Source organism: Marinobacter halodurans, from assembly GCF_004327985.1.
Taxonomy (GTDB): Bacteria; Pseudomonadota; Gammaproteobacteria; order Pseudomonadales; family Oleiphilaceae; genus Marinobacter_A; species Marinobacter_A halodurans.
Genome location: NZ_SJDL01000012.1, coordinates 57,672 through 113,773 on the forward strand (window position 1 = coordinate 57,672; position 56,102 = coordinate 113,773).

The 56,102-nt window shown below is 63.0% G+C and carries 55 protein-coding genes (2 of these 55 cut by a window edge); 16 read left to right on the forward strand and 39 right to left on the reverse strand.

Annotated elements, in window-relative coordinates; genetic code table 11:
* Window positions 1–904, reverse strand: partial view of a methyl-accepting chemotaxis protein gene (locus EZI54_RS09660; RefSeq protein WP_131481407.1) — the start only. The gene continues 1,229 nt to the left of window position 1, outside the view; 904 of the gene's 2,133 nt are visible here — the first part of the coding sequence; its start codon is at window positions 902–904; its stop codon lies off the left edge, out of view.
* Between the two features lie 213 nt (window positions 905–1,117).
* On the opposite strand from EZI54_RS09660, the gene EZI54_RS09665 reads away from it, so the two are divergent.
* Window positions 1,118–1,540: a YqaA family protein gene (locus EZI54_RS09665; protein WP_131481409.1), complete on the forward strand. Its 423-nt coding sequence runs from the start codon at window positions 1,118–1,120 to the stop codon at window positions 1,538–1,540.
* Window positions 1,541–1,553: 13 nt separating this feature from the next.
* On the opposite strand, the gene EZI54_RS09670 is transcribed toward EZI54_RS09665, so the two are convergent.
* Window positions 1,554–2,975 carry an ABC1 kinase family protein gene (locus tag EZI54_RS09670; RefSeq protein WP_131481411.1) on the reverse strand — a complete coding sequence of 474 codons (1,422 nt, stop codon included), beginning with the start codon at window positions 2,973–2,975 and terminating at the stop codon, window positions 1,554–1,556.
* Window positions 2,976–3,321: 346 nt separating this feature from the next.
* Here EZI54_RS09670 and EZI54_RS09675 point away from each other — a divergent pair, with 346 nt between their 5' ends.
* Complete coding sequence (locus tag EZI54_RS09675; RefSeq protein WP_242674404.1) at window positions 3,322–4,380, forward strand: GGDEF domain-containing protein; 1,059 nt, start codon at window positions 3,322–3,324, stop codon at window positions 4,378–4,380.
* Here EZI54_RS09675 and lipB read toward each other — a convergent pair.
* From lipB to EZI54_RS09730, 11 genes are all read right to left on the reverse strand, one after another.
* Window positions 4,365–4,964 carry a lipoyl(octanoyl) transferase LipB gene (gene lipB, locus EZI54_RS09680; protein ID WP_242674409.1) on the reverse strand — a complete coding sequence of 200 codons (600 nt, stop codon included), beginning with the start codon at window positions 4,962–4,964 and terminating at the stop codon, window positions 4,365–4,367. The two genes, EZI54_RS09675 and lipB, sit on opposite strands and share 16 nt — an antisense overlap.
* 91 nt (window positions 4,965–5,055) lie before the next feature.
* Complete coding sequence (locus EZI54_RS09685; protein ID WP_131481417.1) at window positions 5,056–5,325, reverse strand: HP0495 family protein; 270 nt, start codon at window positions 5,323–5,325, stop codon at window positions 5,056–5,058.
* A 23-nt stretch (window positions 5,326–5,348) separates the two neighbouring features.
* On the reverse strand, window positions 5,349–6,521 hold the full coding sequence (locus EZI54_RS09690) for a D-alanyl-D-alanine carboxypeptidase family protein (RefSeq protein ID WP_131481419.1): 1,173 nt from the start codon (window positions 6,519–6,521) through the stop codon (window positions 5,349–5,351).
* 153 nt (window positions 6,522–6,674) lie between these two features.
* Window positions 6,675–7,541, reverse strand: coding sequence for a septal ring lytic transglycosylase RlpA family protein (locus EZI54_RS09695; RefSeq protein ID WP_131481421.1), 867 nt, complete (start codon window positions 7,539–7,541; stop codon window positions 6,675–6,677).
* A gap of 32 nt (window positions 7,542–7,573) precedes the next feature.
* On the reverse strand, window positions 7,574–8,566 hold the full coding sequence (gene mltB / locus EZI54_RS09700) for a lytic murein transglycosylase B (RefSeq protein ID WP_242674405.1): 993 nt from the start codon (window positions 8,564–8,566) through the stop codon (window positions 7,574–7,576).
* A 128-nt stretch (window positions 8,567–8,694) separates the two neighbouring features.
* The gene (gene rodA, locus EZI54_RS09705; protein WP_131481425.1) at window positions 8,695–9,837 is read right to left on the reverse strand and encodes a rod shape-determining protein RodA; all 1,143 of its coding nucleotides are present in this window, start codon (window positions 9,835–9,837) and stop codon (window positions 8,695–8,697) included.
* A complete protein-coding gene (gene mrdA / locus EZI54_RS09710) occupies window positions 9,830–11,737 on the reverse strand; it encodes a penicillin-binding protein 2 (RefSeq protein ID WP_131481427.1) in 1,908 nt (635 codons plus the stop codon). The genes rodA and mrdA overlap by 8 nt, the downstream gene beginning before the upstream one ends.
* 9 nt (window positions 11,738–11,746) lie before the next feature.
* Entirely contained in the window at window positions 11,747–12,217 is a 471-nt protein-coding gene (gene rlmH / locus EZI54_RS09715) for a 23S rRNA (pseudouridine(1915)-N(3))-methyltransferase RlmH (RefSeq protein ID WP_131481429.1), read from the reverse strand.
* 2 nt (window positions 12,218–12,219) lie between these two features.
* Window positions 12,220–12,570, reverse strand: coding sequence for a ribosome silencing factor (gene rsfS / locus EZI54_RS09720; protein ID WP_131481431.1), 351 nt, complete (start codon window positions 12,568–12,570; stop codon window positions 12,220–12,222).
* A 168-nt stretch (window positions 12,571–12,738) separates the two neighbouring features.
* Window positions 12,739–13,371 (reverse strand): nicotinate-nucleotide adenylyltransferase, encoded by a 633-nt coding sequence (gene nadD, locus EZI54_RS09725; RefSeq protein ID WP_131481433.1) that lies wholly within the window; start codon window positions 13,369–13,371, stop codon window positions 12,739–12,741.
* 22 nt (window positions 13,372–13,393) lie between these two features.
* Window positions 13,394–14,650, reverse strand: coding sequence for a glutamate-5-semialdehyde dehydrogenase (locus EZI54_RS09730; protein WP_131481435.1), 1,257 nt, complete (start codon window positions 14,648–14,650; stop codon window positions 13,394–13,396).
* 266 nt (window positions 14,651–14,916) lie between these two features.
* Between EZI54_RS09730 and EZI54_RS09735 the strand changes: the two genes are divergently transcribed.
* The 3 genes from EZI54_RS09735 to EZI54_RS09745 are packed head-to-tail and all read left to right on the forward strand — an operon-like array spanning window position 14,917 to window position 18,369.
* Window positions 14,917–15,936, forward strand: a complete 1,020-nt coding sequence (locus EZI54_RS09735) for a GGDEF domain-containing protein (RefSeq protein WP_131481437.1) — start codon at window positions 14,917–14,919, stop codon at window positions 15,934–15,936.
* Entirely contained in the window at window positions 15,929–16,927 is a 999-nt protein-coding gene (locus tag EZI54_RS09740) for a GGDEF domain-containing protein (protein WP_131481439.1), read from the forward strand. The genes EZI54_RS09735 and EZI54_RS09740 overlap by 8 nt, the downstream gene beginning before the upstream one ends.
* Window positions 16,924–18,369, forward strand: coding sequence for a bifunctional DedA family/phosphatase PAP2 family protein (locus tag EZI54_RS09745; protein WP_131481441.1), 1,446 nt, complete (start codon window positions 16,924–16,926; stop codon window positions 18,367–18,369). Before EZI54_RS09740 ends, EZI54_RS09745 begins: the two co-directional genes overlap by 4 nt.
* Before the next feature lie 11 nt (window positions 18,370–18,380).
* Here the strand turns inward: EZI54_RS09745 and EZI54_RS09750 are convergent, their stop codons facing one another.
* Both EZI54_RS09750 and EZI54_RS09755 read right to left on the reverse strand, forming a co-directional pair.
* On the reverse strand, window positions 18,381–18,953 hold the full coding sequence (locus tag EZI54_RS09750; protein WP_131481443.1) for an LON peptidase substrate-binding domain-containing protein: 573 nt from the start codon (window positions 18,951–18,953) through the stop codon (window positions 18,381–18,383).
* Window positions 18,954–18,985: 32 nt separating this feature from the next.
* Window positions 18,986–20,239, reverse strand: a complete 1,254-nt coding sequence (locus EZI54_RS09755; protein ID WP_131481445.1) for an HDOD domain-containing protein — start codon at window positions 20,237–20,239, stop codon at window positions 18,986–18,988.
* 201 nt (window positions 20,240–20,440) lie between these two features.
* Between EZI54_RS09755 and ilvD the strand changes: the two genes are divergently transcribed.
* On the forward strand, window positions 20,441–22,276 hold the full coding sequence (gene ilvD / locus EZI54_RS09760) for a dihydroxy-acid dehydratase (protein WP_131481447.1): 1,836 nt from the start codon (window positions 20,441–20,443) through the stop codon (window positions 22,274–22,276).
* 26 nt (window positions 22,277–22,302) lie between these two features.
* Here the strand turns inward: ilvD and EZI54_RS09765 are convergent, their stop codons facing one another.
* From EZI54_RS09765 to EZI54_RS09775, 3 genes are all read right to left on the reverse strand, one after another.
* Entirely contained in the window at window positions 22,303–22,839 is a 537-nt protein-coding gene (locus tag EZI54_RS09765) for a 2-thiouracil desulfurase family protein (RefSeq protein ID WP_341352850.1), read from the reverse strand.
* Window positions 22,811–23,230 carry a peptidoglycan-binding domain-containing protein gene (locus EZI54_RS09770; RefSeq protein ID WP_131481449.1) on the reverse strand — a complete coding sequence of 140 codons (420 nt, stop codon included), beginning with the start codon at window positions 23,228–23,230 and terminating at the stop codon, window positions 22,811–22,813. The genes EZI54_RS09765 and EZI54_RS09770 overlap by 29 nt, the downstream gene beginning before the upstream one ends.
* A gap of 87 nt (window positions 23,231–23,317) precedes the next feature.
* Window positions 23,318–24,415 (reverse strand): AI-2E family transporter, encoded by a 1,098-nt coding sequence (locus EZI54_RS09775; protein WP_131481451.1) that lies wholly within the window; start codon window positions 24,413–24,415, stop codon window positions 23,318–23,320.
* Window positions 24,416–24,608: 193 nt separating this feature from the next.
* Here EZI54_RS09775 and EZI54_RS09780 point away from each other — a divergent pair, with 193 nt between their 5' ends.
* The 4 genes from EZI54_RS09780 (at window position 24,609) to EZI54_RS09795 (ending at window position 26,841) form a co-directional block, all read left to right on the forward strand.
* Entirely contained in the window at window positions 24,609–24,950 is a 342-nt protein-coding gene (locus EZI54_RS09780; RefSeq protein ID WP_131481453.1) for a hypothetical protein, read from the forward strand.
* Window positions 24,951–24,964: 14 nt separating this feature from the next.
* Window positions 24,965–26,107: an amidohydrolase gene (locus tag EZI54_RS09785; RefSeq protein WP_131481454.1), complete on the forward strand. Its 1,143-nt coding sequence runs from the start codon at window positions 24,965–24,967 to the stop codon at window positions 26,105–26,107.
* A gap of 140 nt (window positions 26,108–26,247) precedes the next feature.
* On the forward strand, window positions 26,248–26,496 hold the full coding sequence (locus tag EZI54_RS09790; RefSeq protein WP_131481456.1) for a hypothetical protein: 249 nt from the start codon (window positions 26,248–26,250) through the stop codon (window positions 26,494–26,496).
* A gap of 114 nt (window positions 26,497–26,610) precedes the next feature.
* The gene (locus tag EZI54_RS09795; protein WP_242674407.1) at window positions 26,611–26,841 is read left to right on the forward strand and encodes an alpha/beta hydrolase family protein; all 231 of its coding nucleotides are present in this window, start codon (window positions 26,611–26,613) and stop codon (window positions 26,839–26,841) included.
* A gap of 28 nt (window positions 26,842–26,869) precedes the next feature.
* Here EZI54_RS09795 and EZI54_RS09800 read toward each other — a convergent pair whose 3' ends face one another.
* Window positions 26,870–27,655, reverse strand: a complete 786-nt coding sequence (locus EZI54_RS09800; RefSeq protein ID WP_131481458.1) for an acyl-CoA thioesterase — start codon at window positions 27,653–27,655, stop codon at window positions 26,870–26,872.
* Between the two features lie 224 nt (window positions 27,656–27,879).
* Between EZI54_RS09800 and EZI54_RS09805 the strand changes: the two genes are divergently transcribed.
* Window positions 27,880–29,373 carry a DEAD/DEAH box helicase gene (locus EZI54_RS09805; protein ID WP_131481460.1) on the forward strand — a complete coding sequence of 498 codons (1,494 nt, stop codon included), beginning with the start codon at window positions 27,880–27,882 and terminating at the stop codon, window positions 29,371–29,373.
* Here the strand turns inward: EZI54_RS09805 and EZI54_RS09810 are convergent.
* The 4 genes from EZI54_RS09810 to EZI54_RS09825 are packed head-to-tail and all read right to left on the reverse strand — an operon-like array spanning window position 29,352 to window position 32,314.
* Entirely contained in the window at window positions 29,352–29,867 is a 516-nt protein-coding gene (locus EZI54_RS09810; protein ID WP_131481462.1) for a dihydrofolate reductase, read from the reverse strand. The two genes, EZI54_RS09805 and EZI54_RS09810, sit on opposite strands and share 22 nt — an antisense overlap.
* Before the next feature lie 12 nt (window positions 29,868–29,879).
* Window positions 29,880–30,719 carry a thymidylate synthase gene (locus EZI54_RS09815; protein WP_131481464.1) on the reverse strand — a complete coding sequence of 280 codons (840 nt, stop codon included), beginning with the start codon at window positions 30,717–30,719 and terminating at the stop codon, window positions 29,880–29,882.
* Window positions 30,716–31,504 carry a prolipoprotein diacylglyceryl transferase gene (lgt, locus tag EZI54_RS09820; protein ID WP_131481466.1) on the reverse strand — a complete coding sequence of 263 codons (789 nt, stop codon included), beginning with the start codon at window positions 31,502–31,504 and terminating at the stop codon, window positions 30,716–30,718. Before lgt ends, EZI54_RS09815 begins: the two co-directional genes overlap by 4 nt.
* Before the next feature lie 27 nt (window positions 31,505–31,531).
* Entirely contained in the window at window positions 31,532–32,314 is a 783-nt protein-coding gene (locus EZI54_RS09825) for a sulfite exporter TauE/SafE family protein (RefSeq protein ID WP_242674410.1), read from the reverse strand.
* A 110-nt stretch (window positions 32,315–32,424) separates the two neighbouring features.
* Between EZI54_RS09825 and EZI54_RS09830 the strand changes: the two genes are divergently transcribed.
* Window positions 32,425–33,210 (forward strand): NRDE family protein, encoded by a 786-nt coding sequence (locus tag EZI54_RS09830; RefSeq protein WP_131481470.1) that lies wholly within the window; start codon window positions 32,425–32,427, stop codon window positions 33,208–33,210.
* Here EZI54_RS09830 and EZI54_RS09835 read toward each other — a convergent pair.
* On the reverse strand, window positions 33,189–33,761 hold the full coding sequence (locus EZI54_RS09835) for a PilZ domain-containing protein (RefSeq protein ID WP_131481472.1): 573 nt from the start codon (window positions 33,759–33,761) through the stop codon (window positions 33,189–33,191). The two genes, EZI54_RS09830 and EZI54_RS09835, sit on opposite strands and share 22 nt — an antisense overlap.
* A gap of 120 nt (window positions 33,762–33,881) precedes the next feature.
* Here EZI54_RS09835 and EZI54_RS09840 point away from each other — a divergent pair, with 120 nt between their 5' ends.
* The 3 genes from EZI54_RS09840 to dxs all read left to right on the forward strand — a co-directional run bounded on the left by EZI54_RS09840 (window position 33,882) and on the right by dxs (window position 37,043).
* Window positions 33,882–34,136, forward strand: a complete 255-nt coding sequence (locus tag EZI54_RS09840; RefSeq protein ID WP_131481474.1) for an exodeoxyribonuclease VII small subunit — start codon at window positions 33,882–33,884, stop codon at window positions 34,134–34,136.
* The gene (locus EZI54_RS09845) at window positions 34,133–35,026 is read left to right on the forward strand and encodes a polyprenyl synthetase family protein (protein WP_131481476.1); all 894 of its coding nucleotides are present in this window, start codon (window positions 34,133–34,135) and stop codon (window positions 35,024–35,026) included. The genes EZI54_RS09840 and EZI54_RS09845 overlap by 4 nt, the downstream gene beginning before the upstream one ends.
* A gap of 82 nt (window positions 35,027–35,108) precedes the next feature.
* Window positions 35,109–37,043 (forward strand): 1-deoxy-D-xylulose-5-phosphate synthase, encoded by a 1,935-nt coding sequence (gene dxs, locus EZI54_RS09850; protein WP_131481478.1) that lies wholly within the window; start codon window positions 35,109–35,111, stop codon window positions 37,041–37,043.
* Between the two features lie 620 nt (window positions 37,044–37,663).
* On the opposite strand, the gene ribA is transcribed toward dxs, so the two are convergent.
* From ribA to EZI54_RS09885, 7 genes are all read right to left on the reverse strand, one after another.
* Complete coding sequence (ribA, locus tag EZI54_RS09855) at window positions 37,664–38,272, reverse strand: GTP cyclohydrolase II (protein ID WP_131481480.1); 609 nt, start codon at window positions 38,270–38,272, stop codon at window positions 37,664–37,666.
* Window positions 38,273–38,410: 138 nt separating this feature from the next.
* Window positions 38,411–39,403: a GTP 3',8-cyclase MoaA gene (gene moaA / locus EZI54_RS09860; RefSeq protein ID WP_131481482.1), complete on the reverse strand. Its 993-nt coding sequence runs from the start codon at window positions 39,401–39,403 to the stop codon at window positions 38,411–38,413.
* A gap of 4 nt (window positions 39,404–39,407) precedes the next feature.
* Window positions 39,408–39,887, reverse strand: a complete 480-nt coding sequence (moaC, locus tag EZI54_RS09865) for a cyclic pyranopterin monophosphate synthase MoaC (RefSeq protein ID WP_131481484.1) — start codon at window positions 39,885–39,887, stop codon at window positions 39,408–39,410.
* A 17-nt stretch (window positions 39,888–39,904) separates the two neighbouring features.
* The gene (locus tag EZI54_RS09870) at window positions 39,905–40,855 is read right to left on the reverse strand and encodes a Nudix family hydrolase (protein ID WP_131481486.1); all 951 of its coding nucleotides are present in this window, start codon (window positions 40,853–40,855) and stop codon (window positions 39,905–39,907) included.
* Window position 40,856: 1 nt separating this feature from the next.
* On the reverse strand, window positions 40,857–42,074 hold the full coding sequence (gene argJ / locus EZI54_RS09875) for a bifunctional glutamate N-acetyltransferase/amino-acid acetyltransferase ArgJ (RefSeq protein WP_131481488.1): 1,218 nt from the start codon (window positions 42,072–42,074) through the stop codon (window positions 40,857–40,859).
* A 190-nt stretch (window positions 42,075–42,264) separates the two neighbouring features.
* Window positions 42,265–45,018 (reverse strand): preprotein translocase subunit SecA, encoded by a 2,754-nt coding sequence (secA, locus tag EZI54_RS09880; protein ID WP_131481490.1) that lies wholly within the window; start codon window positions 45,016–45,018, stop codon window positions 42,265–42,267.
* 382 nt (window positions 45,019–45,400) lie between these two features.
* Window positions 45,401–46,339 (reverse strand): M23 family metallopeptidase, encoded by a 939-nt coding sequence (locus EZI54_RS09885; protein ID WP_131481492.1) that lies wholly within the window; start codon window positions 46,337–46,339, stop codon window positions 45,401–45,403.
* A gap of 295 nt (window positions 46,340–46,634) precedes the next feature.
* On the opposite strand from EZI54_RS09885, the gene EZI54_RS09890 reads away from it, so the two are divergent.
* Window positions 46,635–47,090: a DciA family protein gene (locus EZI54_RS09890; RefSeq protein WP_131481494.1), complete on the forward strand. Its 456-nt coding sequence runs from the start codon at window positions 46,635–46,637 to the stop codon at window positions 47,088–47,090.
* 10 nt (window positions 47,091–47,100) lie between these two features.
* Here the strand turns inward: EZI54_RS09890 and lpxC are convergent, their stop codons facing one another.
* From lpxC to ftsW, 8 genes are all read right to left on the reverse strand, one after another.
* The gene (gene lpxC, locus EZI54_RS09895) at window positions 47,101–48,018 is read right to left on the reverse strand and encodes a UDP-3-O-acyl-N-acetylglucosamine deacetylase (RefSeq protein ID WP_131481496.1); all 918 of its coding nucleotides are present in this window, start codon (window positions 48,016–48,018) and stop codon (window positions 47,101–47,103) included.
* 170 nt (window positions 48,019–48,188) lie between these two features.
* Window positions 48,189–49,346, reverse strand: a complete 1,158-nt coding sequence (ftsZ, locus tag EZI54_RS09900; RefSeq protein WP_131481498.1) for a cell division protein FtsZ — start codon at window positions 49,344–49,346, stop codon at window positions 48,189–48,191.
* Between the two features lie 110 nt (window positions 49,347–49,456).
* Window positions 49,457–50,692, reverse strand: coding sequence for a cell division protein FtsA (ftsA, locus tag EZI54_RS09905; RefSeq protein ID WP_131481500.1), 1,236 nt, complete (start codon window positions 50,690–50,692; stop codon window positions 49,457–49,459).
* Between the two features lie 20 nt (window positions 50,693–50,712).
* The gene (locus tag EZI54_RS09910) at window positions 50,713–51,558 is read right to left on the reverse strand and encodes a cell division protein FtsQ/DivIB (protein ID WP_131481503.1); all 846 of its coding nucleotides are present in this window, start codon (window positions 51,556–51,558) and stop codon (window positions 50,713–50,715) included.
* Window positions 51,551–52,507, reverse strand: coding sequence for a D-alanine--D-alanine ligase (locus EZI54_RS09915; RefSeq protein ID WP_131481505.1), 957 nt, complete (start codon window positions 52,505–52,507; stop codon window positions 51,551–51,553). Before EZI54_RS09915 ends, EZI54_RS09910 begins: the two co-directional genes overlap by 8 nt.
* Entirely contained in the window at window positions 52,504–53,955 is a 1,452-nt protein-coding gene (gene murC / locus EZI54_RS09920) for a UDP-N-acetylmuramate--L-alanine ligase (protein ID WP_131481507.1), read from the reverse strand. The genes EZI54_RS09915 and murC overlap by 4 nt, the downstream gene beginning before the upstream one ends.
* On the reverse strand, window positions 53,948–55,030 hold the full coding sequence (gene murG, locus EZI54_RS09925) for an undecaprenyldiphospho-muramoylpentapeptide beta-N-acetylglucosaminyltransferase (RefSeq protein WP_131481509.1): 1,083 nt from the start codon (window positions 55,028–55,030) through the stop codon (window positions 53,948–53,950). The genes murC and murG overlap by 8 nt, the downstream gene beginning before the upstream one ends.
* On the reverse strand, window positions 55,020–56,102 hold the 3' portion of the coding sequence (gene ftsW, locus EZI54_RS09930; RefSeq protein WP_131481511.1) for a putative lipid II flippase FtsW. The gene runs 120 nt beyond the window's last position; only the last 1,083 of its 1,203 coding nucleotides appear in the window; the start codon falls outside the window, past its right edge; the stop codon is at window positions 55,020–55,022. Before ftsW ends, murG begins: the two co-directional genes overlap by 11 nt.

Consider the following 56,102-nt stretch of genomic DNA (forward strand, 5'->3'; position numbering starts at 1 on the left):
TGTCACCGGCCTGATCCAGCTTGCGGTAGGCTGCGGCACGATCCGGCAGGGCCTCCTTGAGCGGCCGACCGAGAAATTTATCGTAATGGCTGGTACCGGCGATCAATCCCATTTCGCTGACCAGGGTCACGCGACCGGCGCCATCGTACAGGTTCTGGCTGACCTGCTTGAGGGTTTTCTGGATGGTCGACAGGTTGATATCGGCGCCGACGACACCGGCGAACTTGCCATCGTGGAGAATCGGCATGACCAGGCTGGTCATCAACTCGGAATAGCCTTCGCTGATCTCGTAGTTATAGGGCTCCATGGTGCAGGGCTTGAGGGTTTCCTTGGAGCACAGGTACCACTCGGACTGGCGGATGCCGAATTCATTTTTCGTAGTGTCGTACTTGGTGGACGGATCCGCCGCTCGGCTGAACTGGATCTTGCCGTCCTTGTCCCGATAGTAGTAGATCTCCAGCGTGCCCTCGTCACTGCTGTGCTCTTCGACACCGCCGGTGAAGTAGCGGTCCTGGCCGTCATAGGCATCAGGTTCGAACTGGGCGTAGATGGAACTGAGTTCGGGCTGGCCCTTGAGGATGGCGCCGGCGGTTTCCATCAGGTCTCGGCGGCTCATGCGGGCCGAGTCGGAGCCCTCGACGTTGCGGTGAATCACTTCGCGGAACGTCTCCGGAATCTTGTAGGTCCGGTTGAAGATACTGGCCACCAGCTCACCATACTGGCCGGCCGTCGCGCGTAGGCGCTGGACAACGATGTCCTGCACCAGCTCACCGGTATCGTCGGAGATTCGGGACTCCATGCTGGACAGGGATACCTGCGCGGTGATGATCATGCTCAGGCCCATAATGAGCAGCAGCACGATGACCAGTGCGTAGAGTTTGACTTTCAGGGACAGCTTTTTCATGAAACTCCCGGGGCAAAGAATGACGCCGCGACACCCGATCCGGTGGTGACACAGCAGGTCTTTGTATGTGTCATTGCCGTCACGCCCGGCTCCTTGTCTCAGACTTCCTGCGGCTGACAAGATAAGCTATCGGCATGGCCGACGAATTCTTGATAACCATAGTGACCGGCCAACAAACCCACCACTACACTGTGTAATCAGACGGGAGACGATTTGGCGTACCTGTCCCTGTTTTTCACGGCCTTCGCTGCGGCGACCCTGCTACCGGCCTACTCCGAGCTCCTCCTCGGCGGGATGGTGGCGCAGGGCTATTCGTTGTGGTGGCTGTGGTTGTTCGCAACGCTGGGTAACACGCTGGGATCGATGGTCAACGGCTGGATCGGCCGGCAGGTGGAGCGTTTTCGTCACAAGCGCTGGTTCCCGGTCAGTGAAAGGCAGTTAAGGATGGCCCAGGATCGCTTCAACCGGTTTGGTCAGTGGTCACTGCTGATGGCATGGCTGCCTATTGGCGGCGATGCATTGACGGTGATCGGCGGCATCATGCGGGTCCCCTGGCTCAACTTCATCGTGCTGGTCGCCATCGGCAAGGGAATCCGCTACGCGTTGGTGTTGTGGCTGGTGCTGGAGGCAACCTGAACGAACGGCGGGGTCAGTCACCCGTCGCTGTGCCGGCCGTCCCGTCGTTTTTGTAGAGATACCCCCGCAGCAGGTCCTCGCCGTTGAATTCCGCGCGCAACACGGCGATGAAGGTATAGACGCCGATCAGTTTGCGATTCAGGAAGACGAACTCCTTGGGCGGTATCCGGAAATAGCGGCTGATGGCCGAGCGTGCCGCCTGGCGGGCCACCCGCGAGGGCAAGTCACTCTGCTTCCAGCGGTACTGTCCCTGCTCGTTGACGGCGTAGTCGGGCCAGTCGCTGTTGGCGGGAGCCAGCGGCTCCAATACCGACATACAGACCTCGCCAAACCGGCGCAACACATCCTCCGGCCAGGTTTCGTTCATGAAATGCAGCTTGGTACCGCCCTCGATCACCTGTTCCAGGTCCTGCTCATAGGACGCCCGGATCATCTCCTGCACCGGTTCCAGGAAACTCTCCGGATACTGCTGCACGGCCCCGAAGTCCAGCAACACGATCTGGTCGTTGTCGGTGCCGGCTTCCTCGGCAATGCGGATACGATAGTTGCCGAAGTTGGGGTCGGTCTGGATCTCGCCCCACTCGAACAACTCGCGGAAGAACAGTTCCAGGGCCGCCCGCCCCAGCGCACTGCGCCGCTCCAGGGACAGGGACGCCACCTTCTCGGAGCTGACCGGCCAGCCCGATTCGTAGGTTGATGCCATCACGTGGCGGGTCGAGTACTCTGGCAGAATCCGGGGAACGACGAAGCGGTCGTCGCCCTCCAGCATCTTGCGGAAATGCTCGGTGGTCCGCGCTTCCAGGGCGTAGTCCACCTCCCGGTGCATCATGGTGCGGACTTCTTCGAGCCACTCGTTGAATTCCGGCCCCATGGAGACGAAGCGCCCGACCTTGAGGATCTGGGCCACCGCATTCAGGTCGCTGTCCACCGCGGTATCAACGCCCGGATACTGCACCTTGAGCACGATCTCCAGGCCGTCGCTGCGGCGCACGGCCCGGTGCACCTGCCCCAGCGACGCCGACCCGATGGGTTCAGGGTCGACGTCCAGTTGCGCCAGGCGATCGCTGCCCAACTCCTTGGCCAGCACTTTCTCGATGGACGGCCAGGCCAGCGAGGTGGTCTGGTCCTCGAGGGTATGCAAGGCCTCGGTCACCTCTTCCGGCAGGAAGTGCTCGCCATAGAGCGCCATAACCTGACCGATCTTCACCACGCTACCCTTGAGCTTGCCCAACTCGTCCACCAGGTAGCGGGCCTGGCTGGAGAGCATCTTGCGGTGCCGCTCCTCACGCTTTTCCCGACTGCTGAACAGGTTCGTGGCCATGTGCGTGGCCATGCGGGTACCGGCAAACAGCCCGGCGCGGGTCAGGCTGAGCCGGCGTTCGAAGCTGCCGGTCTTGATGCGGGAGACTGACGTGCGGGATTTTTTGGAAGTCATCAAGGGATCCAGAAGCTGGTGAATGCTGCAACCCGATATCCGCTTACCCGGATTCCGGCTGCCCTTCAAAAGGTGGTTCTAGCGATTATACGTGAGCCCAACCCGTCCCTGGTCACCGACCTGCCGCGCCAGCCCGGTTTCCGGAGCCAATGGATTCCCTGCAGCTTTGCCGTGTAGTGATCACTGATTAACCAGAATGAACGACGATACGCTGTCGCAGACGTCATGTTTACGTTTTAAAACAGAGCGCTACTGACCTTGGCGCTATGCTCGAAAAGTACCAACAATAAATACAACGCTATCAATGATGCCCAACTCATCCAAGTCCTATTGGCCGTCAGCCCCCGTGGCCAATCATACCCGGGGTGAAATACCGGTTCCCCGGCTGATCAACTGGCTGAGCGTGGGCGCCTTGCCGGTCCTGGTTTTCTTTGCCTTCCGGGCCGCGGATCGGGGTGACAGCCTGGTCATGGCCACCCTCACCATCGTCGGCGTCCTGCTGCTGCTCAACGGCCTGGTGTACCTGATCCTCCGGCAGGAAACCCTGCACCGGCGCACCTTTATCATCATCATCGCGGCACTGTTCATCTATGTGGCAACGGCGGCCCTGGAGGACGGGTCCGCCATCATCTGGCTGTTTGCCTATCCCCCGATCATTTTCTATATCAGTACGCTCCGGGTCGGCGTCCTGACCTGCGCATTTGGCCTGACGGCCCTGATCGGCCTGTTTTCTCCCCTGGGCGATCGCCTGTTCGGGACGCCCTACAGCGACAGCTTCCGTTTGATGATGATCAATGTGCTGGCGTTTGAAATGATCTCCTGCTACATCCTCGACCTGAGCCGGCGCCGCAGCAAGGCCAGCCTGCTGACCCTGGCCGGCGAGTATGAGTACGCGGCCAAGCACGACACCATGACCGGCCTGACCAACCGCCGCGAGGGCCTGATCCGCCTGGAAGGCGAATACCAGCGCTATCTGCGTAACGGCAAGCCCTTCTCGGTCATCCTGCTGGATATCGACCTGTTCAAGGGCGTGAACGACAACTACGGCCACCAGACCGGCGACAAGCTGATTATCAAGGTTGCAGATAAGCTGAAAGATGGGTGTCGCCGGATCGACATCGTCTCGCGTTGGGGCGGGGAGGAATTCCTGGCGATCCTGCCGGAAACCGGGATCAACGAGGCCATGCGGATCGCAGAGCGGATACGCCAGACCATTGCGGCGTCTCCGGTCACCTTCGATGGCCAGGTTATTCGCGCCACCATCAGTGCAGGCGTTGCCGGCATCCACGGGGTGGAACCCCCAAGCCGGCTGCTACAACGGGCGGACGAGGCACTCTATACCGCCAAGGCATCGGGGCGGAATCGGGTTTGTAGCGGGGAGATCCCGAGTCAGGACACGGCCTGAACGGACGGCAGTTCACGCTCCAGACGAACCGCCCCGAGGTCGAGACGCTCAACCAGGCGCTCGACCAACGCCGCCTGGACCTCGTCGAACGTTGCCGCTGGCGCATGGTCAACCACCTGGGTCATGGCCATGCCGGCCAGTCCACAGGGATTGATGCGATGGAACGGCTCCAGGTCCATATCGACGTTCAGGGCCAGACCGTGGAAGGAGCAGCCACGCCGGATGCGCAGCCCCAGCGACGCGATCTTGGTGCCCTGGGTATAGACGCCCGGCGCATCCGCACGCGGGGCGGCCTCGACACCCAGGTCGGCCAGCACCGCGACGATGCTTTCCTCGATACCGGTCACCAACTCACGCACACCGAAACGGGCCCGGTGCAGGTCAATCATCAGGTACACCACCAACTGGCCAGGCCCGTGATAGGTTACCTGGCCACCGCGATCCACCTGGACCACCGGAATATCCCCCGGTGCCAACAGGTGTTCGGCCTTACCGGCCTGCCCCTGGGTGAACACCTTGGGGTGCTGCAGGCACCAGAGCTCGTCCGCCGTCTCCGCCCCGCGGGAGGCGGTAAAGTTCTTCATCGCCTCCCAGGTCTCCAGATAGGGCTGGAGACCGAGATGACGGACGATAACGGTGCGGTCGGAAGAGGTCTTGGACACGTCGGAATTCCGCTTAAAGAACCATGTGAACGCGACCGCTGGCCTTCAGCTCCTCGAACAGGGCCTTGAGCTGCGGCTCGCCGGTGGCCACGATCCTGATCTGCACGGAACTGAAGCGTCCCTGCCGACTGTCGCTGATCGTGATATCGGTTTCATCGATGCCTGGCGCATGGCGCTCCACCACCTCCACGACAAAATCGCGGAAATCGGGGGCGGCGTTGCCGATCACCTTGATGACGTAATCGCACGGAAATTCGATTCTGGGCGGCTGCGGCTCGCTCATGATGTCTCCCTCGCGGTCATCGATCAGTTGAACAACTGCACGAAGAACAGTTTGATCGCATCCCAGATCCGTTTAAAGAAGCCGCCTTCGTCCACCGCTTCCAGGGCAACGACCGGACGCTTGAGCACTTCCTGGCCGTTCAGGGTGACCCGGACCTGACCCAGTTCCTGCCCCGCCTTGACCGGCGCCTTGATCACGCTGTCGATGTCCATGACGGATTCCAGTGAGTCCTTGGTGCCACGGGGAATGGTGACGATCGCATCGTTGGCCAGCCCCACCTGGATCGATTCCTTCTTGCCGCCCCAGACGGTGGCGTCCTTCAGCGGCTGCCCGGCCTTGAACAGGGAATGGGTCTCGTAATAGCGGAAGCCGTAGTTCAGCAGCTTCTGCACTTCCTGGGCCCGCGCATTCTCGCTCTTGGTGCCCATCACGACACCGATCAGTCGCATGTCGTCACGCTTGGCGGAAGCCACCAGGCAGTATCCGGCCGCCTCGGTGTGACCGGTTTTGAGACCGTCGACAGACGGATCGCGCCACAGCAGCGAGTTGCGGTTCGGCTGGCGGATGTCGTTGTAGGTGAAGTACTTCTGCGAATAGATCGAATAGTTATCCGGGTAATCGTTGATGATGGCCCGTGCCAGCAGCGCCAGGTCGTGCGCCGACGAATAATGATCGTCATGGGGCAAACCGGTCGCATTCATGAAGTGCGTATTCTTCATGCCCAGGATCTGCGCCTGCTGGTTCATGATGTCGGCAAAAGCCCCCTCGCTGCCCGCCACGTACTCGGCGAGCGCCACGCTGGCGTCATTGCCGGACTGGATGATCAGGCCATGCAGCAGGTTTTTGACCGTTACCCTGGACCCTTCCTTGACGAACATCCGGGAGCCGCCGGTGCGCCAGGCATGCACACTGATCGGCACCTCGTCGGACATAGAGATCCGGCCTTCCGACAGTTCGCGCTCGACGATGTAGGCCGTCATCATCTTGGTCAGACTCGCCGGCGGCAGACGCTCGTCGCTGTTGCCCTGCACGATGATGTGGCCACTGGCCGCATCCATCAGGACGTAGGATGTGGCCGCAATCTGCGGTGGCGACGGGATCAGCGAAGGCTGGGACTGGGCAGCGGCCACCGAGACCCAGGTGAACAGGATGATCAGCGCGCGGAAAAATGTTTTGAATACCGTATTATTAGCCATGGATCCATTCAGCAGTTACATCAGTTGACGATACCGGTTCGGGTATCACGCGATTCGGAAGTTCCATCCGTCGGTACAGCAACAGCCGACCTCAAGCCGGCGAACCAGACAGCGGCTTCCGGGCCATACCGGACGGCTCCGGTGCGGGCCCCGCTACAGGGGATCGGTTACCACGATCGGGCGACCCAATCCGCCCTGTTGAATCAGTTTACTTTCCTGTTCGGCCTGCCCGCGCTGCGCGAACGGGCCAACCTGCACCCGGTGATAGTTGCCGGCGGCGTAGACCCGCACCGGGGCACTGGTCACGTCACGCAGGCGCTGGGACAGCTGTTCGGCCGACTCCACCTGCGTGAAGGAAGCCACCTGGACGAAAATACCCTCCTTGGCGTCGGACGTTGCCGGCGCCGATTGCCGCGAGGGCGCCGCTTCCCCGGCGACGGACATACTACCATCCGGCGTCACGGTAATCGCGGCCACTTCCACATGGGCGGTGCCCCGCTTCTGGTAACCCAGCTTCTTCGCCGCCGCATAGGACAGGTCGATAATCCGGGAGCTGTGGAACGGCCCCCGATCGTTCACCCGCACGATCACGCTGCGCCCGTTATCCAGGTTGGTCACGCGGGCGTAGCTGGGCAACGGCAGGCTCCTGTGGGCCGCCGTCATCTTGTACATGTCGAACGTCTCGCCATTGGACGTCTTGTGGCCGTGAAACTTCTCGCCGTACCAGCTTGCGGTGCCCCGCTCCACGTAGTCGCTGGCATCCGCCAGTACCGTATAGCGCTTACCCCAGACGGTATAGGGCGACTTGTTGCCGTAGCGGCTGGGCGGCTCATAGCGCGGCTTGGCATTCTCCAGGTCGCTGACATCGTAATCTTCCGCCGGCGCGCGGTCCTGGCTGATGCTGTAGCGCGATGAGGAGCCGGAAGGCGAAACCTCAGGGCTCGACGCGCACCCGGCCAGCAGGCCGGTGGCCAACGCCACCAGCAACGCCAGTCCGGATTTTCCAGTTGTCCATGGCATGCGCCTTTTCGCCATCGTCCAGAAAGACACCGCTAACCTCTCGCCTTGTCCGGGTGCTGTGCCAAAGCCTGCGACAGGGCCAGAACGGCCATCGCATACAGCTGACTGTGATTGTAGCGGGTGATGACGTAAAAGTTGGGATAGGTCAGCCAATCTTCTTGACCTTCCTCAGCCTGCACCCGCATCAGGCGTGCCCGGGTCTCCGGGGAGGCCGCCGCTTTCGGCACCAGGCCGGCCGCCTTGTAATCCGCAACCGTCAGCTTCGGTGCCAATCCCTCGGTAAACAGGGACGGCGGGTAATCCGTAGCAGTCACCTGCTCCGCCACCGGTCCTCCGGCCTGCCAGCCGTGACGGGCAAAATAGTTGGCCACGCTGCCGATGGCATCGACCGGATTATTGACGATATCGGCCCGTCCGTCATGATCGAAATCGATGGCAAACTCCCGGTAGCTGCTGGGGATGAACTGGCCAAACCCCATGGCGCCGGCATACGAGCCCTTTAGGACTGTCGGATCCAGCTCCTGTTCCCGGGCCATCAGAAAAAATTCGCCCAACTGTTTGCGGAAGAAGGTCGAGCGCGGCGGATAATCGAACGCCAGCGTCGTCAGTGCATCCAGCACCCGATAATTGCCGGCGTATTCGCCGTACTGGGTCTCCACACCGATAATGGCCGCCACGATATAGCGTGACACGCCCAATTCCTGCTCGGCACGGGCAAAGGTATCCGCGTGCGCCTGCAGGAACGCATGCCCCTTCTCGATACGAGCCGGCTTGATAAAGATACGCCGGTATTCACGCCATTCCAGGGTATGTTCAGCGGGGTGACTGATGGCCTCGATAATCGATGACTGGCGCTGGGCGCCGGACAGCCAGATCTCCAGCTTACTCCGGTCAAATCCATGCTGACGGACCATCTCGTCGACAAAGGCCTGCCCTGCGGGCGTTTCCACATAACCGGCAACGGCCAGCGGCGGCGCCAGTGCGGCCCACAACCCCAGTGCAACACCCATGATACGCGAAGGCATGATCATCCCCGACTTTCTTTTTATGCTGGCCGGCCCGGACGCGACTCCTCCCGGGCGGCCAAAGATTAGCATGACGCCCAAAACCGCAGCCACCGCGCGGCCCGGTTATGACCAAAAGGTAACGTCATTTACGCTGAAATCATCCGCCGATGGGTGTGGATGGACATCATCACCCCGAACGCTGCCATCAGTGTCACAATCGACGTCCCCCCGTAACTCACCATGGGCAGCGGTACGCCCACAATCGGCAGGATACCGCTGACCATGCCGATATTGACGAAGACGTAGATGAAAAACGTCATGGTGAGGGCCCCGGCCACCAGGCGGCCGAAGGAGTCCTGGGCGTTGACGGCGATGTAGAGGCAGCGTGCAATGATCAGGAAATACAGCGTAATCAGCAACGTGACACCAATAAAGCCGAACTCCTCAGCCAGTACGGCAACGATGAAATCCGTATGGCTCTCCGGCAGGAAATCCAGGTGTGACTGGGTACCCTGCAGCCAACCCTTCCCCATCAGCCCGCCAGACCCAATGGCCGTCTTCGACTGGATAATGTTCCAGCCGGCACCGAGCGGGTCGCTTTCCGGATCCAGCAGGGTCAGCACCCGCTGCTTCTGGTAGTCCCGCATCACGAAGAACCACATCACCGGCGCAGCCACACCGGCCATACCGAAGAAGGCGCCCAGCAGCTTCCAGCTCATACCGGCAAAAAACACGACGAACAGTCCAGCCAGGCCCACCAGGAGCGCCGTGCCCAGATCCGGCTGCTTGACGATCAGGATCATGGGCAGGAACACAATCACCAGCGCGATCATCACCCGCGACATGCGCGGTGGCAGGAAATGACGGGAAAAGTACCAGGCCGTCATGATGGGCACCGCCAGCTTCATGAACTCCGACGGCTGGAATCGCGGCAGGCCCGGTAACGCCAGCCAGCGCTGCGCGCCCTTGGCACCGATCCCAACCAGCAGGACCGCAATCAAGGCGATCAGGCCCAGCCCGTACAACCAGGGCGCCCAGCGCCGGTAGACCGAGGGATCCAACTGGGCAAACACGAACATCACCACCAGCGCCACACCGATACGGGCAATCTGGGACTCGACAATGGCGATACTGCTATCTCCGCCGCTGTACAGGACAAACAGGCCTCCAACCAGCAGGATCAGCAGCAGGACCAGCAATATCGGATCCAGATGGATCCGGTTCAGGAAGCCCCGCGGGGCATGGAGGCTCGGCCCGGACATATGCCGGACAAAATCACGGTCAGCCATCACTGGTCTCCCCTGCCGGCTTCTTGTCGGCGACGACGGGTTTCTCGGGTTCACCGGCGTTCATGTCCAACAGCCAGGCATCGATCAACTGACGGGCCAAAGGTGCCGCCGTACTGCTGCCGCCCCCACCGTTCTCGACAATCACCGCGACGGCAATCTTGGGATCTTCCAGCGGTGCGAATGCAATGAACAGGGCGTGGTCGCGCAGACGTTCGCGAATCTCGTCCGCGTCATACCGCTCGTTTTCCGCCAGGCTGAATACCTGGGCCGTGCCGGTCTTGCCGGCAAAATCGTAGGGCGCCCCCTGGCCGGAGCGTCGGGCCGTGCCGTGAGATCCCTGGACCACCGAGTGCATGGCGTCAGCTACGTAGCCCCAGTTCGCATCGCGCTTGAGCACAAGATCCGGGTGCGTGTCCTCCGGCAGGACATGCTCGGTGGACTCGGCGCCAATGGCCTCCTTGAGCATTCGCGGCGCCTGCCACTTGCCGTGATTGGCAAGGACCGCGGTCGCCGTCGCCAACTGCAGCGGCGTCGCCAGCATGTAACCCTGACCGATACTCATGTTGACCGAGTCGCCGGGGTACCAGGGCTGGTTCTTGACGCCCCGTTTCCATTCCCGGGTCGGCAGCAACCCGGGCTGGGCCCCACTGACATCCAGTGCCGTCACCTTGCCGAAGCCGAACCGATCGAGATACTTGCTCATCGTATCGACGCCCATGCGCTCGCCCAGGTCGTAGAAGTAGGTGTCGCAGGATTCGGCGATGGCCTTGTCAAGATCGACCCAACCGTGACCGCCCCACTTCCAGTCCCGGTACCGCCGGCCCTTGCCGTCGATCTGGTAATAACCGGGATCCCAGACCGTGCGGTCGCGGGTGGTGTTGTCGCTGTCCAGGCCGGCGACGGCCATCATTGGCTTGATGGTGGAGCCGGGCGGATACTGACCACGCAGGGCCCGGTTGAACAGGGGCTTGTCCGGGGATTCACTGAGCGCTTTGTAGGCGTCGACACTGATTCCGGTCACGAACAGGTTGGCATCGAAGCCGGGCACGCTGGCCAGCGCCAGGATGCCGCCCGTCTTGGGTTCGATGGCAACGATGGCACCACGCCGCCCGCTGAGCAGATCGTAGGCTTTCTGTTGCAGGCGGATATCCAGGTGCAGACGCAGGTCGTCGCCGGGCACCGGGTTTTCCTTTTCCAGCACGCGCAGGGTCCGCCCCCGGGCGTTGGTTTCCACATGCTGGTAACCGACCCTGCCGTGGAGCGCCTCTTCATAGAACCGCTCGACGCCGGACTTGCCCACATAGTTGGTGCCGGCGTAGTCGATGGGATCCAGCCGGCGCAACTCTTCCTGGTTGATGCGACCCACGTAACCGAGGGCATGGGAGGTGATTTCGCTGTAGGGGTAGTAGCGAACCAGTTCCGCCTCCACCTCAACACCGGGCAACTCATAGCGATGCACCGCCATGCGGGCGATCTGCTTCTCGTTCAGGTCGTAACTCAGGGGCACGGGCGAGTAGGGCCGACGGTACTCGCCAAGCCGCTTGTGGAAACGTTCCAGATCCTCATCGCTGATGTCCAGGATCTGGCGCAGCTGGGCCAGCGTCCTGTCCATATCCGGCACCCGCTCGGGCACCACGGTGACGCTGAACACCGGCCGGTTTTCCGCCAGCAGCACGTCGTTACGGTCGTAGATCAGCCCCCGCGGCGGTGCGATGGGCTGGACCTGGACACGGTTGTTCTCGGACAGCGTGGTGAAGTTCTCGTGATTCAGGATCTGCAGGTAGTACAGCCGCGCCACCAGGATACCGATCATGCCCAGCATGATGACCAGGGCAACCAGCACGCGGCGCTGGAACAGGCGACGCTCGGCTGCAGTATCCTTGAATTCGCCCCAGGGCATTGAATCGTCCTATGCGCGGTGATACGGGTGGTTTCGGGTGATGGACCAGGCGCGGTAGAGCTGCTCGGCCACCAGTATGCGGACCAGCGGATGGGGCAGCGTCAGCGGCGACAGGGACCAGAGCTGGTCCGCCCGGTCCCGGCAGGCCGCCGACAATCCGTCCGGCCCACCCACCAGGAAGCTGACGTCGCGACCGTCCATCTGCCAGGCTTCCAACTGGGACGCCAGTTTCTCCGTGGACCAGGCCCTGCCGCCCACTTCCAGGGCAATGACCCGGTCACTGCGGCCGACGGCAGCCAACTGGGCCTCGCCCTCTTTCTGGATCAATCGGGGAATGTCGGGATTCTTGCCGCGCTGGGCCAGCGGCGTTTCCGCCAGCTCCAGCAGCAGATCGGGCGGGAAACGCCGCGCGTATTCCTGATAACCGTCCTCAACCCAGCCGGGCATCTTCTGGCCGACGCAGACCAGTTTCAACCGCATGACTACTCGCTACCAGCCGCACCCAGGTTGGGCGCATCGCGCCAGAGGCGTTCCAGGTCATAGAATTCGCGGGTGGCCGGCATCATGACGTGTACCACAACGTCCCCCATGTCCACCAGCAGCCAGTCGCTGTTCTCACCACCTTCAACATTGGCCGAACGGACACCCTTGGACTTGGCTTCGGTGATCACAGACTCGGCCAACGAGCGGACATGCCGGCTGGACGTCCCCGATGCGATGACCATGTAATCCGTGACGCTGGTCCTGTCCCTGACATCTATGACGCTGATGTCCTGCGCCTTCACCTCCTCAAGTGCGTTTACGACCGTATCTCTCAGTTGCTCAGCCTGCATAATTACCCTGTTCGATGGTGTCTCCACCTGGCGTGCCGGATCCGGTCAGGCGCCGGCGGTTGATACGCTGCCCGGGACAGCGACGGTTAGGCGGCCATTGTACCATCAAAATTCCGGGACAGGTCACGATTCGACCAGTTCCGGTCAAGCCCGGAGTCGCCGCCCGGTTCAGTTGCGATAAAGGCCCGACCCGACGATGACGTCACGCACCGGATCCGGCACGAGATAGCGGATCGAGCGCCCCTCCCGCACGGCCCGACGCACGCCGGTGGCGGAAATATCCAGCAGGGGCAGCGAGACGGACCAGACCCGGCCCGACGGTGCCTGCTTCAACGACGCCGCATCGGTATCGGCGTTGTCCGCCAGCAGCCGGCCGGCCGCGCTGTCCGCCGGTACGACGAACCCCGGCCGCTCGACCACGATGATATGAGCCAGTTCCAGCAGGCGCTGCCAGCGGTCCCAGCGATCGATCGACGCGAAGCTGTCGGTGCCCACGACCATGGCCAGCGGCTCCCGGGCCCCGTGCTCCCGGCGCAGCTCCTCCAGCGTATCGACGGTATAGGACGGCGTATTGCGGGCCAGCTCCCGCTCGTCCACGTCCAGAGCGGCCTCACTGCCAATCGCGCTGTAGAGCATTTGCAGGCGCTGTGTCGGCGACGCCCCCGGCTCATCCCGGTGCGGTGGCAAATGGCATGGCACCAGCGTCACGGCGTCGATACCGAGGGCTTCCCTCAGTTCGATAGCCGTGCGCAGGTGGGCATGGTGGATGGGATCGAAGGTTCCGCCAAGAATGACTTTCATACGCTGCCCGGAGCCCACCCGTTCAGGAACGGATGTGCCCGTCGCCGAACACCACGTATTTCTGAGACGTCAGTCCTTCGAGCCCGACGGGGCCGCGGGCGTGCAGTTTGTCGGTGGAGATCCCGATTTCCGCGCCAAGGCCGTATTCGAAGCCGTCGGCAAACCGTGTGGAGGCGTTCACCATGACCGAGCTGGAATCCACCTCCGTCAGGAAGCGGCGGGCCCGGGTGTAGTTCTCCGTGACGATCGCATCGGTGTGCTGGGAGCTGTAGCGGTTGATGTGGGCAATCGCCGCGTCCAGCCCGTCCACCACGCGCACGGCCAGGATCGGGGCCAGGTATTCCGCGTGCCAGTCGTCTTCCGTGGCGCTGGCCACGTTGGCCAGGATATCGCGGGTCCGGTCGCAGCCGCGCAGTTCCACGCCCTTTTCCTCGAAGGCGCGGGCCAGCAGCGGCAGGATGTCGGCGGCGATCTCCGCGTCCACCAGCAGCGTTTCCATGGTGTTGCAGGTGCCGTAGCGCTGGGTCTTGGCATTGACGGCGATGGCCAGTGCCTTTTCCGGATCGGCATGGCTATCCACATAGACGTGGCAGACACCGTCCAGGTGCTTGATCACAGGCACCCTGGCATCCCGGCTGATGCGCTCGATCAACCCCTTGCCGCCCCGGGGCACGATCACGTCCACGTATTCGGGCATGGCGATCAGCTTGCCGACCGCTTCGCGATCCCGGGTCTTGATGACCTGGACCGCCTCTTCCGGCAGCCCGACCTTGCGCAACCCTTCAGCAATGCAGGCGGCAATCGCCTGGTTGGAATGCAGCGACTCGGATCCGCCCCGCAACACGGTGGCGTTGCCGGATTTCAGGCACAGGCTGGCGGCTTCCACCGTCACGTTGGGGCGGGACTCATAGATGATGCCGATAACCCCCAGCGGCACCCGCATCTTGCCCACCTGGATGCCGGACGGCCGGTAACTCATGCCGGTAATCTCACCAATCGGGTCCGGCAGCGAAGCCACCTGGCGCAGTCCCTCGATCATGGCGTCGATGCGTGCCGGCGTCAGCTCCAGACGATCCAGCATGGCTGGCTCAAGCCCATTCTCACGCCCGGCCTCGAGATCCTGGCGGTTTGCCTGCGTGAGGGCGTCGCGGGAGGCATCGAGAGCGTCCGCCATCGCCAGCAATGCGTCATTACGCTCTGCCGTGCTGGAGCGCGCCACGGCCGTTGCCGCTGCGCGTGCCTTCTGGCCGACGTCTGCCATGTAAGCCGAAATATCCATCAAGGGTCCTACCATCTGCTGAATTGCTTTGGAGTTAAGCAGAGGTTCCTCTGCTAACTTTGACGTATCGACACGACGATTTACTGTCCGGATGTCAGGATACACGCATAGACGTTATTATACGCGGGCGAATGACTCGGTTTAAGTCACCGGCGACCTTCCGGTCCCATGATGACAGGCCGGGTCCCAGGATTTACGGTACATTTCTACCTGTCTGCCGCAGTCAGGCCCGCACCCTGCTGGAAATGTCGTCATGGAGACAATGAATGCCTAATGTGGCAGAGACCTTTCTGTTGAGTCGCTTTGCCCGGTTCGCCGCCGCTGCCCTGCTGGTGTTTGCGGCACTCGCCCTGTGGCAGGAAACCTATGCTGCCGCCATCACCAGCCTGATCTGTGCCGCCATGATCTGGACCCGCTACCGCGCCGGGTTTGCCCGGCATGGCACCCTGCTGCTGGCCTCCGCCCGCGTATTCAGCCTGTTGTTCCTGGCCGCCCTCACGCCGGCCATCCTGGTCAATGCACCCGGTCTTTCCCAATGGAGCTATGTCTACCCACTGGCCCTATTCGCGCTCTGGCCCCTGGGCTGGGCGGCCCTGCTGGTGCTGCCCTATCTGGCGCTGGTGATCACGGCCGGCCTGGATCCAGCCCTTGGCCCGGACCGCCACCAGTTTGTGGCCTGTGCCCTGCTCGCCATCCTGCTGTCGGCCCTGTTCGTGTTCCTGCGTGAATACAAGAGCCGGCAACTGGCGCCGCTGCGGCGCACCGATGAACTGACCCAGGCCGCCAGCCGCGACTACCTCTCGGCCGACCTGCACAAGGAGATCCAGCGCAGCGAGCGGGAAGGCATCGAGATGGCGGTCCTGCTGATCGGGCTCGACATCCACAAGGGGGATCCGCTACCGGATGACGACGTTCGCGCCATCCTGCCTCGTATCGGTCGCTACCTGCACTCTCAACTGAGGGATTTCGACAGCTATTACCGGGTGGCGGACCTCCAGTTCCTGGCGATCCTCCCGGGCATCAACACGTCCGAGGCGACCCGCCGTGCCGAGGTGCTCCGCCAGGGGCTGGGCAGCCTGCTGACGTCCCATGACCTGAACCTGACGGTCAGCGCCGGCGTGGCGGGGCTCAATATCGGGGACGACGCCGAGAGCCTGCAGCAAAGCGCCGGCAGGGCGCTGCAGCGGGCCCAGCAGCAGGGCGGCAACCGGACCCAGTCCTTCAGTGCCTGGTCCGGCGCCGAGGGTGGCAGTCCCTCCGGCATGGAGGCGAGCTCCCATGACTGAAACACGGCTGCGCACCCTCACCCATACCCTGGCCTACAGCCTGACCCTGCTGTTCATGATCGCGCTGGCCATCCAGAACCTGCGCTACGGTTTCTACGACCTGTTCTATCTGGCCATGGCGCTGGGCCTGGGCGCTGCCGGAGGCATTGCCTACACCCTGGTGAAACGCCGCCGGCAGTTGATGGCGCCGGGCCATACGGTGCTGCTCTCGATGATGAACCTGCTTGCGGTGCTGGCAGTCTTTGCGTCCCCCCAGCCCGATGTGTCCCACTGGACGCTGGCCCTGATCCTGCTCAACCTGCTGATCCTGCCGCTACGCACCGCGCTGGCCCTGACCCTGGCGCTGATTGCCTGCGTGGCCATCTGGCTGTTCATGACCACCACGGCCACCCAGGCACTGGTAACGCTGGGCGGTCTTCTGCTGCTGTTCGGCGCGGGCGTCTTCTACAGCTGGCACTATTCCAACATGGCCCAATCCGCCGAGGACCTTGCCATCACGGACAGCCAGACCGGCGCCCACAACGCGCGCTTTCTCGACGAAACCCTGCAGAAGGAAATCAGCCGGGCCCGGGCCACCGGTAACCCGCTGTCCGTGATCCAGCTGCACGTGGATCACCTCGATGAGATGACGGACCTGCACGGTCCGGACCGCGTGGCCCTGCTGATGCGGGAAGTGACGCAGACCCTGTTTGGCGTCATCCGGGCCGGCGATACGCTGTATGCCCTGGGTACCGGCGACTTCTTCCTGGTGCTGCCGTTCACGCCGGAAGAAGGCGTCAGGGTCATGGCGGAGCGGGTCCGCCGCACGCTGGGTGAAGCCGAATGGCCCGTGGCGGGTCGCCTAACCGTCAGTCTGGGCTGCACTGCCTGGGCCACCAGCGACACCACCAGCGACCACCTGAGGGATCGCGCCGGCGCGGCCCTGCAAGAGGCCCAGCAACGGGGAACGGACCGGGCCTGGTTCCTGCCAGGGCATCCCAACGCCGCATGATGGACACCCTGCATCAGATGGTTGCCTGGCTCGGCAACCACCCGGCCTGGCTGTCCGGAGCCATCTTTGCCACCGCCTTCGTCGAGTCCCTGGCCATCGCCGGAGTCGTGGTGCCCGGTGTTGCCATCCTGTTTGCCGTGGCCACGCTGGCCGGCCAGGTCCACATGCCACTGATCGAAGCCCTGGCCTGGGCCGCCGCCGGGGCCGTGGCCGGTGACGGTGTCAGCTTCTGGCTGGGTCGGCAGTTCCAGGGCCGCCTGCACAGACTGTGGCCATTTTCCCGCCACCCGACGATGATCGACCGGGGCGCCCGATTCTTCCACCAGCACGGCGGCAAGAGTGTGGTCCTGGGACGCTTCGTCGGCCCGTTGCGTCCGATCCTGCCGCTGATCGCCGGCGCTTTCCATATGCCGGCCCAGCGCTTTATCGCTTTCAATGTGGTGTCGGCGCTGGGCTGGGCTCCGGTGTATGTGATCCCGGGCTACCTGGTGGGCAGCGCCATGGCCCTGGACCTGAAGCTCCCACCCCATTTCTATCCAGTGCTGGGACTGAGCCTGGGATTGCTGGCGCTGATCTACCTGTTCATCTTCCGCCTGCAGATGGGCCTGGGCAGCGACGGCTACCTGTACCGGCGACTACAGACCCTGGCCCGCAGCCATCCGCTGGCCGAGCGTATCTGGCAAACGCTTTCCAGCGATCGGCCGCAGGGACCGGAATTCCCACTGGCTTCGATCATGCTGACCCTCGGCAGCCTCGCCCTGTTCACGCTCTGGTCGCTGCTGTGTCTTGAGACACACATGCTGTCGCCACTGGATCAGGCGACCGCCGCCTTCTTTGCGCCGTTGCGCAATCCCCTGTTCGACCCGGTCGCCGTATCCCTGACCTTGCTGGGGGACCCGGCCTTGCTGACCCTGCTCGGCCTGATTGCCGTGACGTTCTTCCTGCTGCGGGACATGCCCGCTGCGGCCCTGCACCTGCTCGCAGCGGGCGTTATGGTGACCGTTGTAACGACGCTGCTGAAAGCCGGCCTTGCCGTACCCAGGCCGGATGAAGTCAGTGTGCCGCCGGCCTCTTTCGCCTACCCCAGCGGTCACGCCAGTGGCGTCGCCGCCATGATCGGCCTTGCTGCCAGTTTCGTGGCCCACGAATGGCCGCGCCGCCGGCGCTGGATGATCTACGGCGCCTTCGGGGTGCCCATGCTGGTCATCGCCCTCAGCCGGCTGTACCTGGGCGTGCACTGGTTTACCGACGTGGTGGGCGGTTTGCTGCTGGGACTGAGCATTTGCGGGCTGATACGGGTAAGCTACAGCCGCTATGATCGCCATCGCCTGCGGCATGATGCGCTCAGCCTGGGCGCCCTGGCAGCCATGGCCATCACCGCAGCCTGCTACGTCTGGCTGGCATTACCGGCGGGCCTGTGGCGCTATGCGCCGGTCAGTTGAGGCGGCCGGGACTATTCCATGGCCTGGAGAAGGGCGTAGAGGTGATCGAGCCTTTCCAGCGGGTCCTGCAGTTCCAGCAAACGCTGCTTGTCGGTCTTGTCGATCGGCAACAACTCGGCCAGGCGCCAACCGACCTCCCGGGCACTCCCGAAATCGACCGTCATGCCCAGGTCCCGCACCACCGGGTGGCGTAACAGCGCCTTGAGAACGACCGCCAGTTCAGCCTGGTCATCCGGCACCGGCAGATCGCTTTCTTCCTCGAGCAACTCGACCTGCCCCATATGCAGCCCATCAGGTGCCTGCCAGTGGTCCAGCACCGCCACCTTGGCGTCCCCCTCCGCGGTAATCCCCAGCAGACCGTTCTCCAGTTGCTGGAAATCCACGATCCTCACCCGGGTCCCGAGATCGTAGAAGCGGGCCTGCGTATCGGTTTCCTCGCCCTCGCGCAAAAGCACAATCACGAATCCATTATCCTCTTTCAGACAACGGGTCAGCATATCGATATAGCGCGGCTCGAAAAGCTGCAACGGAATGCGTCCGCCGGGCAGGATTATGGAATTGAGCGGAAACAGCGGAATGTTCATGAACCGGCCGGCCTCGGAGTGCTCGTCAATACTCAGTGAATCGATAACAGCTTCTGGACTTCCTCGATGCGCGCCTGCGCCAGGTTGAGGATTTCCAGGCTCCGGGAGGCGCTCAGCTTGAGCTCACCAAGCCTCGTGTAGGCCGGCACGCTCTCGAACCGGGGAAGATCCCCGCCTTGATGCTCCCGGATCATGGCATGGAGTTTAGCCAGTATCACCACATCGACAAGCTGGGGCTCTTCCTGCGGCGCCTCATAGCTCCAGTCCTCGGCATGGCGGGCGGCCGTCACAAAGCTCTCGGGAAACTCCCACCGCTCCAGCACGGCAGCCCCGGTGTCCGCCTTGAGCTCGCTGACGACCTGCTCCAACAGCTTGGGATCGGCAAACACGTTGACGTGGTGCTCGGCATGGACGATGACGGGAATGGCACCGATATCATGCAGCAGCCCCGCCAGCAGGGCTTCTTCCGGGTCCAGGTTGGTGACCGCATCGGCCAGCACCCAGCACAGCGCGGCCACTTCCCGCGAATGCCGCCACAACTGCTCCATCGCGGCCTGCAGTTCCTTGCGCTGGGTCTTGAAGACTTCGCGCATGGAGAAGACCGTCACCAGTTGGCGTGTGGTGTGGGTCCCCAGGCGGACGACGGCTTCACGTACGGTGCGGACATCGTTGAATCCACGATACAGGGGACTGTTGCAGGCCCTCACCAGTTTGGCCGAGATCGACGGATCCACCGTAATGACCCGGGCAATCTCCTCGGCGGTGGACTCTTCGCGCTCGGTGGCACGACGCACCTTCCAGGCCACATCCGGCACGCTCGGCAAGGTCAGCGTGTTGGCGCGGAGATCGGCGTAGAACTCCATCAGCAGATCATGCGCCTCATCATCGCCATGATCATCGGCCATCTCGGTAACGCCGTCGTCGCTGACCGGTGCCGCCCGCAGCAACTGATTGAGCGTATCCTGCCCGACCACCAGGAACTGGCTGGCGACCGATGCCGTCACCGTGTACATCCGTGGCTGGAGTCGGGCAATGGGATTCTTTCCCGTCGGACTGCCGGCGGCGATCGCCGTCGTGCGGCCGTCCACGGCCTCGAGCTCGACTTCCCCCTCGATCAGGAAATACTCCAGACCATCCCGGGAACCCCGTTCGAGCACCTTCTGGCCCGCTCCCAACCGGCGGGTTTCGGCCCGTGAGGCCAGCAGGATCAATTGTTCATCGGCAAGGCGGTCAAGCGGCTGGAACTCCCGCAGCCGGCGAATGGGTATGGGTTCCCGAGTTGACATCGTCTCTCCTCAAGCTGGAGGGCACATCACCTCCAAGGGTGGCGCGCTTTTCACACAACATTGTGACCAATTGTAAGCGGTACGGCCAGAAAAGCCTGAATCAAGTGCCATAACCGCATCCCGCCAACATCTGTTATTCTCTGCGTTTTCCAAGACACGGGCCCCATTGACGGGCCCTTCCTGCAACAACGAGAGATGACCATGCCCCAGTACCGCTCCAGGACCTCCACCGCAGGTCGCAACATGGCCGGTGCCCGCGCCCTCTGGCGTGCCACCGGGATGAAGAACGATGACTTCGGCAAGCCGATCATCGCGGTCGCCAACTCCTTCACCCAGTTCGTGCCCGGCCACGTCCACCTCAAGGACCTGGGGCAACTGGTCTGTCGCGAAATCGAGGCGGCCGGCGGCGTTGCCAAGGAATTCAATACGATTGCGGTGGATGACGGGATCGCTATGGGGCACGACGGCATGCTGTACTCCCTGCCGTCCCGGGAAATCATCGCCGATTCGGTGGAATACATGGTGAACGCCCACTGCGCCGACGCGCTGGTGTGCATCTCCAACTGCGACAAGATCACGCCGGGCATGCTGATGGCCGCCATGCGCCTGAACATCCCGACCATCTTCGTCTCCGGCGGCCCGATGGAGGCCGGCAAGACCAAGCTATCCGAGCACAAGCTGGACCTGGTGGACGCCATGGTCATCGCTGCCGACCCCAACGCCACCGACGAGCAGGTCGAGGAATACGAGCGCAGCGCCTGTCCGACCTGCGGCTCCTGCTCCGGCATGTTCACCGCCAATTCCATGAACTGCCTGACCGAGGCCATCGGCCTGTCGTTACCGGGCAACGGTTCCATGCTGGCCACCCACGCCGACCGGGAACAGCTGTTCCTGAAGGCCGGTCGCCAGATTGTGGAGAATGCCCGCCGTTACTACGAGCAGGAAGACGCCAGCGTACTGCCCCTGAACATCGCCTCCCTGGATGCCTTCTACAACGCGATGACGCTGGACATCGCCATGGGCGGATCCACCAACACCATCCTGCACCTGCTGGCCGCCGCCCAGGAAGGCCAGGTGCCGTTTACCCTGGCGGAAATCGACCAGCTCTCGCGCAAGGTGCCACAGCTGTGCAAAGTGGCCCCCAACTCGCCCAAATACCACATGGAAGACGTTCATCGCGCCGGCGGCATCATGGGCATCCTCGGTGAGCTGGACCGGGCTGGCCTGATCAAGACGGACATCCCGACCGTCCACAGCCCGACCCTGGCCGACGCCCTGAACGACTGGGACATCATGCGCCAGCCCGCACCGGAGGTAGTGGAATTCTACCGGGCGGGCCCGGCCGGCATCCCGACCCAGCAGGCGTTCAGCCAGAGTACCCGCTGGCCGTCACTCGACGGTGACCGGGAGAACGGCTGCATCCGTTCGCTGGACAACGCCTACTCCAGCGAAGGTGGCCTGGCCATCCTCTACGGCAACATTGCCCTGGACGGTTGCGTGGTGAAAACCGCCGGCGTGGACGAAAGCATCTACGTGTTCGAAGGCCGGGCCCGCGTCTTCGAAAGCCAGGACAGCGCCGTCGCCGGCATCCTCAACGACGAGGTCAAAGCGGGCGATGTGGTCATCATTCGCTACGAAGGCCCCAAGGGCGGCCCGGGCATGCAGGAAATGCTTTACCCGACCAGCTACCTGAAATCCAAGGGGCTGGGCAAAGAGTGCGCGCTGCTCACCGATGGCCGCTTCTCCGGCGGCACCTCCGGCCTGTCCATTGGCCACGCCTCGCCGGAAGCGGCCGCGGGTGGTGCCATCGGCCTGATCGAGAATGGCGATACGATCGTGATCAACATCCCCGAGCGCAGCATCAACATGATGGTGGATCAGGCGGAACTGGACAGGCGCCGCGCCGACCGCGACGAGCGAGGCTGGAAACCGGAGGCGCCGCGCACCCGCAAGGTGTCAGCCGCGCTTAAAGCCTACGCCCTGCTGGCCACCAGCGCCGACAAAGGCGGTGTCCGGGATCTGGAAAAACTGGACTGACCCTCGCTGCCCGCCACCTGCACCGCTCACCCGAGTGAGTGCAGGTAGGCCGCAGCCTCCTCCAGCTCGTGCTGGTTGAACACGGGAATACCGGCGGCCGCCAATCGTGCGGCTGCCGTTCCCTGCCCCGCGACCAGCCGGCCCGAAAAACGCCCGTCGTAAATCTCACGGTTCCCGCAACTGGGGCTTCGCGCCGCCATGATCGCCATGACACAACGCCGATCCCGAGCCGTTTCCAGGGCGGTATCGGCGCCCGCCACAAAAGCGGACGTCACGTCGTCACCGTCCCGGGCGATGACCCGCGCCTGACCCGCCAGCACAGCGCGGCCGTCACCGCCGTGGGTTTCGGCAGCGGGTCGGGGGACGGGCAAACCACCCGCCATTTCCGGACAGACGGATACCAGGCGTCCTTCACGACGCCATTGCCGGATCAGCGAGTGATCGGTAAATAGGTTGCCCCCGTCGTACCGCACGTTCTCGCCCATCAGGCAGGCACTGACCAGGATGCGGCGAAGCGGGGGCCGGAAGGTGTGATCAGAAGAAGAGCCAGCCACCATCGTCATCTTCTTCGACGGCGTCCCCGGATTCGTCGTCGGTTGCGGCGGGTTTCGGCTCATCGGCCTTTTTGGCCTGCTTGGCCGGAGCCGGTGTGGGTTTGGCAACGTCCGCCTTGGCCACCTGTACCGACACCATGCCCAGGGCTTCCTTGGTGGCCTGGTCCAGCTTGCCGGTGACTTTCAGCCCGGCGTGGTCTTTCTGGAAGGCCTCCAGTGCGGACTGGGTCGACGGGCCCATCTGGCCATCCGCACTGTCAATCCTGTAACCCGCCCCATAAAGGGCGTTCTGCAGGGCAAAAACATCGTCTGCGGCATGGGCCGGCGCGCCCCCAAACGTCACCAGGGCTGCCAGAGCCCCTGTCGCCAGCCATTTCTTGCTCGGGATTGTTTTATTCATCTTATTCTCCTGAGAGTACGGATCCGGAGGGCCAAGCGCTTGCTTTGCCGCTCCAGACGCCATGCTAACCCATTTTGCCGACCCGGGTCAGCTCTCGCCACACCCATCCGCCCCCTCTACCGCCTCTTCCAGGGCCGCGCGGGCCGGGTCATTGAATTCACGAATAAAAATCCCCCAGAAGGCCACGAACAGAGCCGCGACCAGGGGGCCCATCACGAAGCCGTTTATGCCAAACATGACAATGCCGCCCAGCGTCGACAGCAATACCATGTAGTCGGGCAGCTTGGTATCACGTCCGACCAGAATCGGCCGCAGCAGGTTGTCCGCCAGTCCAATCACCAGTACGCCGAAGGCCGTGAGGATGGCTGCGTGCACGTAATCGCCGATCGCCGCCAGGTACAGCGCCGCCGGCACCCAGACCAGCGCCGCCCCCACCGCAGGGATCAGCGAGGCGATGGCCATCACCACCCCCCAAAGCAACGCGCCGCCGATACCCAGCACCCAGAAGATAAAGCCACCCAGCGCGCCCTGGGCGGCCGCAACCAGAAGATTGCCCTTGACCGTTGCCCGGGTCACTTCCGCGAACTTGGCGAACAGCAGGCGCTCGCGCTCGTCGCCCAGAGGCAGAGCGCGGATCAGCAGATCGATCAGCCGCGACCCATCACGCAACAGGAAGAACGCCAGGTAAACCATCAGTGAGAAGGACAGGAAGAACTGGAAAGTGTTCTGGCCAATACCCAACGCCTGCTTCGCGACCAGTTTACTGCCCCCAACGAAGGTGGACACGGCGCCCTCACGCAGTTTGTTCAGATCCACATCAAACCGGTCCAGAAAAGACTGGATGGCCGGAAATGCCTGGTTGATCTGATCGATGTACTGTCCCGGGTTGAGTTCTCCGGACTGGACCCGCTGATACAGTCCGACGCCCTCCGTAATCAGCGACGAAATCAACGCCAGGCTGGGCAGGATCACAATCACCAGACACAGAATCAGCGAGAGAAACGCCACCAGGTTGTGGCGGCCCGGCAGGCGGCGGAGCAGCCAGAGCTGGACAGGATTGAAGATGACCGCAATGGCCACCGCCCAGAATATCGGCCCGGTGAAGGGTTTGATCAGGAACAGGAACGCCAGCGACACCACCAGCAACATGGCAAGGAACGAGCGTCGCTCGAGAATATCGTACATATCGGTCAAGACTCCCTGGTCAGATCCCTTTGCCGCACCCGAGTGCCCCGTAGGCATTCTTGCCCATGGCAAGCCGGCATCCGGTGAGGCTATAGTACATTATGGCCTGTTGCAGCCCGATTTTATGTCATCTTCAGTTGCAACCGGCAACGAATTCGACCGGAACAGACACCTGTCTGACGGAAACAGCACTTTGGATACGATCGATTTTTCCATAGAAACCGCCATCGAAGCGGCCGAAGCCCTGCAGCGAACCCTGGCCCGTCGCACCCATCGCAAGAAGGTCATGGGCCAGGAGGTCATCCGCCCCGGCCAACTGGGCGAAGCCCTGCGCCTGCCCTCCATTCTTGCCAAGCTGCGCAGCAAGCAGGCGCGGCGCCGCGAAGAGGGCCTGGAGGATTTCCAGACCCTGTGGCCGACGCTTTCGTCCGCGACACACGAAAAGGTCCTCGACGAGATGGAGTGGTACGACCCACGCTCCCTCGACTGGGACGATCCACGCTCCAACCGGCGCCCCGCACCACCGGAAAACTGACTGCCGACACCGATATGACCGACCTTCATGACCTGACCCGGATCCGCCGGGAACTGCACCGCCATCCCGAGCTCTCCGGTCACGAACAGGCCACGGCCGAGCGCATCCGGACGCTGTTGGAACCGTGCGGGCCGGATGCCATCGTCACCGGCCTGGGCGGCACCGGCCTGCTGGCCGTCTTCAACGGCGCCGATGAAGGGCCGACGACGCTGGTTCGCTGCGAACTGGATGCCCTGCCCATTCACGAGCATGGCAATCACGAACACCGCTCCGGGATCAGCGGCTGCGCCCACGCCTGCGGCCATGACGGCCATATGAGCATCGTCCTGGGTCTTGCCCGGGAGTTGCAGCACCAGCGTCCGCGGCAGGGCCGGGTAATCCTGCTGTTCCAGCCGGCCGAGGAGGATGGCCAGGGCGCCCGGCGCGTGTTCCACGACCCGCGTTTCGCACCCTACCAACCGGACTTCGCGTTTGCCCTGCATAACGTACCCGGGCTTCCGCTGGGCGAAGTTTTTACACGGCCGGGCCCGTTCAACTGCGCATCCCGCGGAATGATCATCCGACTCACCGGCAAGACATCCCACGCAGCCCATCCGGAAGACGGCATCAGCCCGGCGCCAGCCCTGGCCCACCTCATGCAGGTATTGCCGACGCTGCCCCGGCAGTTCACCGAGTCGGCCTGGGTGACCCTGGTCCATGCCCGACTGGGCGAGAAAGGCTTCGGTACCGCACCGGGCGAGGCCGTCTTGATGGCCACCCTGCGCAGTGAGACCGACGACGTCATGGCGGCACTGTCGGAGGCCGCCTGCGAGCTGGCGCGGGACGCCGCCGCCCAGGCCGACCTTGAAGTGACCTTCGAATGGGAGGACGACTTTCTCGCCAGCGTCAATGGCGAGGCCGGCTTCGAGCATGTGGCACAGGCCTGCCGGGAGGCCGGCGTCCCCTTCCACCGGATGCCCGAGGGGTTTCGCTGGTCCGAGGATTTCGGCGTCTTCACGCTGCACGCCGAGGGCGCCATGTTTGGTCTCGGGGCCGGCGACGGGCACCCTCAACTGCATAATCCCGATTACGATTTCCCGGACGAGCTGATTCCGGTAGGCCTGGACCTGTTCCTGACAATCATCCGCAGAATCAACGATCTCCGCCCAACGACGTGAGAGCATTGATCGAGGGTCTCGTTTTCTACGTATCTCCAGCGGTCAAAATTGACTTGGAAATGTCATGAAAGGCCCTTAGGTTAGACAAATGGGCTGTGAAACGGAGAACACTTCCAGGACACGACCAACAAGGAGATACCATGACTCAACAAGAACATTATATTGCCAAGCTGGCCGAAGGCAGTGTGATTCCCACGTTCCAGTGTGGCCATTGCGGTTCCATCCTGCCCAAGGCACGTATATTTCCCAACGAACGTGACAACCGCCAGGATCTGGCCTGTCACACCATCGGTCTGTGCTCGGCGGACGACTGCGGCGCCGTCAATTGCATGGACGAAGCCTTTCGCCAACTCGAAAAGCAGAATCAGGATCAGCAGGCGGCCGGTTAATACCGGAACCGCTCTGCCGGGGATGTGATCCCGGTACCCGCACCCTGACGCCATTCCGCGCTACCCTTTCCTCAGAGTCTGAATCAATCAGGCCAAATCCGTGCTTTAGACAGGATGCGTATTCTTCGAACCGAGGAACAGCGCTTCGCGCAGTTGCCCGACTTTCCCTTTTCACCCCATTACGTCGACGTCGCCCCCAATCTGCATATGCATTACGTGGATGAAGGGCCAGGCGACGGCGAAACCGTCGTCATGCTGCATGGCGAGCCATCGTGGAGCTACCTCTACCGTCACATGATCCCACCGGTGGCCCGGGCTGGCCTGCGCGTGCTGGGCTGCGCCTGACGGCGTTCCGGTGCCGCCTGAGGCGACATTATCCGAAGACCGTGACCGTCTGGCGGCTCAGCGCCACCAGTTCACCCTGACCATTCCAGATGGTGGCGTGGGTGTGCCCGTAGCCACCACCGGCCTGGTCGATCACGGCACGGTACAGCAGGGGCTCGTCCGCCTTCATCTCCGGGCGGGGGTGGACGATTTCCAGGGACCAGCTCATGGAACTGGCCGGTGCCGGCTGTTTCAGGTGTTGCAGCACGGCTGGCGGCCAGGCGTCGACCAGTGCGATGACATGCGCGTCGCCCATGGCCTCGCCGGCTTCCCGGAACCGCATCCAGCCCCCCATTTCCCGGACCGGCCTGCCCGCGAACGGGAAGTGACCGAACGCCCACCGCATCTCGATATGCCGGGTAAATTCCGGCGTCATACCGGCGATGTAGCCCAACTCCGGACACTGCTCGGGGGCCGGCGCTTCGGGTGCCGGATCGGGCGAGACCTGCACGGAGGATTCCCGATCACCGCCAAAACTGGCCAGCGCCGACAGGCGGACCTCGCCCCCCTGCACCAGGCGCCCCTGCACCTGGCTGGCAGCCCGGCCTTCCCGCAGCAGCTCAACCTCGAAAGACACCGGCTCGTCGACCGTTACCGGACCGACAAAGGCCACCTGCAACGCACGCAGCGGACGACCCGGCTGGACGGCCGCCTGCATTTTCAGGAAGGTCAGCGCAGCCACCAGGCCGCCAAAGGTGGCCCGCCCCTGTCCCCAACTGGCCGGAATCACCAGGCTGTCGTTTTCCACCCCGGCCAGCAGTTCATCAAAATGCATGTCTGTCACCCCACGGCGCCGATTGATCGAAAGGAATGTATCCTGCCCCGGGCCCGGTTCCAGCGCAATGGCTGCGGGCGTACATTTACCTACCCGACCGACTATCACACACATATCTATAACGATCGTAAACAGCTATAATGCCCCTCATATGGCTCCCTCTGTCTCGTTTTGGACGCAGTTCCGGGAGCGTCGCTCACCTCCCCGAATCCTGAGTTTCCTGAATGCAAACAAAAACCTTTGCCGAACTTGGCCTCCACCCGGCGGTCCTTGATGCGGTCTCGTCCGTGGGTTATGAAACCCCGTCGCCTATCCAGGCGCAGTCCATCCCTATCCTGCTGGCCGGTCGCAACCTGCTGGGTATGGCCCAGACCGGCACCGGCAAGACAGCGGCATTTGCCCTGCCGCTGCTGAGCGCCATCGATCCGACGCTGCAGGCGCCCCAGATCCTGGTGCTGGCACCCACCCGCGAACTGGCCATCCAGGTCGCGGAGGCGTTCACCACCTATTCCTCCAGCATCAAGGGCCTGCAAGTCCTGCCGATTTACGGCGGCCAGGATTTCCGGCCCCAACTGAAAGCACTGCAGCGCGGCACCCAGGTCATCGTGGGTACCCCGGGCCGCCTGCTGGATCACCTGCGCCGCGGCACCCTCAAGCTGGACCAACTGCGCTCTGTCGTCCTCGATGAAGCGGACGAGATGCTGCGGATGGGCTTTATCGACGATATCGAAGCGATCCTGGCCAAAACCCCGGAGAACTGCCAGCGGGCCCTGTTCTCCGCCACCATGCCCGGACCGATTCGTAAGGTCGCCCAGACCTACCTGGCCAACGCCGAAGAAGTGAAGATCGAGAGCCAGACCCGGACCGTCTCGCGGATCGCCCAGTTTGTCCTCCCGGTGTTTGCCGAGCGCAAGCTGGATGCCCTCACCCGCATCCTGGAAGTGGAGCCGGTGGACGCCACCATCATCTTCGTGCGCACCAAGGCGGAAACCACGCTGCTGGCCGACAAGCTCTCCGCCCGCGGCCACGCGGTCGCACCGCTGAATGGCGACATCAACCAGCGCCAGCGCGAGCAGGCGGTGGAAGACCTGCGCCGGGGCAAACTGGACGTTGTGGTGGCGACCGACGTCGCGGCCCGCGGCCTGGATGTGCCCCGTATCACCCACGTCATCAACTATGACGTGCCCTACGACAGCGAAGCCTATATCCACCGGGTGGGTCGTACCGGCCGTGCCGGCCGCGAAGGCAAGGCCATCCTGCTGGTGACCCCGCGTGAGCGCAGTTGGCTGCGGACCCTGGAGCGGGCCACCAACTCGCCGATGAGCGACTATCAGTTGCCGCCTCCGGCAGAGCTGCAGAAACTGCGTGAGAAGCAGTTCGAGGAACAGTTGCTGGGCTTCGCCGAGGATGGTCGCCTGGCCAAGGCAATGGCCCTGCTGGATGGAATCGCCGAGCGCAACGATATGGACCCGGCAATGATGGCCGGCGCCCTGGCCTGTTGGCTGGAGTCCGCTCAACCGGGTGCCATGCCACTGGAAGCCCCGACGGATCTGCCGATCCCGCCGGCGCGCAGCAACCGCCCCTTCAAGGGCGACCGGCGCGGCGGCAAACCCGGCCAAAAGCCGGGCTTCAGGAAAGGCCCGCGCAACGGCAAGCCCGGCTCCGGCGGCAAACCCAAGGGCAAGCCGCCCCGTCGTCAGTCATCCGAGCGACGCTGATAGACGATGAAGCTGTAGTCGTACGGATTGTTCTCGGACGCGGAGAAGTCCTCCCGTCCGAGTTCCTCCCACCGGTCCCAGTCCACTTCCGGGAACCAGGCGTCCCCGTCCACCTCGGCATGGACCTGGGTCACGTACATACGATCGATATCCGGCAGGGCTTCGGCGTAGATCTGCCCCCCGCCGATAATCATGATCTCATCCCCGCCTTCCAGCTCCGCCTGGGCCTCCGCGCGGCGATAGGCCTCCGCCAGCGCATGCTCGACCGCGACACCGGTGGGCGCCGACCAGCTCTGGTCCCGGGTAATCACGACGTTCAAACGACCCGGCAGGGGACGGCCGATGGACTCGAAGGTCTTGCGCCCCATCAGGATCGGTTTGCCCATCGTGGCCTGCTTGAAATAACGCAGGTCGCCGGGCAGATGCCAGGGCAACGCGTTATTCCGGCCGATGACCCGGTTCCGTGACATGGCGACAATCAACGCCTTGCGCATCGTCTCAACTCCTCAGATGGCAATCGGGGCCTTGATGACCGGCAGCGGGTCATAGTCCTCGAATTCAAAGTCTTCCAGCTCATAGTCGAACAGGCTGGCCGGCTTGCGCCGGATGTTCAGCTTCGGCCGCGGGCGCGGCTCGCGCTTGAGCTGTTCGAACACGATGTCGTCCGTCAGGTGGTTCTGGTACAGGTGACAGTCACCAAAGGTATGCACGAACTCACCCACATCCAGATCGCACTGCTGGGCAATCATATGGGTCAGCAGGCTGTAGGACGCGATATTGAACGGCACCCCCAGGAACAGGTCGGCGCTGCGCTGGTAGAGCTGGCAGGATAGCTTGCCGTTGGCCACGTAGAACTGGAACAGGCAATGACACGGGGCCAGCGCCATGCGGCCCTGTTCGACGTTGCCCTGCGGGCTGACGGACTCGTCCGGCAGTTCCGCCGGGTTCCATGCCGACACGATCAGGCGACGGGAGGTGGGCTTGACCCGGATCTGCTGCACCACGTCACTGATCTGGTCCACCACCTCGCCGTTCGGACACCGCCAACTGCGCCACTGCTTGCCATAGATCGGCCCCAGGTCGCCGTTCTCCAGCGCCCACTCATTCCAGATACTGACCTTGCGCTCGCGCAGCCAGTTGTTGTCGGTGGAGCCGTTCAGGAACCAGAGCAACTCGTAGATGATGCTGCGCAGGTGCACCTTCTTGGTGGTGACCAGCGGAAAGCCCTCACCCAGGTCGAAACGTATCTGGCGGCCAAATACCGAGCGCGTGCCCACGCCGGTCCGGTCGCCCCGGTCGGTGCCGTTCTCGACCACGTCACGCATCAGGTCCAGGTAGGCTTTCATCGCGTTTTGCTCCTGTATGCCCAAATCATCAATACAACACCGGCCAGCAGCATCGGCAGGGACAGGATCTGCCCCATCGTCACCCAGTCGAAGGCCAGGAACCCGAGCTGGGCATCCGGCTGCCGGAAGAATTCCGCCAGGATGCGGAAGCAGGCGTAGCCAACCAGGAAAAGGCCGGACACCGCCATACGCGGGCGCTGCTTGCTGGAGAACACCCACAGGATGATAAACAGCAGCACCCCTTCCATGGCAAATTCGTAGAGCTGGGACGGGTGGCGGGGCAGCGCGTCCGGCGCCGTCGGGAAAACCATGGCCCAGGGCACGTCCGTCGGCCGCCCCCAGAGCTCGCCGTTGATAAAGTTGCCGATCCTACCGGCTCCCAATCCCACAGGCACCAGTGGCGCGACGAAATCGGCAATCCTGAAGAAACCGCAGTTCATCTTGCGGCCGAACCACCACATCGCCAGCATGACGCCGACCAGTCCACCGTGGAAGGACATGCCGCCCTCCCAGACCCGGAACAGCCACAGCGGATCGGCCAGGAAGGTATCGAAGTTGTAGAAGATCACATAGCCGAAGCGTCCGCCCAACACCACACCCAGCGCAATGTAGAACAGCAGGTCCCCCATCTGTTCCTCGTTGACGGGCGACCAGGGTTTACGGGTGCGGAGGCGACCCAGCCACCAGCCCACCACGAAGCCCACCAGGTAGGTCAGGCCATACCAGTGAATCTTCAACGGGCCGATGGAGACAGCAATCGGGTCAATCTGTGGATAACGCAGCATGCAGTTTCTCTCGTTAATGGAAGCCGGTCAGATCAGGAAGCGGACGCCCACTACCAGCAGGACCATGGCAAAAATCCGTTTCAGTAACATGGCATCCAGCCGATGGGCCAGTGCCGCACCCACCCGGGCAAACAGGACACTGGTGGCCACAATGCCGATCAATGCCGGCAGGTAGATAAAGCCCAGGCTGTATTCGGGCAACGTCGGCACCCGCCAGCCGGTGGCGATGTTGGTCAGCGCGCCGGCTACGGCGATGGGTAGCCCGCAGGCGGACGACGTCCCCACCGCACGCTGCATGCGCACGTTGCACCAGCTCAGGAACGGCACCGTGAGTGTTCCGCCGCCGATCCCGAAGATTGCGGAAACCCAGCCGATCCCGCTGCCGGCAGCCACCAGGCCCGGCTTGCCCGGCACGGCACGTCCCGGTTTGGGTTTGACGTCGAACAGCATCTTGAGCCCGACCAGAATGACAAAGACGCCGATGATCAGTTCCAGTGCGGCACCGGATAACAGCGACGCGGTCCAGGCGCCGACCATGGCTCCGATCACGATCCCCACCGCCATCGACCGGAAGACCGGCCAGTCCACCGCACTGCGCCGGTGATGGGAGCGAACGGAACTGATGGACGTAAAGACGATGGTGGCCAGGGACGTCCCGACCGCCAGGTGAGCAGCAATCGCCGGATCGAGCCCCTGCAACCCAAAGCTGAAGATCAGCACCGGCACGATCACCAGGCCGCCACCGATGCCGAACAGACCGGCCAATGCACCTGCGAAGGCACCCAGTACCAGGTAGATTGCAAACAGTATGGCCAGGCTCATGATGCCATCGCTCCGATAGCCAGCATAAAGGCCCGTATGATACACAGGGGAGACTTCGGGTTCACTGCACCGTCCCCAGAAACCAACCGGAAATCACGATGTGCCTCATCCTGTTTGCCATTGGCCAGCACCCTGACCTGCCGCTGGTGGTCGCCGCCAACCGCGACGAATTCTACCAGCGCCCGACCCGCGCCATGCACTGGTGGTCCTCTCCGGAGATGCTGGCCGGTCGCGACGAACAATCCGGCGGTACCTGGCTGGGCGTGACCCGGGACGGTCGGGTGGCCGCAGTGACCAATTTCCGTGACGGGCAGCCGGAGCGGGGCGACTGGTCCCGGGGACAGTTGCCAATCCAGGCGCTGACGGAGGACGTCGACTCACTGGACCAGCACCTGCGGGACAGCACCGACCGTTTCGCGGGCTACAACCTGATCCGCGTGGACGATCGCCAGGGCTGGTATTTCAGTAACCGGGACAGTCATCCCGGCCGCGCCCTGCACCGCGGCGTCTACGGCCTGAGCAACCACCTGCTGCAGAGCCCATGGCCGAAACTGGTGCGGTTACGCAGGACCCTGCATGATCGTCTGCACGACACGCCACGGGAACAGCTGCATCCGGTCCTGATCGAGGCCCTCATGGATACCACGCCGGCACCGGACGACTTCCTGCCGGATACCGGGATCGGTCTTGAGCGGGAACGTTTCCTGTCGTCGCCGTTCATTCGCAGCCAGACCTATGGCACACGGGCCACCACCATCGTCTCGGTGCACCGGGACGGGACCGTGGCGGTCACCGAACAGGAATGGTTACGCGGCGGCGAGCCGGGCGGACGTCAGACGTTCAACTGGCAGCGGGATGCCGTTCACTCATCCGGCTCGGACTGAGACGCCCCGTCGCGCTGGCGCAAACGGGCACTCTGCAAGCGCAGGATGTGGCTCATGAGCAACTCCTGGTCCGCCTCGGTGATGCGTTCGATATCGAGGCGCAGGTAGCCGGCGTCCGGGCCGTCGGAGGCCACCACCCGGGTTAACGCGCGAATGGTCCGTCGCTCCGGATGGAACAGCAGGTCCACCAGCACCATTTCGCCCACCGCCAATGTCTCCCCGACGGCAAAGGCAAAGCCGCTGCCGGAAAGACTGACGTCCCGGGTCACCAGGGTCGCCGGGCGCTCGCCGTCCAGCCCCAGTCCGGCACCTTCCAGCGCCAGGTCCAGTTTGCGGTTGAGCAGATCCGCCACCTCCAGGACCTCCGGCGCGGCGACCGCCAGCTTGGCCAGGGCCTGGTCCAGCATCAGTTCCAGATCCGCCAGCCGCGAGCGCAGTGACAGATCCGATAACTCACCGGCCACCGACCCGCCGTCGGACAACCGCATGTAACGCAGCGCGACCCGGTCATCGACCCGGTAGTACCGCCTGCGCTCCTCGCCCTGCCACATAGCCTGCTCCAACCGATATTTTCCATAGAGGATAGCCGTCTCCGCCGCTATAGGAAACGCAAACCGGTCGCGCTCTGGTATACTCCGCCGCAAACAGACCTGCCGCGGAGAACCCCCGTCATGACTGACGAAACCGGCGTCACCATTGCCGACTTCGAAAAATCCCTCAATGAGCTTGAAGCCCTGGTCCGCGACCTGGAGCAGGGGGACCTGCCCCTGGAGAAATCCCTGGCGGCGTTCGAGCGCGGCGTCCGGTTGACCCGCGAGTGTCAGCAGGCGCTGCGACAGGCGGAACAGCGGGTGGAAAAGCTGGTCAAGGCCGACGGTGACGAATTCGTCACCCAACCGTTCCATGAGGACGACGACGGGCAATGAGCAGCCAACCGATGAGCGAACTGCAGGTCCAGTGGCGCACCGTCATCGAAGCCACCCTGGACCGCTGGCTGGATGATCCCGAGGGCCCCGCCCCCCGCCTGCAGGAAGCAATGCGTTACGCGGTCCTGGGCGGCGGCAAGCGGATCCGTCCCATCCTGGCCATGGCCTCGGCAATGACCATCGGCCACCCTCCGGATACCGCCCTTGTGCCTGGCTGCGCCGTTGAACTGATCCACGCCTATTCACTGATCCACGATGATTTGCCGGCCATGGACGACGACGCCCTGCGCCGCGGCAAACCCACGGTTCACGTCGCCTACGACGAAGCCACCGCGATTCTGGCCGGCGACGCCCTGCAAACCCTCGCGTTTGAAGTGATCGGCTCCGAGGGTGATTACAGCGCGCCCACACGCGTGCGGATGTTGCAGATCCTCAGCCGGGCCAGCGGCCAGGCGGGCATGGTCGGCGGGCAGGCCATCGACCTGGGTTCGGTGGGCCAGTCCCTGTCACTGGAGGATCTGCAGCGCATGCATCGCTGCAAGACCGGCGCCCTGATTGAAGCCAGCATCAGCCTGGGGGCGCTGGCCGCCGAAAGCGCCGACGAAGCCCAGATCGCTGCCCTGCGCAGCTACGGCCGGGCACTGGGTCTGGCGTTCCAGGTTCAGGACGACCTGCTGGATATCGAAGGCGCCACCGACACCATCGGCAAGCCCCAGGGATCGGATGCCGCGCGCAACAAGCCCACCTATCCGGCGTGCCTGGGTATTGACGGCACCCGCGATCATCTTCGATCCTTGCAGGAACAAGCCGTCTCGGCGCTCGCAGTATTTGGTCGCAGCGCCGATCCGCTGCGCCAGATCGCCGATTTCGTCGTCACGCGGACGCATTGAGCGACATTTCCAAACGGAAATGTGAAAGTCCGGTGACCGATCCCGTATAATCGCCCCATATCGATTCAGAAGATCAGAGCGGATGCAGGACACAACCACATTTAAGGAGATTCCATCTCGCCAGCCCAACACGCCACTGTTGGACCGGGTCAACACACCCGATGAGCTGCGTGAGCTGAGCGAGGACCAGTTGCCACAACTGGCCCGCGAGCTCCGCGCGTTCCTGCTGTGGAGCGTGGGGCAGTCCGGCGGCCACTTTGGCGCGGGGCTGGGTGTGCTGGAATTGACCGTTGCCCTGCATTACGTCTTTAACACTCCGGACGACCGTCTGGTGTGGGACGTGGGCCACCAGGCCTATCCCCACAAGATCCTCACCGGTCGTCGCGCCCGCATGGGCACCATCCGCAAGAAGGACGGCCTGGCCGGTTTCCCCAAGCGCGGCGAGAGCGATTACGACACCTTCGGCGTGGGTCACTCCAGCACCTCCATCAGTGCGGCACTCGGCATGGCGATTGCGGCCCGTATGCAGCAGTCCCGGCGCAAGAGTATCGCCGTGATCGGCGATGGTGCGATGACCGCGGGCATGGCCTTCGAGGCCCTGACCCACGCCGGTCACCTGCGCACCAACATGCTGGTGATCCTCAACGACAACGATATGTCGATCTCCCAGAACGTGGGCGGCCTCTCCAGCTATTTTGCCAAGCTGCTGGCGAGCCGGACCTACAACCAAGTCCGCGATGGCAGCAAGAAATTCCTGCAGGGGGCGCCCAACCTGATGGCGCTGGCGCGCAAGACCGAGGAGCATTTCAAGGGCCTGATCTCCGGCGGCACCTTCTTCGAGGAACTGGGCTTCAACTACATCGGCCCGATCGACGGTCATGACCTGCCGCTGCTGATCGACACGCTGCAGAACATCCGCGACCTGGACGGCCCGCAGTTCCTGCATGTGGTCACCAAGAAGGGCAAGGGCTTTGCCCCGGCCGAAGCGGATCCCATTGGCTACCATGCCATCAACAAGATCGAGCCGAAGCCACCGGTCAAACCGGCGGACAGCAAGCCGGCGCCGAAACTGCCGAAGTACGCCAATGTATTTGGCCAGTGGCTGTGCGACACGGCGGAGCAGGACGAACGCGTGGTGGGCATTACGCCGGCCATGTGCGAAGGCTCTGACCTGGTCAGGTTCAGCCAACGCTTTCCCGAGCGCTATTACGACGTCGCCATCGCCGAGCAGCACGCGGTCACCCTGGCGGCCGGCCTGGCCTGCGACGGCGCCAAACCGGTGGTAGCCATCTATTCCACCTTCCTGCAACGCGCCTACGACCAGTTGATCCATGACGTCGCGATCCAGAACCTGGACGTCCTGTTCGCCATCGACCGCGCCGGTCTGGTGGGCGAAGACGGCCCCACGCACGGCGGGGCTTTCGACATCAGCTACCTGCGCTGTATTCCCAACATGGTGGTGATGGCGCCCTCGGACGAAAACGAGACCCGCCTGCTGCTGCAGACCGGTCTGGCCCATCGAGGCCCGGCGTCGGTTCGTTATCCCCGCGGTACCGGTCCCGGCGCGGTGATCGATACCGCCTTGCAAACGGCGCCCATTGGCAAGGGCCGGATCGTCCGCGAGGGCAAGCGCATTGCGCTCCTCAACTTCGGCACCCTGCTCTCAACCGCGCTGCCGGCCGCTGAAGCGCTGGACGCCACGGTTGCGGACATGCGATTCGTAAAACCCCTGGATACCGACCTGATCCGGGATCTCGTGGAAAAACACGACCTGATCGTGACGCTGGAAGAAAACGTAGTAGCCGGCGGTGCCGGCAGTGCCGTGTCCGAATACCTCAACGGGGAAGGCATCGAAGCGTCACTGCTGCAAATCGGCCTGCCGGACCAGTTCATCGAACACGGCAAGCACGGCGAACAGCTTGAGGAATGCGGCCTGACCACCCAGTCCATCCAGGCACGGATCGAGGATCGCCTGACCCAGATGAGCGATCTGAAGGCGTTGCGGGCGGTTAAATAGCCCGGAGCTTCAGATCGTAGGCTGACGCAGGAAGCCCAACAGGCCGGGTTTGCGGCCAATCTCATCCCATCCAATGGTTGCCAAGCCGGTTTTTGAGAACCCGTGTTCCAAGCATGCCCACGATAACGGGAACGTCCGGTGCCCGCTTATTGTTGGGCGTCCTGCGTCAGCTCAACCTACGTGACTATCCCGCCCTTTAAGCATTTCATTCGGGGCACCTTCGGTGCCTAAGAAGCTGAAGCTTCTGCTACATGCTTGAGCTGGCCCTGAAATGTAGCCGAAGCTTCAGAGGGTGTTGTAAAAGCTTTCGGGTAAAAGCCTCTCTCCCCTGGCGGGGTGCAGGCGGAAACAGCGAAGCATCGCTTCGCCCGCCGGAACGCCCACAGCCTCTGGATTTGGGCCGGGGCGCGGAGCGGAGGTTTGGAGAGAGGGGGTCGAGGCGAAAGCCTCGCCGGACATAATCGCCTGCGATAGAAGGGCGCCTGGACGGCGCCCCCCTCTCCCTCGAGGGGAGAGGGAGTGTACGACGCAACTTTTGGAATACTGGGGCTTTTGCAACACCCTCTTCAGCTTTGGAGCAGCCCGCCGGGGCTGCCCTTCTTCCCTGTATCGCTGATCACTCAGGGCTCATCGTCCTGATGCGTCTCCAGCCAGTGGCCCAGCTTGCTCTGCTTGGTGTCGAGGTAATTCTCGTTGTGGGGATTGCGGCCGACATGCAGCGGCACCCGTTCGACGATGTCAATGCCCAGGCCGCGCAGGGCGTTGACCTTGCGGGGGTTGTTGGTCATCAGCTTGAGGCGGGCGATGCCCAGGTGATCCAACATGTCCTTGCACATGCTGTAGTCCCGCAGATCCGCCGCAAAGCCCAGTTGCTCATTGGCCTCGACGGTATCGGCGCCCTGGTCCTGCAGGTGATAGGCGCGGATCTTGTTCAGTAGGCCAATGCCGCGGCCTTCCTGGCGCAGGTACATGAGGATCCCCCGCCCCTCCCGGGCAATACTGCGTAACGCTTCTTCCAGTTGATAACCACAGTCACAGCGCATGCTGTACAGCGCGTCGCCGGTGAGGCATTCAGAGTGGGTGCGGGCCAACACGGGTGCATCCCCGTCGACAGACCCGAGGGTCAGGGCGACGTGCTCCTTGCCGGTGTCCGGTTCCTCGAACCCATGCATGTCGAAAACGCCGAAAGGCGTCGGGAGTCGGCAGCTCTGGACATAGCGAACGGCCACGGCGGTACCTCACTCAGATTAACAGGCGGCGCATTTTAGCAGAATGGGCGGGGTCGGCGTACCCTGAATGGTACGTAGTGTGCCGTGCGGTGGATTCGCTGATCGACTGCGCGGCACACCGAACGCAGGCGACGCGTATCAACCGCCCGTGGCGTTCATGAAACGCAGGATCTGGGGCTCGGCGTCGTGGGAGAAGTAATGCCGTTCGGGCTTGAGTGTCATGGCCTCGTGCAGCGCTCTCTGAACCGCCAGGTCGTCCCCCGGCCGCGACCGGATAATCTCCCGCAGGTCCATGGAGTGTTCATTGCCCAGACACAGCAACAGGCGCCCCTCCGTGGTCAGCCGCACCCGGTTGCAGTCGCCACAGAAATTATGACTGTGTGGCGAGATAAAGCCGATCCGGTTGGCGTGGCCCTCCACCTGCCAGTAGCGGGACGGCCCTCCGGTGTCATCGCCGACCGGTTGCAGGTCAAAGACCTGGCCCAGCGTCTCGCGAATCTCGTCACTGGAGCAGAATGCCTCGGCCCGGTCATGCTCGGTGATCACGCCCAGCGGCATCTCCTCGATAAAACTGATGTCGAGCCCCTTGTCCAGCGCAAAGCGTACCAGCGGCACCACTTCGTCGGCGTTACGCCCCTTGAGGACGACGGCGTTCAGCTTGGTGTGCTCGAACCCCGCCTGTTGGGCGGCATCAATACCGGCCAGCACCCGCTCCAGTTTGCCGATACGGGTCAGTTCCCGGAATCGCTCCGGGTCCAGGCTGTCGAGACTGATGTTGAGCCGGTCCACACCGGCCGCCTTGAGCGGTTCGGCAAACTCCTCCAGGCGGCCACCGTTAGTGGTCATGCACAGTTCACGCAGCCCCGGCAGCGCCTTCAGGCGTTCGGCCAGCCCGACCACACCGGGGCGCACCAGCGGTTCGCCACCGGTCAGACGAATCTTGCTGACGCCACAGGCCACCAGGTTGCGGGCAATGACTTCGATTTCCTCGAGGGACAGGATCTGGGACTTGGGCAGGAAGGTCATGTCCTCGGACATGCAGTACACGCAACGAAAATCGCAACGGTCCGTGACGGAAATGCGGACGTAGGTGACCTCCCGTCCGAAATTGTCCACCAGCGCTGCGGTCATGCCGTTACCCCCTTTTCCAATGGCCGGAGCGCCCGCCCTGTTTCTCAAGCAGACGCACATCCCGTATAACCATACCCCGGTCCACGGCCTTGCACATGTCGTAAAGCGTCAAAGCGGCGATGCTAACCGCCGTCAGCGCTTCCATTTCGACCCCGGTCTGCCCCGTCAGCCGGCACACGGCTTCCAGATGCACCCCGGTCTCGCCGTCACTCACCGGCGTCAGATGCACCTTCACCGACGTCAGGTTCAGGGCATGGCACAGCGGAATCAGTTCGTGGGTTTTCTTGGCCGCCATGATTCCGGCTATGCGGGCAGTGGCCAGAACGTCCCCCTTGGGGTGCTCGCCATCGACGATCATGGCGACCGTCTCCGGCCGCATCGCGATAAATCCTTCGGCACGTGCTTCACGGCTGGTGACGGCCTTATCCGTCACATCCACCATGCGTGCGGCGCCGGTCTCGTCCAGATGGGTCAGTTCACTCAATGGTTGCTCTCCCGGGTTCAACAATTCGACCACCAGGTGCCGATACCGGCGACACCCTGGGCCCCCGCCTCACGGGCCCTCTCCACATCCTCAAGGGACAGTCCGCCCAGCGCATAGACCGGCACCGTTGCCCTGGCCGCCAGTTCGGTGAAGCGCGGCCATCCCATGGGCACCGCATCCGGATGACTGGCGGTTTCGGCAACCGGTCCCAAGGTCACGAAATCGGCACCCAGATGCGCAGCGTGCGCCAGTTCGTCCTCCTGGTGACAGGATACGCCCAACACCCCGGAACTGGCCAACGGTCGGGTGTCCAGTCGCCGCGCCACATGCCAGGGCAGGTGAATGCCGGCCGCGGGAATCGACGCCAGGAGTGCCGGATCGCCATGCAGCATCAAACGGATCGAACGGGCCGAGCACCAGTCCAGCAACTGACCGGCCGCATCAAGATACGCGTCCCGGGATAACCAGGGAGCTCGAAACAGGCAGATCGACGGCCGCAGGGCCGCCAGGCGCCGGCAAGTGTGATCCACCAGCGCCGCCCCATCCATGCCGGCGTCCCCGGTGATCGGATACTGATGGGGCAATCGAAGCGCCCGGATAATCGGCCGGTTCGCCGCCGGGAAATCATCGTCATGCAGGGCGTCGACCGCCAGCCACTGCACCGGCTGCCCTTCCCGACCGTGGGGCTCGCCCTCGAACCGGTCGGTCTCCCACACGTCGAGAAAAACACGCTTGTCACCGTAGTCGTGGCGAATGCCGATCACCGGTCGCAGGTTCCGGGGATCGATACGGAGGCCGACTTCCTCGTCCAACTCCCGTACCAGGGCCTGCTGCACACGCTCTTCCGGCTCGACCTTGCCGCCGGGAAACTCCAGCAGCCCACCCTGATGCGCGTCATCAGGACGCCGGGCGATCAGGATGCGATCCCCCTGGCGCACCACACCGACCGCAACGTGCACTTCTTTCATATCAGGTCCGGTACTCGGCGTTGATGGTGACGTAGTCGTGGGACAGATCGCAGGTCCAGACCGTTTCACTCACATCGCCTCGCCCCAGGGCAATCCGGATGCCGATGTCGGATTGATCCATGATAGCCTGGCCCCGGGCCTCCGTGTAATCCGCGGCGCGACCTCCGTTACGCACCAGGGCCACGTCGCCCAGGTCGATTTCGATTCCGGTGAGATCCAGGTCCGGCACCCCGGCACGGCCGACGGCCGCGAGTATACGGCCCCAGTTCGGATCCGACGCGAACAGCGCCGTCTTCACCAGCGGGGAATGCGCCAGGGTGTAGGCCACATCCAGGGCTTCCTGCTGGTTCGCGGCCGTCTCCACCCGGATGGTGATGAACTTGGTCGCGCCTTCGCCATCCCGCACGATCGCGTGGGCCAGGGTCATGAAGATGTCTCGCAGGGCTTCGCGGAAGGCCGGCAGGTGTGGGCTGTCGGCAGTCAACTCGGGGGCCTGGCTCTTGCCGGTGGCCACCAGCATGCAACAGTCGTTGGTCGACGTATCGCCATCGATGGTGATGCGGTTGAACGACTGCTCCCCCAGTTCCGAGACCAGTGCCTGGAGCAGCGCCGGTTCGATGGCGATGTCGGTGGCGATAAAGCCCAGCATGGTCGCCATGTTGGGACGGATCATGCCGGCGCCTTTGCTGATCCCCGAGATGTGGACCGGCTGACCGTCAATCTCCAGACGACGGGTGGCTCCCTTGGGCAGGGTGTCCGTGGTCATGATGCCCTCGGCCGCTTCGGCCCAGCGGGTTTCCGACAGGCTGTCCAGCGCCTCCGGCAGGCCATTGCGGATTTTTTCAACCGGCAGCGGTTCGCCGATGACACCGGTTGAGAACGGCAGGACCTGCTGGGCCGTCACGCCGGACAGTTCCGCCAGCGCCGAACAGCATGCCTCGGCGTCCACCCGGCCCTGTTCGCCGTTTCCGGCGTTGGCGTTGCCGGTATTGATCATCAGGAAACGCGGCGCGGCCTGCCCCAGGTGATCCCGGGTCACCAGGACCGGCGCGGCACAGAACCGGTTACGCGTGAAGATACCGGCCACGCGGGCCCCCTCATCCAGTGCCATCAGGACCAGATCGCGGCGCCCCGGCTTCCTGATCCCGGCACGGGCAACCCCCAATCGCAGGCCCGCTACGGGGTAGAAATCCGGCAAAGGCCCCAAACCAACCGCCATGCTCAATCTCCTTGCTCGGGGATCCCTGGATCAATCCCGGCTGCCCTCGCGGGTCCGGAATGATTCAGGGGGTCCCTGGATACGAAAAACGTCCGCCATCCCGGTCCCGCCCCAGCGGTTCCGATTCAGCGGACGTCACCTGTTTCAGGGCGCCGCCCGAAGAACCGGGCCGCGCTTTTCCATACGCCTGTCAGGCCACCCGACCGTGACACTGCTTGTATTTCTTGCCCGACCCACACGGACAGGGCTCGTTGCGTCCCACCTTGCGCTCGCTGCGCACGTAGGTTTCCGGCTGCCCCTGGGCCTGCGGTTGCTGCCCATCGTCACCCTCTCCGGATGCCGACCGGGCGGTAGCCGTGGCGCTGGCCTGTTCGTGCTTCAGGTTGGCCGCCGCCATCTGGCGTTCCAGCTCTTCCCGGCGGCGCCGTTCGATCTCTTCCATTTCGGCCTCACCCTGCACCCGCACGTGGCAGAGAATCCGGGTCACGTCGCGCTTCATGGCATCCAGCATGCTCTCAAACAGGTTGAAGGCCTCACGCTTGTATTCCTGCTTCGGATTCTTCTGGGCATAGCCGCGCAGGTGAATACCTCGACGCAGATGATCCATGTTGGACAGGTGTTCCTTCCAAAGCGTATCCAGCACCTGCAGGAAAACCTGCTTCTCGAAGTTGCGCATGGCTTCGGCGCCGGCAATCTCTTCCTTCTCCCGGTAGACCTTGATGATCTCCTCGAGAATACGCTCCCGCAGATTCTCTTCGTACAGGCTCTGGTCTTCATCCAGCCACTTCTGGACCGGCAGGTCGACGGCCAACTCGGACTGCAGTTGGGCCTCGAGACCGGCGATGTCCCACTGCTCCGGCATACTTTGCGGCGGGATGTACTCGCTGATCACGCTATCGACGACATCGGCGCGAACGGTATCCACCAGTTCACTGATGTCTTCCGAGGCCATGACTTCATTGCGCTGTTCATAGATGACGCTACGCTGGTCGTTGGCAACGTCGTCGTATTCCAGCAGCGTCTTCCGCATGTCGAAGTTGCGACCCTCAACCTTGCGCTGGGACTTCTCGATGGCGTTGGTGACCATGCGGTGCTCGATGGCCTCACCTTTCTTCATGCCCATCGCCTGCATGATGTTCTTCACCCGGTCCGGGGCGAAGATACGCATCAGGTTGTCCTCCAGCGACAGGAAGAAGCGGGAGGAGCCCGGATCCCCCTGACGGCCGGCACGGCCACGGAGCTGGTTGTCGATGCGGCGGGATTCGTGACGCTCGGTGCCCACGATATGCAGACCGCCCGCTTCCAGCACCTTGTTGTGGGTCTCGGTCCATTCGGCCTTGACCCGGGCCACCTGCTCTTCGGTCGGATCCTCCAACTGGGCCACTTCCTCTTCCCAGTTGCCGCCGAGCACGATATCCGTACCCCGGCCCGCCATGTTGGTGGCGATGGTCACGGCGCCCGGCCGACCGGCCTGCGCAATCACATGGGCTTCCTTCTCGTGCTGCTTGGCGTTGAGCACCTGGTGCTCGATCTTGGCCTTGCGCAACAGCATCGACAGCAGTTCGGACGCTTCGATGGAGCCGGTTCCCACCAACACCGGACGGCCTTCGCTGGTGACGTCCTTGATCTCGTCGATGATCGCCTGGTACTTCTCTTCCTGGGTCAGGTAGACCAGATCGTTGTAGTCAATGCGCTGGATCGGCCGGTTGGGCGGGATAACCACCACATCCAGGCCATAGATCTGGCGGAACTCGAACGCTTCCGTATCCGCGGTACCGGTCATGCCGGCCAGCTTATTGTAGAGGCGGAAGTAGTTCTGGAAAGTGGTGGAAGCCAGGGTCTGGCTCTCGGCCTGGATGTTGACGCCCTCTTTTGCCTCGATCGCCTGGTGCAGCCCCTCACTCCAGCGACGGCCGGGCATGGTCCGACCGGTGTGCTCGTCAACGATGACGACCTGGCCACCCTGGACGATGTAGTCCACGTCCCGCTGGAACAGGTGATGCGCCCGCAACGCGGAATGGACGTGGTGAAGGAGGCTCAGGTTGGACGCCGAATAGAGGCTCTCTTCTTCACCCAGCAGCCCCTTCTCGATCAGCAGGTCCTCGACTTTCTCGTGACCGGCTTCGGTCAGTTCCACCTGGCGACTCTTCTCGTCGATGGTGAAATCACCGGAAGGCTCGCCCTCTTCCACCGGTTCGCCCTGCTCCAGGCTCGGCACCAGGGTGTTGACGGCCAGATAGATTTTGGAGCTGTCTTCCGCCGCACCGGAAATGATGAGTGGGGTACGGGCTTCGTCGATCAGGATGGAGTCGACCTCATCCACGATGGCGTAGTTCAGGCCGCGCTGTACCTTGTCAGCCGTGCTGAACGCCATGTTGTCGCGCAGGTAGTCGAAACCGAATTCGTTGTTGGTGCCATAGGTAATGTCGGCGGCATAGGCTTCCCGCTTGGCGGCGCTGTCCTGGCCCGCCACGATAACGCCCACCTGTAGCCCCAGGAAACGATAGAGCTTGCCCATCCACTCCGCATCCCGGGAGGCCAGGTAGTCGTTGACGGTCACGACATGGACGCCCTCTCCGGGCAAGGCGTTCAGGTAAACCGCCGCAGTAGCCACCAGCGTCTTACCCTCACCGGTCTTCATCTCGGCGATGCGGCCTTCGTGCAGCGTCATGGCCCCGATCATCTGGACATCGAAGTGACGCATGCCCAGCACCCGCTTGCCGGCTTCCCGTGCGGTAGCAAAGGCCTCGGGCAACAGCTGGTCCAGGGTTTCGCCTTCATCCAGCCGGCGACGGAACTCGGCCGTCTTGCCTTGCAGCTCAGTATCCGACAGCGCCCCGAAGGACTCTTCCAGTTCGTTGATCCTGGAGACGGTCTTCCGCATCCGCTTGATTTCTCGGGCGTTTTTACTGCCGAACAACTTCGTTGCGACCTTCGTGAACATAGACCACTGCTTCTTTGATTAACGAAATGCACCCAGCGACCCGGTCGGTCACAGGCACCTGCCAATTCAGGACCCCGTGCGGGGGAAGGCATCGTAGAGGACACCGCACCGAGGCACGATGGGACAAGGGGCTCCATCCCGGGAATGCCTTGAGAACCGCTGGAAAAACCGACTCGCGGACGTGAACCGGAAGGCCGCTTTTCCAGAAGTCCCCCTACAGAGACGGCATTCTAACCTTATTTCTTTTGTGGGCGAAAGGTAGGGCCATGTCCCCGGGCGATCGGTCACATTACAGGGTATTCGTGAGCCGCGAAACCGGCCGTTGCCCACAAAAAAGCCACTGGGGGCGAACCCGCAGTGGCTTTTACCGGTGACCGGCCATTCAGCGGCTGGCGCGCTGGATATAATCCTCGGGATCGAGCGCTTTACCGTTGCGCCGCACTTCGAAATGCACGTGCGGACCGGTTGAACGGCCCGTGCTGCCCATCTGCGCAACGACCTGCCCCTTCTCGACCACGTCACCGACGGACACATCCACCCTCTTGCAGTGTGCATAGCGGGTGCGCAGGCCATTGCCGTGATCGACCTCCACCAGGTTACCGTATCCGTGACGGTCGCCGGCCCAGGTCACCACACCGGCTGCCACGGCAATAATGTCACTGCCTTCCTTGCCGGCCAGGTCAACACCACTGTGCCAGGCACGCTTGCCAGTAAAGGGATCGGTACGATAACCATAGTGGGAGGATAACCAACCCCACTTGATCGGACGTCCCGCCACGAAACGCTCTTCCTCGATGCGCTCCCGGGACAACAGCTGATCGAGCAGGCGCAGTTGCTGCTCGCGGTTGCTGATGCGGGCATCGAGCTGGTCGATCATTGCACTCAGCTCCGGCGTCTGGAAGGACTCGCCACCACCGGGATCCTCCGGACCGCCGACCGCCGGCGCCTGGTCGAAATCGAACTCGCCGTTATCCAGGTGCGCGGATTCCACCAGACGCTGCCCCAGTGCATCAAGGCGCAACAAGCGCCCCTGCATCTGACCCAGGCGAAGCGTCAGGGCGTCCACCTGCTGACCGGTGGTTTCGCGCACATGCTGCAATTGCGCTTTCTGGTCGCTCAGTCGGGACTCCCAGCTTTTCACCAGTGACGCCGATGCCCCATAGGCAACCGGCTCCGGCGCCTTGGAGGCCATCCGGTAACCAATCCACCCTGCGCCACCGATCACCACCGCGCCCGCAAAGAGAGTGCAGGCGGCGACGGCAAAACCGACGTGCAGCGACCGGGACTTTCCGGGATTCTTGCCAACGAAAATAATGTTCATAGTTATTTGATCACATTCCCTGAACGCGACTGGTCTTGTCACCGCCAGCTAACGTCAAACACAACGCGCCTGACTGGCACCCGGGCCGGACCTTCCCACGCGGGACGACTCCGATACGGATACGATCAAGGCCCCCGACGTCTACCTTGAAACTGAGCTGGACAGGGACCATTTCAAGAGGGTAAAACCAGTCTAATACAGGCCACATCCACAAACCGTGCCAAATAGTAACCAATCGTAACGGGTACCGTCGAGTCCCGGCACGGCGCAGGGCACTGAATTCCGTGAGAATCCGATGAAACGCAAAACCCAACTGACACTGGATCCCAGCGACTCCCGGCATGAACCCAACCTGCGCCGGTTACTCGCGCACGCCGAGATCCACCGCAAGGCGGAGCGCGTCGTGCTGGATGCCATTCCAGCCAATCTGCGCGGGCATTGCCGCTTTCTCAGCTACCATGACGGGGATCTGGCCGTCTCTGCGGACGGCAGCGTCGTGGCCAGCCAGGTGCGACTGCGGCAACGGGAAATTCTGGCAGAGCTTAGAAAGGAGCCGGATTTCCAGTATGCCTGGCGCTTGAAGGTCAAGGTGGCGCCGCCGCGCCCCAAGGAACAGCCGGTCGTCACAAAGGAACCGCTGAGTGAGGAAAATGCCCGGCTCCTCGAGGAGGAAGCCGGGCATACGAAGGACGAAGGTTTACGCGAAGTTCTCGAAAAACTCTCCCGCCACGTCAAGGACGGGAAGGACTGAGCTTCCTGTCTCAGGCCTGGGACGCGAGAACGGGCTTGAGATACGAGATCGGAGCCGTGGCCTCATTCTCGAAGGTCACCACTTCCCACGCATCTTCTTCAGCCAGCAGCTTGCGCAGCAGCTTGTTGTTCAGGTCATGACCTGACTTCACGCCGCGGAATTCGCCGATCAGGCTGTTGCCCAACAGGTAAAGGTCGCCGATGGCGTCCAGTACCTTGTGTTTGACGAACTCATCTTCGTAGCGCAGGCCGTCTTCGTTGAGGATTTTGTAGTCGTCAACGACGATGGCGTTGTCCACACTGCCGCCCAGGGCCAGGTTCATGGAGCGCAACTTCTCGATATCGCGCATGAACCCGAAGGTGCGGGCCCGGCTGACTTCCTTCACGAACGACGTGCTGGAAAAGTCCACCGTGGCGTTCTGGGCACGGCCCTTGAAGACCGGATGGTCAAAATCGATACCGAAGCTGACCTTGAAGCCTTCGAAAGGCAGGAACGTCGCCTTCTTGTCGCCTTCTTCCAGCGCCACTTCCCGCTTGATGCGGATGAAACGCTTGGCTGCGTCCTGCTCGGCAATGCCCGCCGACTGCAGGAGGAAGACGAAAGGACCGGCACTGCCGTCCATGATGGGCACCTCGGCCGCACTCAGCTCCACGAAGCAATTGTCGATACCCAGTCCCGCCATGGCGGAGAGAAGATGCTCGACCGTTGCCACGCGAACGCCGTTCTTGACCAGGGTCGTGGACAGCATGGTTTCGCCGACGTTCTCAGCACACGCCTTGATCTCGACAACCGGATCCAGGTCCGTCCGCCGAAACACAATCCCTGTCTCGACCGGCGCAGGCTTGAGCGTCAGATAGACTTTCTCACCCGAGTGCAAACCGACACCGGTCGCACGGATGGTGTTTTTGAGCGTACGTTGTCTGATCATCGTACAAAAATCCGTCACAAATGTTAGATATTATTCGGGCAAAAACTGCGCGAAGCTTATCAGAAAGTCATACTGAACACCATTTAACCAATCGGTAATGTCCGAAGGCTATGACTATGGCCTTTCTAGCTTCTTTCTATTCTATCCCGAGTCCCTATTGAGACAGCTTATCAATCAGCCTGACGGCGCAGGAATGCGGGAATATCGAGATAATCCACGCTCTGCTCGTCGCCATCACGTTCCTGATCGATCGCCACATTACCGTTGGCCACAGCGCGACGACGCAGGACGGCCGGACGATCCAGCTGGTGATAGTCGGTCTTGCCGTCCAGGGTGCGCGTGTTGTCGACCACCTTGGTCGGCTTGTCGCGCTCGCCACCCAGACCGGTTGCAACCACGGTCACCTTCAGTTCGTCGGTCATTTCCGGATCGATCACGGTACCCACAACCACGGTCGCGGCATCAGAGGCAAATTCGCGAACGATATCGCCCACCTCGGAGAACTCGCCCAGGTTGAGATCCATACCAGCGGTGATGTTGACCAGGATGCCTTTTGCACCCTGCAGGTTGATGTCTTCCAGCAGCGGGCTGCGCACGGCGGCTTCGGCGGCTTCGCGGGCACGGTTCTCGCCAGTGGCGCGGGCGGTACCCATCATCGCCATGCCCATCTCGGACATCACGGTTTTCACGTCGGCAAAGTCGACGTTGATCATGCCGTTGCGGGTAATCAGGTCGGCAATGCCCTGTACCGCACCCAACAGCACGTCGTTGGCCGCGGCGAAGGCATCCAGCAGACTAGTCTTCTTACCCATTACTGCAAGCAGTTTTTCGTTAGGAATCGTAATCAGCGAGTCGACGCTGTCTTCCAGATCCTTCAGGCCGGACTCGGCCACGGTCATCCGCTTGCCGCCTTCGAAATTGAACGGCTTGGTGACCACCGCTACGGTCAGGATGCCCAGTTCACGGGCCACTTCCGCCACGATCGGCGCTGCACCGGTACCGGTACCGCCGCCCATGCCAGCGGTGATGAACACCATATCGGCACCCTGGAGGGCCTCGGCGATACGGTCACGGTCTTCCAGGGCAGCCTGGCGGCCGACTTCCGGATTGGCACCGGCGCCCAGCCCCTTGGTGATGTTGCCACCGAGCTGGATCACCTGCTTGGCTCCCATATCCGCCAGTGCCTGGGCGTCTGTGTTGGCGCAGATGAAATCCACACCTTCGATGTCGCTGGTGAGCATGTGACGAACGGCATTACCGCCACCACCACCGACGCCAATAACCTTGATGACTGCGTTCTGTTGAACGTTATCGACCAGTTCGAACATTTCCCCTACTCCTTCGTTATCTTTCCGGCCTTCGGTGACCGATATTTTTTCGAGAGACCTTCGTTTCTACTGCTCCGGCGATGCCGGTCATGCCACGTTTACCGGGTTCGTCAGAAATTCCCTGTGAACCAGGCTTTCATGCGCTCCAGCAGAGAGGGGGCATCCTCCTGCCTGAGCACCGGCCCCTTACCCAGATCCATCTGGCGGAACCCGTAGATCAACAACCCGACACCCGTGGCGTAGATCGGGTTATTGACTACATCTGTCATGCCGGATACCGCCTGCGGTGACGCCAGGCGCACCGGCATGTGGAAAATTTCCTCGGCCAACTCCACCACGCCTTCCATCGTGGAGGAGCCGCCGGTGATCACGACCCCGGCCGGGATCAGATCCTCGAACCCCGAGCGCCGCAGCTCCGCCTGAACCAGGGTGAACAGCTCCTCGTAGCGGGGTTCCACCACTTCGGCCAGGGCCTGGCGGGAGAGATCCCGCGGCGCACGCTCGCCCACGCTCGGCACCTTGATGGTTTCATCGGCGCCGGCAAGCTGGGTCAGCGCGCAGGCGTACTTGATCTTGATTTCCTCGGCGTTCTGGGTCGGCGTGCGCAACGCCATGGCGATGTCGTTGGTCACCTGATCACCGGCGATCGGGATCACCGCCGTGTGACGGATGGCGCCGCCGGTGAACACCGCGATGTCGGTCGTACCGCCGCCGACATCCACCACACACACGCCCAGTTCCTTCTCGTCCTCGGTCAGTACGGCATAGCTGGAGGCCAGTTGCTCGAGGATGATGTCGTCCACGTCCAGGCCGCAGCGGCGCACACACTTCTCAATGTTCTGCGACGCGTTCACCGCACAGGTGACCAGGTGCACCTTGGCCTCCAGGCGCACACCCGACATACCCAGCGGCTCCTTGATGCCCTCCTGGTTATCGATCACGAACTCCTGGGGCAGGATATGGAGCACTTTCTGGTCCGCGGGGATGGCCACCGCCTGGGCCGCGTCGATCACCCGGTCGATGTCCGCCTGGGTCACCTCCCGGTCCCGGATGGCAACGATGCCGTGGGAGTTGAGGCTGCGGATATGACTGCCCGCAATGCCGGCGTAGACCGAATGGATACGGCATCCGGCCATCAGCTCGGCTTCCTCGACCGCACGCTGGATCGCATGCACCGTGGTTTCGATGTTCACCACGACGCCGCGCTTGAGACCGCGGGACGGATGGGACCCGATCCCGACGATCTCGATCGTGCCATCGAGCTTGCGCTTGCCGACAATGGCCACCACCTTGGAGGTGCCAATATCCAGGCCGACAATCATGTTTTCCGTTTCATCCCCTGACATGTGCTCACCAATTGAATGGTCTATGAATTTTTCTCAGGCGCTTTCTCAAGCGTCTTCCAGCGCACCGCCACACCGTTGGTGTAACGGGCATCGATACGTTCCACTTCGTCGGCCCGGGAAGCCAACCGCTGTTGATAGACCGTCATGAAGCGGTCGAAGCGGCTCTCCACCTGGTCGCGTCCCAGCGCCACCTCAATGCCGTTGGCCAGCTTCAGCGTCCAGGCCCCCCTTTTTTCCAGGGTCAGGCCGGCAAAGCCGATGTTCCTGTCATGCAGCTTGTCGGCCATTTTCCGGGCCACCGACACAACCTCCTCGGCCCGCCCTTCAGGCCCGGAAAGGTGCGGCAGACTGCCGGCCACTTCCGGGTTGGCCGGCCGGAACACATGGCCGGAGCGGCCGATCAGCTCACCGTCGTTCCAATAGGCCAACGGCCGTTCCTCCCGGATATCGATCGCAAGACGGTCCGGCCAGACCCGGCGGACCGCGGCCGACTCCACCCAGGGCTCCCGTTCCACCTGGTGCTTCACGTCTTCCAGGTCCGTGGCAAAGAAACTGCGTCCCACCAGGTTGCCCAGGTCCGCGCGCAGCTGCTTTTTATCCAGGCCCTTGAGATCGCCTTTCACCTCCACATCGACAATCGGCCGGTCCAGCGCGTTCAGCGCCGACCCGGTTGCCCAGGGCACCAGCCCCGCCAGGACCAGCACCGCCAGTCCCAGGGTCACCTGCAGCCATGGCAGCGTCAGCAACCAGCCCCAGATCACGCCCAGCGGGTTAAACGGCTGGCGATCCGGTTCCAGAGACGTGGCCCCTCGCCGCCGCGGCGGTTCCGGGGGCTGGCGCATACGCAGGCTCAACAGGTCACGCATCGGCGTTCTCCAGGGTGTCCTCCAGGATCCGGACCACCAGTTCTTCGAAGCTCATGCCCGCCGCGCGGGCCGCCATGGGCACCAAGCTGTGGTCCGTCATGCCGGGCGCGGTGTTGACCTCCAGCAACCAGAATTCGCCATCCGCGTCCTGCATGACGTCGACCCGCCCCCAGGAGCGGCAGCCCACGACGCGGAAAGCCTCCTGGGCCAGTTGCTGCAATCGCAATTCGTCATCCGGCGCCAACCCGCACGGCACCTGATAGCGGGTGTCGTCACTCAGGTACTTGGCGTCGTAGTCGTAGAACACATGATCGGTACTCAGACCAATCGCCGGCAGCGCATGCTCCTGCAGGATGCTGACCGTGAATTCCGGGCCTTCGACCCACTCCTCGATCAGCACCAGCGGGTCGTGTTCGCTGGCCGCCTCGTAGGCGTCCACCAGTTCCTCGCGGCTGCCGACCTTGCGGATGCCGATGCTCGATCCTTCCCGGGCCGGTTTGACGCCCAGCGGCATCCGCAGCGCTGCCACGATGTCGTCCGCATCTTCCACCGAGGTCATGGTGCGGAACTTCGGTGTTTTCAGACCACAGCCCTCAAACACGTACTTGGTGCGCAACTTGTCCATCGCCAGCGCCGAGGCCAGTACGTCACTCCCGGTGTAGGGAATGCCGGATTCGGCGAGGATCGCCTGAATGGTGCCGTCCTCGCCGCCGCGACCGTGCAGCGCGATGAAGACCCGATCGCAATCCGCCGGGCTGACTGCATTGAGCAGGTTGCCCTGCACGTCGATGCCGAAAGCGTCCACGCCGGCGGCGATCAGGGCATTCAGCACGGCTTCCCCGCTCTTCAGCGACACCGCCCGCTCTGCAGAATTCCCTCCCATCAGGACCGCCACGCGACCCAGGGCTTTGACCAGATCCGGATCTGCACGATAGATCGGGGCCGTCATGCGTCACCTCCCCCCTTCAGTCCAGAGGCCGCCAGCCGGGCGGCCACACCGCCGATATCACCCGCGCCCTGGGTAAAAAGAACGTCGCCATCCTGCAGGGTGCGTGACAGAAGCTTGCGGATGTCGTCGTCTTTCTCCACAAAAATCGGCTCGATGTTGCCGCGCTGGCGGATACTGCGGCACAGGCTGCGCCCGTCCGCACCCGGGATGACCGGTTCGCCGGCAGCGTAGACGTCCATCAGCAACAGCGCGTCCACATCGGACAGCACCTTCACGAAGTCTTCGTACAGGTCGCGGGTCCGGCTGTAACGGTGCGGCTGGTACAGCATCACCAGACGACGCTCGGGCCAGGCCTCACGGGCGGCGCGGATCACGGCGGCCACTTCGGTCGGGTGATGGCCGTAGTCGTCCACCAGCGTGACCGTACCGCCTTCGATGGGATAGTCGCCGTAGACCTGGAAGCGCCGTCCGACACCGGCAAAACCGGCGAGGCCTCGGACGATCGCATCGTCATCCACACCCTCGTCGCTCGCCACGGCGATCGCCGCCAGCGCGTTGAGTACGTTGTGTCGACCGGGCATGCGCAGGGACACGTTCAGATCCGACCGACCGCCAGGGCGCGTGACCACAAAGTGGGTCTGCAGGCCATCGGACTGGATCTTGGTGGCGCGGTAGTCCGCGTCCTCGTCGTCGATGCCGTAGGTAATGATGGCCCGTGAAATCCGCGGGGTGATCTCGCGCACGTAGGCGTCGTCGCTGCACATCACGGCCACGCCGTAGAACGGCAGGTTGTGGAGGAAGTCGACAAACGTCTGCTTGAGCTTCTCCAGGTCGTTGCCGTAGGTGTGCATGTGATCCGCTTCGATGTTGGTCACCACGGAAATCACCGGCGTCAGGTGCAGGAACGACGCATCGCTTTCGTCGGCCTCGGCCACCAGGTAGCGGGAGCCACCCAGTTGGGCGTTGGTGCCGGCGCTGTTGAGTTTGCCGCCGATGACGAAGGTCGGGTCCAGACCCGCTTCGCCCAGGACCGAAGCAATCAGGCTGGTGGTGGTGGTTTTGCCGTGAGTCCCGGCCACCGCGATGCCGTGGCGGTAACGCATGATCTCCGCCAGCATTTCCGCCCGCGGTACAATAGGGACACGACGATCTCGGGCCGCTTTGACTTCCGGGTTTTCCGCACTGACCGCCGTCGATACCACGACCACATCGGCATCGGCACTGTTCTCTTCACGGTGGCCGATAAAGATCTGCACACCCAGGCCTTTCAGGCGGTCGGTCACGGCGCCGGCCTTCAGGTCGGAACCGGATACCTCATAACCCTGGTTATGCAGGACCTCGGCGATACCACACATACCGGCACCGCCAATGCCGACGAAATGGATCCGGCGGATCCGGCGCATTTCCGGGACCTGGTACACCAGCGGCGGATTGGTTGATTCAGCCATGGGCCGCCTCCAGACAATAATTCACAACACGCTCCGTAGCGTCGGCCCGGGCCAGTGAGCGCGCCGCATCCGCTAACGCCGCCACTTTCTCGCGGTCGCTACAGAGGGTGCTCAGGGTTTCGGCCAACACGTTATCTGTCAGTTTGCTCTGCGGGATCAGGATGGCTGCCCCCGCCTGTACCATTTGCTGCCCGTTCCGGGTCTGGTGGTCGTCCACCGCGTGCGGGAACGGCACCAGGATGGCGCCCAGTCCCACCGCACAGAGTTCGGCAATCGTCAAAGCCCCGGCCCGGCACAGTACGATGTCAGCCCAGTTGTACGCCTCGGCCATATCGCTGATGAACGGCTCCAGCTTCGCCGTCACCCCGGCCTCTTCATAGGCTGCCTCGGTGGCCTCCAGGTTGCGCGTTCCGCACTGGTGGCGCACCGTGGGGCGCTGATCTTCCGGCATCAGTGCCAGTGCCCGGGGCAGGGTCGTATTGATCGCCTGCGCCCCAAGGCTCCCGCCGAGAACCAGCAGCCGCACCGGTCCGCTGCGCTCGGCAAAACGGGCCGCTGGCGCCGCCATCGTTGCCAGGTCACCGCGCACCGGGTTGCCGGTGTAGCGGGTAACGACTGCCTGGCCAAAGCTTCCGGGGAAGGCCTCCATGACCGTTTCGGCGAAGCGGGCCAGGATCCGGTTGGTCATGCCGGCGATGGCGTTCTGTTCGTGAACCAGCAACGGTGTCCGTGTCAGCCAGGCCGCCACGCCACCGGGACCGGTCACGAAGCCGCCCATGCCGATCACGCAGTGCGGTTTGATCCGGCGCATCACACCCAGCGCCTGGATCAGCGCCCGCGCCAGCCTGAACGGCGCCAGTAGCAGCGCCAACCGGCCCTTGCCGCGCAGGCCGGAAACGGTAATCGTTGCCATCGGGATACCCGTCTCGCCGATCAGCCGTTCTTCCATACCCCCGCGGGAGCCCAGCCAGTACACCTCGTGCCCCTGCTCCTGCAGATGGCGGGCCGTGGCCAGCGCCGGGAACACATGGCCTCCGGTGCCACCGGCCATGATCAGGAAGCGCCTAGTCGTCATAACTGGCCCCTCCTTTTGTTTTCGCCTTGCCTTTACCGCCCTCGCTGGCCTGTTCCAGCTTGTCCAGCCGTTCCATCTCGATACGCGCCAGTACGCCGATGCACACGCAGGTGGCCAGCAGACTACTGCCGCCATAACTCACCAACGGCAATGTCAGCCCCTTGGTGGGCAGCAGGCCGGTATTCACGGCAATATTGATGGCCGCCTGGAGCCCGATCAGCAGCGTCAGGCCGTAACCAAAACAGGAGGCAAACGGCATCCCCGCCTGTTCGGCGCGACGTGAAATCACCAGGCCCACCCACACCAGCAGCCCGAACAACAGCAGGATGCAGAGCGAGCCGATCAGTCCGAATTCCTCGGCGATGATCGCGAAGATAAAGTCGGTATGGGCCTCTGGCAGGTAGAACAGCTTCTGCACCGAATTGCCGAGCCCCACGCCGAACCACTCGCCTCGACCGAAGGCAATCAGCGACTGGGTCAGCTGGTAGCCGGTATCGAACTGGTCCTGCCAGGGGTCGAGATAGGACACCACCCGCTTCAGCCGGTACGGCTGGAACACCACCAGTGCCACACCCAGAGCCAAGCAAGCGGCAATCAGGGGCAGGAACCGGCTCAGGCGCACACCGGACAGGAAGATCATGCCCAGCGCCGCCGTCATCAACACCACTGTGGCGCCGAAGTCCGGCTCAATGACCATCAGCATCGAAGCAAACCCCAATACCAGCACCGGCTTGAGGAAGCCGAACCAGGTATTCACCAACTCGTCACGACGACGCACGACATAGCCGGCGAGGTACGCGATCAGACAGATCTTGGCCACTTCGGACACCTGCACATTGAACAGGCCCAGCGGAATCCAGCGGGTGGAGCCGTTGACTGAACGGCCCAGCGGGGTCAACACCAGCGCCAGGATCAGCAGCGCAATGCCCAACAGCAGCCAGCCGCTGCGCTCCCACCAGCTCAGGGGAACGTTGGCGACCACCAGGCACAGCACGGCGCCCATAAAGGCATACACAAACTGGCGACTGATGTAGTAGTAGGCGTTACCCATGTTCTGCGCTGCGGTATCCAT

Bases quoted from the DNA above. Each gene is read 5' to 3' on its own strand.
- lgt (WP_131481466.1), bottom strand. From the start codon at position 31,504: ATGCTGCGTTATCCACAGATTGACCCGATTGCTGTCTCCATCGGCCCG.
- EZI54_RS09770 (WP_131481449.1), bottom strand. From the start codon at position 23,230: ATGAATAAAACAATCCCGAGCAAGAAATGGCTGGCGACAGGGGCTCTG.
- moaA (WP_131481482.1), bottom strand. From the start codon at position 39,403: ATGACCGCAGCGCTGGTGGACAATTTCGGACGGGAGGTCACCTACGTC.
- EZI54_RS09685 (WP_131481417.1), bottom strand. From the start codon at position 5,325: ATGAGCGAGCCGCAGCCGCCCAGAATCGAATTTCCGTGCGATTACGTC.
- murG (WP_131481509.1), bottom strand. From the start codon at position 55,030: ATGACGACTAGGCGCTTCCTGATCATGGCCGGTGGCACCGGAGGCCAT.
- EZI54_RS09740 (WP_131481439.1), top strand. From the start codon at position 15,929: ATGACTGAAACACGGCTGCGCACCCTCACCCATACCCTGGCCTACAGC.
- EZI54_RS09755 (WP_131481445.1), bottom strand. From the start codon at position 20,239: ATGTCAACTCGGGAACCCATACCCATTCGCCGGCTGCGGGAGTTCCAG.
- nadD (WP_131481433.1), bottom strand. From the start codon at position 13,371: ATGAAAGTCATTCTTGGCGGAACCTTCGATCCCATCCACCATGCCCAC.
- EZI54_RS09840 (WP_131481474.1), top strand. From the start codon at position 33,882: ATGACTGACGAAACCGGCGTCACCATTGCCGACTTCGAAAAATCCCTC.
- EZI54_RS09815 (WP_131481464.1), bottom strand. From the start codon at position 30,719: ATGAAAGCCTACCTGGACCTGATGCGTGACGTGGTCGAGAACGGCACC.
- EZI54_RS09845 (WP_131481476.1), top strand. From the start codon at position 34,133: ATGAGCAGCCAACCGATGAGCGAACTGCAGGTCCAGTGGCGCACCGTC.
- ftsZ (WP_131481498.1), bottom strand. From the start codon at position 49,346: ATGTTCGAACTGGTCGATAACGTTCAACAGAACGCAGTCATCAAGGTT.
- EZI54_RS09800 (WP_131481458.1), bottom strand. From the start codon at position 27,655: ATGCATTTTGATGAACTGCTGGCCGGGGTGGAAAACGACAGCCTGGTG.
- EZI54_RS09785 (WP_131481454.1), top strand. From the start codon at position 24,965: ATGACCGACCTTCATGACCTGACCCGGATCCGCCGGGAACTGCACCGC.
- EZI54_RS09695 (WP_131481421.1), bottom strand. From the start codon at position 7,541: ATGCCATGGACAACTGGAAAATCCGGACTGGCGTTGCTGGTGGCGTTG.
- mltB (WP_242674405.1), bottom strand. From the start codon at position 8,566: ATGCCTTCGCGTATCATGGGTGTTGCACTGGGGTTGTGGGCCGCACTG.
- EZI54_RS09915 (WP_131481505.1), bottom strand. From the start codon at position 52,507: ATGACGGCCCCGATCTATCGTGCAGATCCGGATCTGGTCAAAGCCCTG.
- EZI54_RS09810 (WP_131481462.1), bottom strand. From the start codon at position 29,867: ATGCGCAAGGCGTTGATTGTCGCCATGTCACGGAACCGGGTCATCGGC.
- rsfS (WP_131481431.1), bottom strand. From the start codon at position 12,570: ATGCAGGCTGAGCAACTGAGAGATACGGTCGTAAACGCACTTGAGGAG.
- EZI54_RS09805 (WP_131481460.1), top strand. From the start codon at position 27,880: ATGCAAACAAAAACCTTTGCCGAACTTGGCCTCCACCCGGCGGTCCTT.
- rlmH (WP_131481429.1), bottom strand. From the start codon at position 12,217: ATGCGGTTGAAACTGGTCTGCGTCGGCCAGAAGATGCCCGGCTGGGTT.
- EZI54_RS09745 (WP_131481441.1), top strand. From the start codon at position 16,924: ATGATGGACACCCTGCATCAGATGGTTGCCTGGCTCGGCAACCACCCG.
- rodA (WP_131481425.1), bottom strand. From the start codon at position 9,837: ATGGCTGACCGTGATTTTGTCCGGCATATGTCCGGGCCGAGCCTCCAT.
- EZI54_RS09835 (WP_131481472.1), bottom strand. From the start codon at position 33,761: ATGTGGCAGGGCGAGGAGCGCAGGCGGTACTACCGGGTCGATGACCGG.
- EZI54_RS09750 (WP_131481443.1), bottom strand. From the start codon at position 18,953: ATGAACATTCCGCTGTTTCCGCTCAATTCCATAATCCTGCCCGGCGGA.
- lipB (WP_242674409.1), bottom strand. From the start codon at position 4,964: ATGAAGAACTTTACCGCCTCCCGCGGGGCGGAGACGGCGGACGAGCTC.
- EZI54_RS09910 (WP_131481503.1), bottom strand. From the start codon at position 51,558: ATGCGTGACCTGTTGAGCCTGCGTATGCGCCAGCCCCCGGAACCGCCG.
- EZI54_RS09690 (WP_131481419.1), bottom strand. From the start codon at position 6,521: ATGGCTAATAATACGGTATTCAAAACATTTTTCCGCGCGCTGATCATC.
- EZI54_RS09830 (WP_131481470.1), top strand. From the start codon at position 32,425: ATGTGCCTCATCCTGTTTGCCATTGGCCAGCACCCTGACCTGCCGCTG.
- EZI54_RS09730 (WP_131481435.1), bottom strand. From the start codon at position 14,650: ATGGATATTTCGGCTTACATGGCAGACGTCGGCCAGAAGGCACGCGCA.
- secA (WP_131481490.1), bottom strand. From the start codon at position 45,018: ATGTTCACGAAGGTCGCAACGAAGTTGTTCGGCAGTAAAAACGCCCGA.
- EZI54_RS09795 (WP_242674407.1), top strand. From the start codon at position 26,611: ATGCGTATTCTTCGAACCGAGGAACAGCGCTTCGCGCAGTTGCCCGAC.
- EZI54_RS09790 (WP_131481456.1), top strand. From the start codon at position 26,248: ATGACTCAACAAGAACATTATATTGCCAAGCTGGCCGAAGGCAGTGTG.
- ftsA (WP_131481500.1), bottom strand. From the start codon at position 50,692: ATGTCAGGGGATGAAACGGAAAACATGATTGTCGGCCTGGATATTGGC.
- EZI54_RS09670 (WP_131481411.1), bottom strand. From the start codon at position 2,975: ATGACTTCCAAAAAATCCCGCACGTCAGTCTCCCGCATCAAGACCGGC.
- lpxC (WP_131481496.1), bottom strand. From the start codon at position 48,018: ATGATCAGACAACGTACGCTCAAAAACACCATCCGTGCGACCGGTGTC.
- EZI54_RS09870 (WP_131481486.1), bottom strand. From the start codon at position 40,855: ATGAAAGAAGTGCACGTTGCGGTCGGTGTGGTGCGCCAGGGGGATCGC.
- EZI54_RS09775 (WP_131481451.1), bottom strand. From the start codon at position 24,415: ATGTACGATATTCTCGAGCGACGCTCGTTCCTTGCCATGTTGCTGGTG.
- EZI54_RS09735 (WP_131481437.1), top strand. From the start codon at position 14,917: ATGCCTAATGTGGCAGAGACCTTTCTGTTGAGTCGCTTTGCCCGGTTC.
- dxs (WP_131481478.1), top strand. From the start codon at position 35,109: ATGCAGGACACAACCACATTTAAGGAGATTCCATCTCGCCAGCCCAAC.
- argJ (WP_131481488.1), bottom strand. From the start codon at position 42,074: ATGGCGGTTGGTTTGGGGCCTTTGCCGGATTTCTACCCCGTAGCGGGC.
- EZI54_RS09765 (WP_341352850.1), bottom strand. From the start codon at position 22,839: ATGACGATGGTGGCTGGCTCTTCTTCTGATCACACCTTCCGGCCCCCG.
- mrdA (WP_131481427.1), bottom strand. From the start codon at position 11,737: ATGCCCTGGGGCGAATTCAAGGATACTGCAGCCGAGCGTCGCCTGTTC.
- EZI54_RS09885 (WP_131481492.1), bottom strand. From the start codon at position 46,339: ATGAACATTATTTTCGTTGGCAAGAATCCCGGAAAGTCCCGGTCGCTG.
- murC (WP_131481507.1), bottom strand. From the start codon at position 53,955: ATGGCTGAATCAACCAATCCGCCGCTGGTGTACCAGGTCCCGGAAATG.
- ilvD (WP_131481447.1), top strand. From the start codon at position 20,441: ATGCCCCAGTACCGCTCCAGGACCTCCACCGCAGGTCGCAACATGGCC.
- EZI54_RS09890 (WP_131481494.1), top strand. From the start codon at position 46,635: ATGAAACGCAAAACCCAACTGACACTGGATCCCAGCGACTCCCGGCAT.